55 protein-coding genes and 1 pseudogene (2 of these 56 running past the window's edge) are annotated in these 57,258 nt (G+C 66.7%); 19 read left to right on the top strand and 37 right to left on the bottom strand.

All coding sequences use genetic code 11. The annotated features are described in order from the left end of the window. Positions 1–664, bottom strand: the 5' portion of a protein-coding gene (locus AU188_RS14825; protein ID WP_059164455.1) for a CaiB/BaiF CoA transferase family protein. It extends 503 nt beyond the left edge of the window; the window shows 664 of its 1,167 coding nt (coding positions 1–664); the start codon lies at positions 662–664; its stop codon lies off the left edge, out of view. Positions 665–709: 45 nt separating this feature from the next. Here AU188_RS14825 and AU188_RS14820 point away from each other — a divergent pair, with 45 nt between their 5' ends. From AU188_RS14820 to AU188_RS14805, 4 genes are read left to right on the top strand one after another with little or no spacing between them, the layout of a single operon-like run. Further along, entirely contained in the window at positions 710–1,813 is a 1,104-nt protein-coding gene (locus AU188_RS14820; protein WP_059164746.1) for a phosphotransferase, read from the top strand. Positions 1,814–1,834: 21 nt separating this feature from the next. Next, positions 1,835–2,380, top strand: a complete 546-nt coding sequence (locus AU188_RS14815) for a TetR/AcrR family transcriptional regulator (RefSeq protein ID WP_059099693.1) — start codon at positions 1,835–1,837, stop codon at positions 2,378–2,380. A gap of 56 nt (positions 2,381–2,436) precedes the next feature. Beyond that, positions 2,437–3,933 (top strand): aldehyde dehydrogenase family protein, encoded by a 1,497-nt coding sequence (locus tag AU188_RS14810; protein ID WP_059164454.1) that lies wholly within the window; start codon positions 2,437–2,439, stop codon positions 3,931–3,933. Further along, positions 3,930–4,349 carry a nuclear transport factor 2 family protein gene (locus AU188_RS14805; protein ID WP_059164453.1) on the top strand — a complete coding sequence of 140 codons (420 nt, stop codon included), beginning with the start codon at positions 3,930–3,932 and terminating at the stop codon, positions 4,347–4,349. The genes AU188_RS14810 and AU188_RS14805 overlap by 4 nt, the downstream gene beginning before the upstream one ends. An 84-nt stretch (positions 4,350–4,433) precedes the next feature. Here AU188_RS14805 and rlmN read toward each other — a convergent pair whose 3' ends face one another. The 5 genes from rlmN to AU188_RS14780 form a co-directional block, all read right to left on the bottom strand. Continuing rightward, positions 4,434–5,567 (bottom strand): dual-specificity RNA methyltransferase RlmN, encoded by a 1,134-nt coding sequence (gene rlmN, locus AU188_RS14800; protein ID WP_059164452.1) that lies wholly within the window; start codon positions 5,565–5,567, stop codon positions 4,434–4,436. Positions 5,568–5,594: 27 nt separating this feature from the next. Then, a complete protein-coding gene (locus tag AU188_RS14795) occupies positions 5,595–6,473 on the bottom strand; it encodes a phosphatidate cytidylyltransferase (RefSeq protein ID WP_059164451.1) in 879 nt (292 codons plus the stop codon). After that, positions 6,473–7,030, bottom strand: a complete 558-nt coding sequence (gene frr / locus AU188_RS14790; RefSeq protein ID WP_059164450.1) for a ribosome recycling factor — start codon at positions 7,028–7,030, stop codon at positions 6,473–6,475. Before frr ends, AU188_RS14795 begins: the two co-directional genes overlap by 1 nt. A gap of 57 nt (positions 7,031–7,087) precedes the next feature. Continuing rightward, positions 7,088–7,891, bottom strand: a complete 804-nt coding sequence (gene pyrH / locus AU188_RS14785) for a UMP kinase (protein ID WP_059164449.1) — start codon at positions 7,889–7,891, stop codon at positions 7,088–7,090. Positions 7,892–7,978: 87 nt separating this feature from the next. Then, positions 7,979–8,656, bottom strand: a complete 678-nt coding sequence (locus AU188_RS14780) for a class I SAM-dependent methyltransferase (protein WP_059164448.1) — start codon at positions 8,654–8,656, stop codon at positions 7,979–7,981. A gap of 36 nt (positions 8,657–8,692) precedes the next feature. Here AU188_RS14780 and AU188_RS14775 point away from each other — a divergent pair, with 36 nt between their 5' ends. Further along, on the top strand, positions 8,693–9,127 hold the full coding sequence (locus AU188_RS14775; RefSeq protein WP_059164447.1) for a MarR family winged helix-turn-helix transcriptional regulator: 435 nt from the start codon (positions 8,693–8,695) through the stop codon (positions 9,125–9,127). A gap of 62 nt (positions 9,128–9,189) precedes the next feature. Further along, on the top strand, positions 9,190–10,314 hold the full coding sequence (locus AU188_RS14770; protein WP_059164446.1) for a glycerate kinase: 1,125 nt from the start codon (positions 9,190–9,192) through the stop codon (positions 10,312–10,314). A gap of 6 nt (positions 10,315–10,320) precedes the next feature. Here AU188_RS14770 and AU188_RS14765 read toward each other — a convergent pair whose 3' ends face one another. From AU188_RS14765 to rpsB, 3 genes are all read right to left on the bottom strand, one after another. Further along, positions 10,321–11,727, bottom strand: a complete 1,407-nt coding sequence (locus AU188_RS14765) for an amidase (protein WP_059164445.1) — start codon at positions 11,725–11,727, stop codon at positions 10,321–10,323. Positions 11,728–11,907: 180 nt separating this feature from the next. Continuing rightward, on the bottom strand, positions 11,908–12,723 hold the full coding sequence (tsf, locus tag AU188_RS14760; RefSeq protein ID WP_059164444.1) for a translation elongation factor Ts: 816 nt from the start codon (positions 12,721–12,723) through the stop codon (positions 11,908–11,910). Between the two features lie 11 nt (positions 12,724–12,734). Beyond that, positions 12,735–13,601: a 30S ribosomal protein S2 gene (gene rpsB, locus AU188_RS14755; protein ID WP_059164443.1), complete on the bottom strand. Its 867-nt coding sequence runs from the start codon at positions 13,599–13,601 to the stop codon at positions 12,735–12,737. A 289-nt stretch (positions 13,602–13,890) separates the two neighbouring features. On the opposite strand from rpsB, the gene AU188_RS14750 reads away from it, so the two are divergent. Together AU188_RS14750 and AU188_RS14745 are read left to right on the top strand one after the other, a co-directional pair. Beyond that, entirely contained in the window at positions 13,891–14,391 is a 501-nt protein-coding gene (locus AU188_RS14750) for a M23 family metallopeptidase (RefSeq protein WP_082686639.1), read from the top strand. Between the two features lie 140 nt (positions 14,392–14,531). Beyond that, positions 14,532–15,500 carry a TIGR03621 family F420-dependent LLM class oxidoreductase gene (locus AU188_RS14745; RefSeq protein WP_059164442.1) on the top strand — a complete coding sequence of 323 codons (969 nt, stop codon included), beginning with the start codon at positions 14,532–14,534 and terminating at the stop codon, positions 15,498–15,500. A gap of 9 nt (positions 15,501–15,509) precedes the next feature. Here AU188_RS14745 and AU188_RS14740 read toward each other — a convergent pair whose 3' ends face one another. The 6 genes from AU188_RS14740 to AU188_RS14715 form a co-directional block, all read right to left on the bottom strand. Next, on the bottom strand, positions 15,510–16,412 hold the full coding sequence (locus AU188_RS14740) for a tyrosine recombinase XerC (protein ID WP_059164441.1): 903 nt from the start codon (positions 16,410–16,412) through the stop codon (positions 15,510–15,512). A 32-nt stretch (positions 16,413–16,444) separates the two neighbouring features. After that, positions 16,445–17,605, bottom strand: a complete 1,161-nt coding sequence (locus tag AU188_RS14735; RefSeq protein ID WP_059164440.1) for a lactate 2-monooxygenase — start codon at positions 17,603–17,605, stop codon at positions 16,445–16,447. A gap of 24 nt (positions 17,606–17,629) precedes the next feature. After that, entirely contained in the window at positions 17,630–18,484 is an 855-nt protein-coding gene (locus tag AU188_RS14730; protein ID WP_059164744.1) for a siderophore-interacting protein, read from the bottom strand. A 126-nt stretch (positions 18,485–18,610) separates the two neighbouring features. Further along, a complete protein-coding gene (dprA, locus tag AU188_RS14725; RefSeq protein ID WP_059164439.1) occupies positions 18,611–19,726 on the bottom strand; it encodes a DNA-processing protein DprA in 1,116 nt (371 codons plus the stop codon). Then, entirely contained in the window at positions 19,723–21,237 is a 1,515-nt protein-coding gene (locus AU188_RS14720; protein ID WP_059164438.1) for a YifB family Mg chelatase-like AAA ATPase, read from the bottom strand. The genes dprA and AU188_RS14720 overlap by 4 nt, the downstream gene beginning before the upstream one ends. Continuing rightward, the gene (locus AU188_RS14715) at positions 21,238–21,606 is read right to left on the bottom strand and encodes a YraN family protein (protein ID WP_059164437.1); all 369 of its coding nucleotides are present in this window, start codon (positions 21,604–21,606) and stop codon (positions 21,238–21,240) included. Here AU188_RS14715 and AU188_RS25005 point away from each other — a divergent pair. The 5 genes and pseudogenes from AU188_RS25005 to AU188_RS14695 form a co-directional block, all read left to right on the top strand. Further along, positions 21,605–21,934, top strand: a pseudogene (locus tag AU188_RS25005) (DUF1206 domain-containing protein); the annotation flags it as partial. The gene AU188_RS14715 and the pseudogene AU188_RS25005 sit on opposite strands and share 2 nt — an antisense overlap. 130 nt (positions 21,935–22,064) lie before the next feature. After that, complete coding sequence (locus AU188_RS14710; RefSeq protein WP_059164436.1) at positions 22,065–23,081, top strand: iron ABC transporter substrate-binding protein; 1,017 nt, start codon at positions 22,065–22,067, stop codon at positions 23,079–23,081. Next, positions 23,082–24,662 carry an ABC transporter permease gene (locus AU188_RS14705; RefSeq protein WP_059164435.1) on the top strand — a complete coding sequence of 527 codons (1,581 nt, stop codon included), beginning with the start codon at positions 23,082–23,084 and terminating at the stop codon, positions 24,660–24,662. Continuing rightward, positions 24,659–25,708 (top strand): ABC transporter ATP-binding protein, encoded by a 1,050-nt coding sequence (locus tag AU188_RS14700; RefSeq protein ID WP_059164434.1) that lies wholly within the window; start codon positions 24,659–24,661, stop codon positions 25,706–25,708. Before AU188_RS14705 ends, AU188_RS14700 begins: the two co-directional genes overlap by 4 nt. Then, on the top strand, positions 25,705–28,194 hold the full coding sequence (locus AU188_RS14695; RefSeq protein WP_059164433.1) for an AMP-binding protein: 2,490 nt from the start codon (positions 25,705–25,707) through the stop codon (positions 28,192–28,194). The genes AU188_RS14700 and AU188_RS14695 overlap by 4 nt, the downstream gene beginning before the upstream one ends. On the opposite strand, the gene AU188_RS14690 is transcribed toward AU188_RS14695, so the two are convergent. The 5 genes from AU188_RS14690 to AU188_RS14670 all read right to left on the bottom strand — a co-directional run bounded on the left by AU188_RS14690 (position 28,172) and on the right by AU188_RS14670 (position 31,714). Then, positions 28,172–28,978, bottom strand: coding sequence for an acyl-CoA thioesterase (locus AU188_RS14690; RefSeq protein WP_059164432.1), 807 nt, complete (start codon positions 28,976–28,978; stop codon positions 28,172–28,174). The genes AU188_RS14695 and AU188_RS14690 overlap by 23 nt on opposite strands. Next, a complete protein-coding gene (locus AU188_RS14685) occupies positions 28,975–30,195 on the bottom strand; it encodes a CoA transferase (RefSeq protein ID WP_059164431.1) in 1,221 nt (406 codons plus the stop codon). Before AU188_RS14685 ends, AU188_RS14690 begins: the two co-directional genes overlap by 4 nt. A gap of 33 nt (positions 30,196–30,228) precedes the next feature. Next, positions 30,229–30,969, bottom strand: a complete 741-nt coding sequence (locus AU188_RS14680) for an HAD-IIA family hydrolase (RefSeq protein WP_502687621.1) — start codon at positions 30,967–30,969, stop codon at positions 30,229–30,231. A 64-nt stretch (positions 30,970–31,033) separates the two neighbouring features. Beyond that, positions 31,034–31,378: a heme-binding protein gene (locus AU188_RS14675; RefSeq protein WP_059164429.1), complete on the bottom strand. Its 345-nt coding sequence runs from the start codon at positions 31,376–31,378 to the stop codon at positions 31,034–31,036. A gap of 42 nt (positions 31,379–31,420) precedes the next feature. Further along, entirely contained in the window at positions 31,421–31,714 is a 294-nt protein-coding gene (locus tag AU188_RS14670; protein ID WP_059164428.1) for a hypothetical protein, read from the bottom strand. A 336-nt stretch (positions 31,715–32,050) separates the two neighbouring features. Here AU188_RS14670 and AU188_RS14665 point away from each other — a divergent pair, with 336 nt between their 5' ends. Genes AU188_RS14665 through AU188_RS14655 form a run of 3 tightly spaced genes read left to right on the top strand, consistent with a single transcriptional unit; the run spans position 32,051 to position 34,951 of the window. Next, positions 32,051–32,605 (top strand): hypothetical protein, encoded by a 555-nt coding sequence (locus tag AU188_RS14665; RefSeq protein ID WP_059164427.1) that lies wholly within the window; start codon positions 32,051–32,053, stop codon positions 32,603–32,605. A gap of 16 nt (positions 32,606–32,621) precedes the next feature. Continuing rightward, a complete protein-coding gene (locus tag AU188_RS14660) occupies positions 32,622–33,947 on the top strand; it encodes a Dyp-type peroxidase (protein WP_059164426.1) in 1,326 nt (441 codons plus the stop codon). Continuing rightward, positions 33,944–34,951, top strand: a complete 1,008-nt coding sequence (locus tag AU188_RS14655; RefSeq protein WP_059164425.1) for a hypothetical protein — start codon at positions 33,944–33,946, stop codon at positions 34,949–34,951. Before AU188_RS14660 ends, AU188_RS14655 begins: the two co-directional genes overlap by 4 nt. Positions 34,952–35,011: 60 nt before the next feature. Here AU188_RS14655 and AU188_RS14650 read toward each other — a convergent pair whose 3' ends face one another. Next, entirely contained in the window at positions 35,012–35,797 is a 786-nt protein-coding gene (locus AU188_RS14650; protein WP_059164424.1) for a spirocyclase AveC family protein, read from the bottom strand. A 192-nt stretch (positions 35,798–35,989) separates the two neighbouring features. On the opposite strand from AU188_RS14650, the gene AU188_RS14645 reads away from it, so the two are divergent. Continuing rightward, complete coding sequence (locus AU188_RS14645; protein ID WP_059164423.1) at positions 35,990–36,652, top strand: TetR/AcrR family transcriptional regulator; 663 nt, start codon at positions 35,990–35,992, stop codon at positions 36,650–36,652. Between the two features lie 12 nt (positions 36,653–36,664). Here the strand turns inward: AU188_RS14645 and AU188_RS14640 are convergent, their stop codons facing one another. The 9 genes from AU188_RS14640 to AU188_RS14600 form a co-directional block, all read right to left on the bottom strand. Then, on the bottom strand, positions 36,665–37,543 hold the full coding sequence (locus AU188_RS14640) for a mycofactocin-coupled SDR family oxidoreductase (protein WP_059164422.1): 879 nt from the start codon (positions 37,541–37,543) through the stop codon (positions 36,665–36,667). A 22-nt stretch (positions 37,544–37,565) separates the two neighbouring features. Beyond that, positions 37,566–38,834, bottom strand: coding sequence for a cytochrome P450 (locus AU188_RS14635; protein WP_059164421.1), 1,269 nt, complete (start codon positions 38,832–38,834; stop codon positions 37,566–37,568). Beyond that, positions 38,831–40,084 carry a cytochrome P450 gene (locus AU188_RS14630; RefSeq protein ID WP_059164420.1) on the bottom strand — a complete coding sequence of 418 codons (1,254 nt, stop codon included), beginning with the start codon at positions 40,082–40,084 and terminating at the stop codon, positions 38,831–38,833. Before AU188_RS14630 ends, AU188_RS14635 begins: the two co-directional genes overlap by 4 nt. Positions 40,085–40,127: 43 nt before the next feature. Beyond that, positions 40,128–41,576, bottom strand: coding sequence for an aldehyde dehydrogenase family protein (locus AU188_RS14625; RefSeq protein WP_059164743.1), 1,449 nt, complete (start codon positions 41,574–41,576; stop codon positions 40,128–40,130). Positions 41,577–41,604: 28 nt separating this feature from the next. After that, positions 41,605–42,495 carry an SDR family oxidoreductase gene (locus AU188_RS14620; RefSeq protein ID WP_059164419.1) on the bottom strand — a complete coding sequence of 297 codons (891 nt, stop codon included), beginning with the start codon at positions 42,493–42,495 and terminating at the stop codon, positions 41,605–41,607. Continuing rightward, the gene (locus AU188_RS14615) at positions 42,488–43,621 is read right to left on the bottom strand and encodes a spirocyclase AveC family protein (RefSeq protein WP_059164418.1); all 1,134 of its coding nucleotides are present in this window, start codon (positions 43,619–43,621) and stop codon (positions 42,488–42,490) included. The genes AU188_RS14620 and AU188_RS14615 overlap by 8 nt, the downstream gene beginning before the upstream one ends. A 6-nt stretch (positions 43,622–43,627) precedes the next feature. Further along, on the bottom strand, positions 43,628–44,740 hold the full coding sequence (locus AU188_RS14610) for an ABC transporter substrate-binding protein (protein ID WP_059164417.1): 1,113 nt from the start codon (positions 44,738–44,740) through the stop codon (positions 43,628–43,630). A gap of 86 nt (positions 44,741–44,826) precedes the next feature. After that, on the bottom strand, positions 44,827–45,645 hold the full coding sequence (locus tag AU188_RS14605; protein WP_059164416.1) for a CbbQ/NirQ/NorQ/GpvN family protein: 819 nt from the start codon (positions 45,643–45,645) through the stop codon (positions 44,827–44,829). 71 nt (positions 45,646–45,716) lie between these two features. Further along, positions 45,717–47,447 carry a VWA domain-containing protein gene (locus AU188_RS14600; RefSeq protein ID WP_082686638.1) on the bottom strand — a complete coding sequence of 577 codons (1,731 nt, stop codon included), beginning with the start codon at positions 47,445–47,447 and terminating at the stop codon, positions 45,717–45,719. 28 nt (positions 47,448–47,475) lie between these two features. On the opposite strand from AU188_RS14600, the gene AU188_RS14595 reads away from it, so the two are divergent. Together AU188_RS14595 and AU188_RS14590 are read left to right on the top strand one after the other, a co-directional pair. Continuing rightward, on the top strand, positions 47,476–48,402 hold the full coding sequence (locus AU188_RS14595; RefSeq protein WP_059164414.1) for an SDR family NAD(P)-dependent oxidoreductase: 927 nt from the start codon (positions 47,476–47,478) through the stop codon (positions 48,400–48,402). Positions 48,403–48,581: 179 nt separating this feature from the next. Continuing rightward, entirely contained in the window at positions 48,582–49,877 is a 1,296-nt protein-coding gene (locus AU188_RS14590) for a TetR/AcrR family transcriptional regulator (RefSeq protein ID WP_059164413.1), read from the top strand. On the opposite strand, the gene AU188_RS14585 is transcribed toward AU188_RS14590, so the two are convergent. From AU188_RS14585 to AU188_RS14555, 7 genes are all read right to left on the bottom strand, one after another. Then, positions 49,878–51,074, bottom strand: a complete 1,197-nt coding sequence (locus tag AU188_RS14585; RefSeq protein ID WP_059164412.1) for a cytochrome P450 — start codon at positions 51,072–51,074, stop codon at positions 49,878–49,880. Positions 51,075–51,117: 43 nt separating this feature from the next. Beyond that, entirely contained in the window at positions 51,118–52,191 is a 1,074-nt protein-coding gene (locus tag AU188_RS14580; RefSeq protein WP_059164411.1) for an NAD(P)H-dependent amine dehydrogenase family protein, read from the bottom strand. 15 nt (positions 52,192–52,206) lie between these two features. Beyond that, positions 52,207–53,175, bottom strand: coding sequence for an LLM class flavin-dependent oxidoreductase (locus tag AU188_RS14575; RefSeq protein ID WP_059164410.1), 969 nt, complete (start codon positions 53,173–53,175; stop codon positions 52,207–52,209). Between the two features lie 159 nt (positions 53,176–53,334). Then, positions 53,335–53,802, bottom strand: coding sequence for an Rv2253/PknI dimerization domain-containing protein (locus AU188_RS14570; RefSeq protein WP_286137480.1), 468 nt, complete (start codon positions 53,800–53,802; stop codon positions 53,335–53,337). 8 nt (positions 53,803–53,810) lie between these two features. Next, complete coding sequence (locus tag AU188_RS14565; protein WP_059164742.1) at positions 53,811–55,523, bottom strand: MCE family protein; 1,713 nt, start codon at positions 55,521–55,523, stop codon at positions 53,811–53,813. After that, the gene (locus tag AU188_RS14560) at positions 55,523–56,683 is read right to left on the bottom strand and encodes an MCE family protein (protein ID WP_059164408.1); all 1,161 of its coding nucleotides are present in this window, start codon (positions 56,681–56,683) and stop codon (positions 55,523–55,525) included. The genes AU188_RS14565 and AU188_RS14560 overlap by 1 nt, the downstream gene beginning before the upstream one ends. Next, a protein-coding gene (locus AU188_RS14555) for an MCE family protein (RefSeq protein ID WP_059164741.1) crosses the window boundary here: on the bottom strand, positions 56,680–57,258 show its end. Its footprint extends 864 nt past the window's final position; only the last 579 of its 1,443 coding nucleotides appear in the window; its start codon lies off the right edge, out of view — the gene reads right to left on this strand; its stop codon occupies positions 56,680–56,682. Before AU188_RS14555 ends, AU188_RS14560 begins: the two co-directional genes overlap by 4 nt.

Here is a 57,258-nt window from a genome sequence, read left to right as displayed (position 1 = left end):
TTCCGGTGAGCAGGAACGTGTTCAGGTCGAAGCTGACGGTGTAGGCCCCCTGGCGGTACAGCGACGTGCTGACCAACTGCCCGGCGCCGGTGCGGGCCCGGGCGACCAGCGCCGCACACACCGCTGCGGCGAGCGTCATGCCGGCCATGTGGTCGCCCATTCCCCCGCGTTGGAACGGCGGCGTATCACCGGGACGGGTGAGCAGATGCGCCAGCCCCGACCGCGCCCAGAACGCCGCGACGTCGTAGCCCGCCCGGTCGGCATCGGGCCCGTTCTCGCCGTAACCGGTGATCAACCCGTAGACCAGTCGCGGATTGGCCGCTGTCACCGCCGCGAAGTCGAGGCCGATGCGCATGAGCGCCGCAGGTCGGACATTGGTGAGGAAAACGTCTGCGCCAGCGAGCAATTGGCGTACGGTCGCGGCGCCGGCGGCCGAGGTCAGGTCGAGGACGATGCTGCGCGTGCCGCGATTGTCCATCTCGAACGGCGGGTTCGACTCGCCGTCGACGCCCAACATCCGGCCGAACATCCGGCCGGGATCGCCCGCCGGGGGCTCGATCTTCACGACGTCGGCACCCCAGTCCGCGAGTATTCCCCCGGCGGCGGGTCCCGCCACCCACACGCCGAGTTCGACGACCCGCACGCCCTCCAGTGGACCCGCCATCGACACCTTTCTTTACATTCAAGCGGCGATTTGTAAACTGGCGTGGTGAAGCACGCCCCGCCGGCCGTCGGCCTGGCAGCACATCTTGGCCGCGGGATACAACGTATCGCCACCGACACCGCCATCGGGCGTCGGCGATCACTTCCGCGATCCGTGTCCGAACTCGACGAGCCCGCCATGTCGCGGATCATCGGGCGTCGCGTCACGTCGCTGTCGGTGTTGGGCGGTGACGCCGGCACGTCGTCGCGCGCCCGGCTCGCCCTTGTCGGTGACGACGTCCCGTCGACGGTGTTCGTCAAGATGGCGGCCGCGACGGTCGCCACTCGACTGATGGGCGAGATGGGTCGACTGGGGGCGACCGAGACACGCTTCTACCGCGAGTTGTCCCCGCGACTGACCGGAGTTCCGATCTGCTACGGCTCGGCGTTCGACTCGATGACCGGCCGCTATGTGCTCGTGCTGGAAGACCTGACCGCCGGCGAATGCGAGTTCCCCGACACCCTTCATCCGATCGGTGCCGACCGGGCGGCGAAAATCGTCGAACTCCTGGCAAGGCTGCACGCGACGTTCTGGGAACGCGTGCCCGCGTGGCTGTACACCGCGTCGGGCGACACCGCGTCGTTTCTCACCGGACCGCTGCTGAAGACGTCCGCGCGCCGAATGGCCGAGCGAACCGACATCGCGGTCGACGCCGGCCGCTTCATCGACGACAACTACCGCGCCGTGGCACGTCTCATCGACGAGCCGCCCCACACCGTCATGCACGGCGACGCCCATCCGGGCAACATCTACTTCCGAAACGGCGCGGCCGGGTTGTTGGACTGGCAGGCGGTGCGGCGCGGCCATCCCGGCCGGGAACTGGCCTACACCCTGGTCACCAGCATGACGTCGGCCGATCGCCAGGTGCACCAACGCGACCTGCTTGACGTCTACCGTCGAGCGCTGACCGCCTCCGGCGGTCCCGAGCTGGATCGCGACGAGCTGTGGCATCGCTACCGGCAGGGCGCGCTCTACGCCTATGTCGCCGCGCTGATCACCGCCGGTATGGGCGGAATGCAGGCCGAGGGCATCGCGCTCGAAGGTCTGCGCCGGGCAGTGGCGGCGCTGGAAGATCTCGACACGGTGGCCGTACTCCAGAAGTCGATGTGACGAAGGATCTACGATCGGCACGTGAACGAACCGCTGCGCGACACCTCCGGTATCGAGGACACCTCGACGCGGCACCGGATCCTCGTCGCGACAGCGGAGGTGCTGGCCCGCAGCGGACAGACCAAGCTCAGCCTCTCGGAGGTCGCCTTGCAGGCGGGGGTGTCCCGGCCCACGCTCTACCGCTGGTTTGCGTCAAAGGGAGAATTGCTCGACGCGTTCGGTGTCTACGAGCGCGACCTGTTCGACAACGGCATCAGCAAGGCGACGGCCGGTCTGCGGGGCACCGAGAAGCTGGACGCCGCACTGCGGTTCATCGTCGACTACCAGCACTCGTATTCGGGTGTGCGGTTGGTCGACATCGAACCCGAGGTCGTCATCGCCCAACTGACGAAGGTCATCCCGGTGATGCGTGCGCGGTTGCAGAAACTGCTGAGCGGTCCGAACGGAGCGGTCAAGGCAGCGACCGCAATTCGCGTCGCGATCTCGCACTACATCGTGCGCAGTGACGACGATGATCAGTTCCTCGCCCAGTTGCGGCACGCCGCCGGGCTCAAGCCGCAGGGCTGATCGCTCGACTCCGCCGATGGGCTGACACTCGCACAAAAATTTGTAAAGCTGTCCGCATGACCCAGGTACAGACTGACAGCGGTGTGTTGGCCGGCGACGAGCGGATGTTGATCGACGGCGAGTTGCAGACCACCGCCGGCGGAGCGACGTTCGAGGTGATCCATCCGGCCAGCGAGGAGGTCGCGGGCCGGGCCACCGACGGAACGGTCGAGGACATGGCGCGCGCGGTCGGCGCGGCGCGGCGAGCGTTCGACGAGACCGACTGGTCGCGTGATCTGGAGTTCCGCTACCACTGCCTGACCCAGCTGCACGAAGCCCTCGAGCGGAACAAGGAACGGTTGCGCCGGATCCTGATCACCGAGGTCGGCTGCCCGGTCTCGGTGACCGGCAGCCAGATCGAGAGCCCGATCGAAGAGGTCAAGCACTGGGCCGAGCACGGACGCGCGTTCGACTATCTGGTCGACAACGGTGTGCACGACACCCCGCTGGGCCCGGCTCGGCGCAAGATCCACTACGAGCCGGTCGGTGTGGTCGGCGCGATCACCCCGTGGAATGTGCCGTTCTATCTCAACGTCGCCGAGACGGTGCCGGCGTTGATGGCCGGCAATACCGTGGTGCTCAAGCCCGCACAGCTGACCCCCTGGTCGGGCAGTGAGTACGGACGCATCGTGGCCGAGGAAACCGACATCCCCGCCGGCGTGTTCAACGTCGTGGTGTCCAATGCCAACGAGGTCGGGGCCGCGCTGTCGGCCGATCCGCGCGTCGACATGATCACGTTCACCGGGTCGACGGCGACCGGGCGGGCGATCCTGGCCGCGGGCGCGCCGACAGTGAAGAAGACGCTGCTGGAGTTGGGCGGCAAGTCCGCGCACATCGTGCTCGACGACGCCGACTTCAATTCGGCGTTGCCGATGGCGGCGATGATGGCCTGCGTGATGTCGGGACAGTCCTGCATCCTGCCGAGCCGGATCCTGTTGCCGCGCAGCCGCTATGACGAAGGCATCGAGGTTCTCAAGACGATGATGGAGGGCTTCCCGGTCGGCGACCCGTGGACGCCGGGCAACATGCAGGGCCCGCAGATCAGCGAGACTCAGCGCCAGAAGGTTTTGGGTCTTGTCAAGAGCGGCATCGACTCCGGCGCGCGGTTGGTCACCGGCGGAGGCATCCCGGAGAACCTGCCCACCGGCTACTACACCCAGCCGACGCTGCTGGCCGACGTCGACCCCAATTCGCAAGTGGCGCAGGAGGAGATCTTCGGCCCGGTGCTGACCGTCACGCCGTACGACACCGACGACGAGGCGGTCGCGATCGCCAACAACACGATCTACGGCCTGTCCGGCGAAGTGAGCAGCGCCGACGTGGACCGCGCGTTCGCGGTGGCCTGCCGAATGCGCACCGGCAACGTCACGATCAACGGCAAGAGCCACTTCGGCATCAACAGCCCGTTCGGCGGCACCAAGCAGAGCGGTCTGGGATACCGCAACGGCGAAGAGGGTTACAAGGAGTACCTGGAAGCCAAGACCATCGGCATGCCGGACACGGTTGAACCGTGAATCAGGCCCCGAGTGACGAAGCCGAGATCTCCGCGCTGCTGTACCGCTACGCCCGCGCCGTCGACACCAAGGACTGGGAGCTGTACCGCTCGGTGTTCACCGACGACGCGCACATCGACTACTCCTCAGCTGGCGCCGTCGTGGGCAGCCGCGACGAGGTCGTCGACTGGTTCGCCGCGAATTTCGGCGTGATTCCCTGGAGCATGCACTACATCACGAACATCGAAGCCGAGGTCGGCGATGACACCGCGCGGGTCAGGGCGATGTTCTACAACCCGATGCAGCTGCCGGGCATGCCGGAGATGAGTAGCTGCGGCGGCTACTACCACCATGACCTCGTCCGCACGCGGGACGGTTGGCGCAGCCGCCGGCTCGTCGAGGAGAACATCTGGTTCGTCAACGGGCCCACTCAGTAACGCCCAGACCGACGTTTTGGCGGAAAAATGCGAGCAAAACCCGCCAAAGCGTCGGTCTCGAGGCGAGGCGACCAGGCGAGGGGGTCAGCTCTGCGCCGCCAATTGCCCGCAGGCGGCGGCGATCTCACGGCCCCGGGTGTCGCGCACCGTGCACGACACACCCCGCTCGCGAACGCGCCGAACGAACTCGCGCTCTGCGGGCTTGGGACTGGCGTCCCACTCACTGCCGGGCGTCGGATTGAGCGGTATGACGTTGACGTGCGCCAGCGGGCCGAGCGCGCCGTGTAGCCGCTTCCCCAAAAGGTCTGCGCGCCAGGGCTGGTCGTTGACATCGCGAATCAGCGCATACTCGATGGATACTCGCCGGCCCGTCACGTCGGCGTAGTACCGCGCGGCGTCGAGCGCCTCGGACACCTTCCAGCGGTTGTTCACCGGGACCAGCGTGTCGCGAAGTTCGTCGTCGGGGGCGTGCAGCGACAACGCCAGCGTGACGCCGAGCCGTTCGTCGGCGAGCTTGCGGATCGCAGGTGCCAGCCCGACCGTCGACACGGTGACCGAGCGGGCCGAGATGCCGAAGCCGTTCGGAGATGGTGCTGTGATCCTTCGGACCGCGGCCAGCACCCGGTTGTAGTTGGCCAGCGGCTCCCCCATGCCCATGAACACGATGTTGGACAGCCGCCCGCCGCGGGCAGCGGGAGCGATCCCGTCACCATCGCGGTCGCGCAACTCGACCGCAGCGGCGCGTACCTGCTCGAGGATTTCGGCGGTCGACAGGTTGCGCTTGAGGCCGCCCTGGCCCGTCGCGCAGAACGGGCAGGCCATGCCGCATCCCGCCTGCGAGGAGATGCAGACGGTGTTGCGCTGCGGGTAACGCATCAGCACCGACTCGAACGTGGTGCCGTCCACCGCGCGCCACAACATCTTGCGCGTCTCGCCCGCATCGGTCTCGATCTCACGCAGCGCGTCGAGCAGAGTCGGGAACAGCGTCTCTGCGACCTGATCTCGCACGGCGGCCGGCAGGTCGGTCATCTGGTGCGGATCGGCGATCAGCCTGCCGTAGTACTGGTTGGCCAGCTGCTTGCCGCGGAACGCCGGCAGCCCCAGTTCGCCGACGGCGGCGGCGCGGCCATCGGCGTCGAGGTCCGCGAAGTGCCGCGGCGGCATCGCGCGTCGCGGCGGATCGAACACGAGCGGCAGCGCCGCAGGAGAGTCAGCCATGGGGTCCTACCAGTATGCCGGGCCGGGTTACGCCAGCAGCGTCAGCACGATCCAGCCGGCCACCGCAGAGGGCAGCATCGCGTCGATGCGGTCCATGATGCCGCCGTGCCCCGGCAGCAGCGTGCCCATGTCCTTGATCCCGAGGTCGCGTTTGACCTGCGACTCGACCAGGTCGCCGAGCACCCCGGTGATCACCAGCATCAGGCCCAGCGGCACCCCGACCCAGGCGGGCTTGTCCATCAGGAACGTCACCGACAGCACCGCGGCGGTGATGCCGAACAACAGCGAGCCGCCCAGCCCCTCCCAGGACTTCTTCGGGCTGATCGCCGGCGCCATCAGGTGTTTGCCGAACAGCACGCCGGCCACATAACCACCGATGTCGGCGAACACGACGGTGGCGATCACCGTGAACACCCGGCCGCCGCCGTGGTCCTGGAAGATCAGCAGCGCGCTGAAGCTGGCGAAGAACGGCACCCACGTCGCGAGCAGCACCGAGGCGGAGATGTCGCGCAGGTAGTTGACCGGCTGTCGCCGCAGCCCCTGCCCGACGAGGCGCCACACCATGCAGACGACGATCGTCCCGCCGTAGGCGCCGAGCAGCCCTACCGGGCCGAACGGCCACGTCAACCAGATCATCGCCTGGCCGCCGACCAGCAGCGGGACCGCGGGCAGTGCGTAACCGGAGTCGCGTAGCCGGCGGATCACCTCTGCGGTGGCGACCGGAATGAAGACCGCCAGCACAGGCAGCCACCCGATCGGCGCGAACAGCAGCGTGCCGATGGCCACGGCGCCCAGCAGGACACCCACTGCGATCGCCGCGGGTAGGTCACGGCCCGCCCGCGACTTCTTCTTGGGCGGTTCGTCGACCGGCGTCTCTGCCACGGGACCCTTGCGCTGTTCGGTCACTAGACCTCCAGCAGCTCGCCTTCTTTGTGCTTGACCAGCTCGTCGATCTGCGCGCTGTAGGTGTGGGTCAGCTTGTCGAGGTCCTTCTCCGCGCGAGATACGTCGTCCTCGCCCGCCTCGCCCTCCTTTTTGATGCGGTGCAACTCCTCCATCGCCTTGCGACGGATGTTGCGCACCGACACCCTGGCGTCCTCGCCTTTCGCCTTGGCCTGCTTGACCAGCTCGCGGCGTCGCTCCTCGGTCAGCTGCGGAATGGCGACGCGGATGACGTTGCCGTCGTTGGTCGGGTTGACGCCCAGGTCGGAGTTGCGGATCGCGTCCTCGATGTTGCGCAGCTGGTTGGCCTCGTAGGGCTTGATCACCACCAGCCGCGCCTCGGGCACGTTGATGCTCGACAGCTGCGTGATGGGCGTGGCGGACCCGTAATAGTCGACGTTGACGCGCGCGAACATGCCGGGGTTGGCGCGGCCGGTGCGGATCGACGACAGGTCGTCACGCGCCACCGACACCGCCTTCTCCATCTTCTCCTCGGCGTCGAAGAGGGTTTCGTCGATCACGGTGCTTCTCCTTTATCCGCGTGCGCGCCTTCGTCATGCTTCTCGCGTGCACTGCTGTCAGGTGGTGACCAGTGTTCCGATCTTCTCACCCGCGACCGCTCGCGCGATATTGCCATCTGTGAGCAGGTTGAACACCAGGATCGGCATGCCGTTGTCCATGCACAGGCTGAACGCGGTGGCGTCGGCCACCTTCAGGCCGCGGTCGATGATTTCGCGGTGACTGATCGCGGTGAGCAGTTCGGCATCGGGGTGCTGGCGCGGGTCGGCGGTGAAGACGCCGTCGACGGCCTTGGCCATCAGCACCACTTCGGCGCCGATCTCCAGCGCGCGTTGCGCGGCGGTGGTGTCGGTCGAGAAGTACGGCAGGCCCATGCCCGCTCCGAAGATCACCACGCGGCCCTTCTCCAGGTGCCGTACGGCCCGTAGCGGGATGTACGGCTCGGCGACCTGCCCCATCGTGATCGCGGTCTGCACCCGCGTGTCGATACCTTCTTTCTCCAGGAAATCCTGCAGGGCAAGGCTGTTCATGACGGTGCCCAGCATGCCCATGTAGTCGCTTCGGGCGCGCTCCATGCCCCGCTGCTGCAATTGCGCACCGCGGAAGAAATTGCCGCCGCCGATGACGACGGCGACCTGCACACCGCTGCGGACCACTTCGGCGATCTGGCGGGCCACCTGATGGACGACGTCCGGATCCAGGCCTACGTCCCCGCCGCCGAACATCTCGCCGCCGAGCTTGAGCAGGACGCGGCCGTACTTCGGGCGGATCGCGCCGTTGGGACCGGTTGTTGCGGCCGCACCGGCGACGTTGGAATCAGGAGCCGCCGCGCCGGCGACAGAGTTTTCCCGGGGCTCCGGCATCCGACTCCTTCGGGGTCCGCGCTGAGATGCCCCTCATCCTGCCTCATGGCCGGCCGCGCAGCCGCCTCCGGGTCGCGACTCGCCGGGTCAGCCCGGCAGGTGGGCGCTCAGCAGCCAGGCGGGCACCGATTTGCGTCCTTTCGGTTCGTCCCGGACGTCGGTCACCGGGAAGAACTCCTGGAATCCGTCCGGGAACACGGCGTGGATGCGCGCGGGCCTGATCTCGTCGATCGTCCAGTACTTCGAGACGACGTCACGCAGCTCGTCCTCGGTCACCGGGAAGGCCGGGCCCTCGGGCATGCCCGCCTTGTCGAAAACCAGCACGAAGTACGAGGCGCCGGGAGCTGCGGCCCGCACGATCGAGCGCTGATATCCCTCGCGCAGTTCGACCGGCATCGAGTGGAACAACGTCGAGTCGACGATTGTCCCGAACCGCCCGTCGTAACCCCCGAAGTCGCTGATATCGGCCACCTCGAAGCTGGCGCTGGTCAGCCCGCGATTCGCGGCCTCGGCTCTGGCCAGCTCGATCGCCGTTGGCGACTGGTCGAGACCGACCGTCGTGAAACCCCGCTCGGCCAGATACAGGGCGATGGCGGCCTCACCGCACCCGGCGTCGAGCACGTCACCGTGGAATTTGCCCTGTTCGATCAGGGCGGCGAGCTCGGGCTGCGGTTCGCCGATGCTCCACGGCGGTTTCGCGCCGCTCATCTCGGGGGCTTCGCCCTTGTAGGCGCTGTCGAACATCTCGCTGGTGGGTTCGGTCATGACTCGTTGATATCAATCCGGTTGATATATGTCAATATGATTGACATGGATGGGCCGCTTGAGGAACAGCCGCTCGGTTTTCTGCTCTCCCGGGTGGCGAACGCACTGCGCGCCGAGGTCACCACGACGGTTCTGGAACCGCTCGATGTGGCGTTCCCGCAGTACCTGTGCATGCGGATCCTGTCGCAGCACCCCGGTCGGTCCAACGCCGAACTGGCCCGCGATTTCAACGTTTCGCCGCAGGCAATGAACATGGTGCTGCGCGGCCTGCAGGACCGCGGCCTGGTCAGCCGGCCCGCGAGCGTGTCGTCTGGACGCTCACTGCCGGCGCAGCTCACCCGGGAGGGCCGGGAGTTGTTGAAACGCACGGACTCCGGGGTGCGTGCGGCCGAGTGCAAGTTGATGGCGAATCTGACGCAGCGCCAGAAACGGGAGTTCAAGCAGATACTCGCGGCGCTCGGTACGGATTGAAGGTCTGCCAGACTACGGATCATGAGCGGCTCGTATCCGTCCCTGGCCTGCACGGCGCCGCGATGAAGATTGTCCTGGCGCCGGACTCGTTCAAGGAGTCGATGACCGCATCCGAAGCGGTCGCCGCGATGCGGGCCGGTGTGGGGGCGGTGCTGCCGGACGCCGAAGTCGTCGGCGTACCGATGGCGGACGGGGGCGAGGGCACCGTCGACGCCGTCGTCGAGGCGTTGCACGGCCGGCATGTGGACGTCCGGGTCTGCGACGCGCTGGGGCGCACGGTCACCGCCAGGTACGGCTATGTGCCGCTGCGTCAGCTCGCGGTGATCGAGGTGGCAGCGGCCGCGGGCTTGGAACGCATTCCACCGGACCAGCGAGACGTCCTGCGCGCCAGCACATTCGGTGTGGGCGAATTGATCCGGTCCGCCTTGGATCGCGGCGCCGAGGATTTCCTGATCGGGTTGGGCGGCTCGGCGACCAACGACGGCGGGGCCGGAATGCTCACCGCCCTGGGCGCAAAGTTTCTCGACACCGACGGGCGGCCGCTGGCGCCTGGCGGCGCGGCCCTCGAGCACCTCGAGCGCATCGACCTGACCGGTCTCGATCCACGCGTGCGCGATGTGCGCATCCGCGTGGCCTCCGACGTCACCGCACCGCTGCTCGGGCCCAGCGGCGCCAGCGCGGTGTTCGGGCCGCAGAAAGGAGCCGGTCCAGCCGACGTGGCGCGACTGGAGGCGGGATTGTCTCGGCTGGCGGCGGTCGCTTCCGCGACGCTCGGTGGCACGCGGCCGGCGCTGCCGGGAGCTGGCGCCGCGGGCGGCCTGGGTTTCGCGCTCGTCGAATTCCTCAGCGCGACAAACAGATCTGGTGTCGAAGAGGTCGCCGAAACCGTCGGGCTGCAGCGCGCGTTGCAGGGCGCTGACTGGGTGTTCACCGGCGAGGGCAGCGTCGACGCGCAGACCGTCATGGGTAAGACACCCTTCGGCGTCGCTGCGGCCGCGGTGCGCGCCGGCGCGCGAGTGATCATCTTCGCCGGCCGGGTCGCAGCGGACGCCGCGGTGTTACTGGACCATGGCGTCGAACGACTCGTCGCGATCACCGCCGAAGGCACGCCGATCGAGCGGGCACTGCGGGAGGGCGCCGAGTCGCTGACCCGCGCGGTGGCCGAGGTCTGCCGCGACCTTTCCTAGCGAAACTCAGTCCTGGATGCGTCGCCAGGGGCGGGCGTGTTCGAGCTCGTACGCCAATTGGAGCAGTCGGCCCTCCTGGCCCCACGGCGCGGCGAACATCATGCCGACCGGCAGACCCGACGCGGATTCCGCGAGGGGCAGCGAGATGGCGGGCTCGCCGGTGGCGTTCTGCAGAGGCGTGAACGCCACCCACTCGACCAGCCGGTCGATGATCTGCTGGTAGTCGAGGGTGGGATCGAGGTGACCGATCCGCGGCGTGACGTCGGCCAGCGTCGGAGTCAGCACCACGTCATAGGTCTGGGTGACCCGCGCGGTGATCCGCCGCATCCGCGACAGCCGCGCGATCGCCGACGGCAGCCGGTGCAGGTTCCGCGACGCGTGGCGGTCGAGGCCGAGTGTCAGGTTGTCGAGACGTTCGCGGTCGAAGCTGGGCCCGAGCGTGCGGCGTCCACTGCGCACGAGCGCGAATGCCAGGAACGACCAGTAGAGCAGGAAGTCGGCCATGAAGTGTGGCGGCACGGGATTGTCGATCGTGGTGACCCGATGGCCCAACTCCTCCAGCAACGCGGCCGTCTTGAGCGTGAGCTCGCGCACCTCCGGACTGGCCTCCCGCGTGATCGATTGGGTGCACACCGCGATGCGCAACCGCTGCGCTTCGGGGCCTGTGACGTCGCCGATCGCGGGCAGCCGCGGGTTGCGATAGACCCGCTCCATCTCGCGGTAGAACGCCGCGGTGTCGCGCACGGAGCGCGTCACCACGCCGTTGGCGACGATGCGCAGCGGCATCTGTCGCAGTTTGCGGTCGAGCGGCAAGCGGCCACGCGACGGTTTGAGACCCACCAATCCGTTGCAGGAGGCGGGGATCCGGATCGAGCCGCCGCCGTCGTTGGCATGGGCGATCGGCACCGCCCCGGCAGCGACGAACGCGGCGGAGCCCGACGACGACGCTCCCGCGGTGTGCTCGGGGTTCCACGGATTGCGTACCGGGCCGAGCCGGGGATGCTCGGCCGACGCGCTGAAGCCGAACTCGGACATCTGCGTCTTGCCCAGCGGGGCCAGGCCCGTCGCGAGGAACGAGCGCGCGAAGTCACCGTCGGCCCGCTCCGGACGCGGAGCCCACGCGTCGGTGCCGTTCATCGTCGGCATGCCCTCGACCGCGACGTTGTCCTTCAGGTACGACGGCACGCCGTCGAAGTAGCCGCCGTACGGACGCGGCGCGACGGCGCGACTCCGGGCCCGATCGAACGCCGGGTACGCCAGGCCGTTCAGCGTCGGGTTGACGACCTCGGTGCGGGCGATCGCTGCCTCGACGAGTTCGCCGCGCGAAACCGCACCGGCGGCCAGCTGTTCGACGAGACCGACTGCATCAAAGTCGCCCAGGGCGTCGTCGCCGAAGGCGTATATGCGACTCATGCGGATGACGGTACCAAGTCGTACCACCTCGCTGAGCCGGAGTGCCCGCATTGCTTCCTACGCGCGAGATTGCATCCAGGGTCGTGGCGCAGCAGCAGCCGTGAATGCAATCTCGCCCGTAGTCCGAGAACGGGAAAGACCCCCAGAGTCCTGAGGGTCTTTCGCGCAAGCACGCGAGGCTTACGCCTGGCCGACCTCGAAACGAACGAACCGCGTCACGGTCACGCCGGCCTCGTCCAGCAGCGCCTTGACCGTCTTCTTGCTGTCGGACACCGACGGCTGGTCGAGGAGCACGACGTCCTTGTAGAAGCCGGTGACACGGCCGTCGACGATCTTCTGCAGCGCCTGCTCGGGCTTGCCCTCGTTGCGGGCGGTCTCCTCGGCGATGCGGCGCTCGTTGGCGACGATGTCCTCGGGCACATCCTCGCGGGTGAGGTACTTGGCCTTCAGCGCGGCGATCTGCAGCGCGACGGCATGGGCAGCATCCTTGTTGCCGCCCTCGTACTCCACCAACACCCCCACGGCCGGCGGCAGGTCCGCGGCGCGCTTGTGCAAGTAGGCCTCGACAGTGCCGTCGAAGTAGGCGACGCGGCGCAGCTCGAGCTTCTCGCCGATCTTGGCCGACAGGTCGGCGATGACCTGCTCGACCGTCGTATCGCCGATCTTGGCGGCTTTGAGCGCGTCGACGTCGTTCGCCTTGGCGGCCGCCGCCGCAGCGACGATCTGCTCGGCGACCGACTGGAACTCCGCGTTCTTGGCGACGAAGTCGGTCTCGGAGTTCAACTCGATCAGTGCGCCGTCCTTCGCGGCGACCAAACCCTCGGCGGTCGCGCGCTCGGCACGCTTGCCGACATCCTTGGCGCCCTTGATGCGCAGCAACTCGACGGCCTTGTCGAAATCGCCGTCGGCCTCGACGAGCGCGTTCTTGCTGTCGAGCATGCCGGCGCCGGTCAGCTCCCGCAGTCGCTTGACGTCGGCGGCGGTGTATTTGGCCATATCAGCTCTCCCTAAGCGTCTGGGGTTTTCGGTTCGGTCTGGACTTCGGCCTCGGGCGTGCCGGGCTCGGCACCCGCGGCGGTGGGTGAGGCGGTCACGGTGCTCGTCGCGGTCGCCAGCAGCTCCTGCTCCCACTCGGCGAGCGGCTCGGCGGCGTCGGCATCGGGCTTGTCGCCGTCACGGCCCACGCCTGCGCGGGCCTGCAGACCCTCGGCGACCGCGGCGGCGATCACCTTGGTCAGCAGTGCGGCCGAGCGAATCGCGTCGTCGTTGCCCGGGATCGGGTAGTCGACGAGATCGGGGTCGCAGTTGGTGTCGAGGATCGCAATGACCGGGATACCGAGCTTGCGGGCCTCGCCGACGGCGATGTGCTCCTTGTTGGTGTCGACGACCCACACCGCCGAGGGCACCTTGGCCATGTCCCTGATACCACCCAGCGAGCGCTCCAGCTTGTTCTTCTCGCGGGTCAGCATCAGGATTTCCTTCTTGGTGCGCCCCTCGAAGCCGCCGGTCTGCTCCATCGCCTCGAGTTCCTTGAGACGCTGCAGCCGCTTGTGCACGGTCGAGAAGTTGGTGAGCATGCCGCCCAACCAGCGCTGGTTCACATACGGCATGCCGACACGGGTGGCCTCTTCGGCGATCGACTCCTGAGCCTGCTTCTTGGTGCCGACGAACATGATCGTGCCGCCGTGCGCGACGGTTTCCTTGACGAACTCGTACGCCTTGTCGATGTAGGTCAGCGTCTGCTGCAGATCGATGATGTAGATGCCGTTGCGGTCGGTGAAGATGAACCGCTTCATCTTGGGATTCCAGCGACGGGTCTGGTGCCCGAAGTGGGTGCCGCTGTCGAGCAGCTGTTTCATGGTCACAACAGCCATGAGTCCATGGTTCCTTTGTGTTGTCGGTTGACGCCGGCGTCGGGGTGACGCCAAGCCCTGGTGCCCGCTCGGAATGCCAGACCCGTCCGGGGACGGGACCGACGGCATCCGGGATACGACCTTGCAAGAACCGGGTCGTGGTGCAGACACGCGAAGTCAGCCCGCGCAAGCGAGCTGCGGTTAGCAGTTTACACGGTGCGCAGGGGTGGTTTTTCCACACTGACCTGGCGATCCACAGAACGGCGCGCGGGACTGGCGCCGAGCGCCCTCAATGCGCTGAGCTGGGCAGATGCGCTCCACGGTGATTTTTCTCGTCGCGCTGGTCCTCGGGCCGGTGTGGGCGGCCCCCGCGGCGGCCGCCGGTGATCGGCTCGACTGGCCGCTGCGGCCGCGTCCGGAGGTGACGCGGACGTTCGACGCGCCGTCACCGAACTGGACACCCGGTCATCGCGGCGTCGACCTGGCGGCGGGGCCAGGTCAATCGGTGTACGCGGCGGCGGAGGGGACGGTCGTGTTCGCCGGCCAGCTGGCCGGCAGGCCCGTCGTCTCGGTCGCGCACCCCGGCGGGCTGCGCACCAGCTACGAACCGGTCCGCCCGACGGTTCGGCCGGGGCAGCGCGTCGCGCCCGGAGCGGTCATCGGCGTGCTGCAAGCCGGACATCCCGGCTGCCCGACGCAGGCCTGTCTGCACTGGGGCGCGATGTGGGGGCGAGCCGCCAACGCCGACTACGTCGACCCGCTGGGCCTCGTCGCCAGCACCCCCATCCGCCTGAAACCGACGCACAGGTGATCCCGCGCGAGCGACCGTGTTCCCCTACTCCCCAGCTTGCGCGTGGGCCCAGCGGTGTGGGCCCAGTACGCGACAAGCCGACGAATGCTGTACGGCAGCGGTCGCTCACAGCCGGTGAGAAGCCGCATACCGTCGAAGCCGTGACCACCGCAGCCCACCGATCCCGCCGTACGCGATTCGGCTTGACCGCCGGCGTACCCCGCGCCGGCGAGCAGGCCCGCGAATTCGCCCGGGCCGTCGACGCCGCCGGGTTCGACGTGCTGACCTTCGCCGACCACCTGGGGCCACTGGCGCCGCCGTTCACCAGCGCGACAGCCGCGGCGATGGCGACCGAACGTCTGCACGTCGGAACCTTGGTGCTCAACAACGACTTTCGTCATCCCGTCGAGACCGCACGCGAATCGGCCGGTGTCGCGCTCGTTTCGGACGGGCGCTTCGAACTCGGCATCGGCGCCGGGCACATGAAATCGGAGTACGACGCCGCGGGCATCCCGTTCCACAACGGCGCCACCCGGGTGTCGCGGTTGGAGGAGGCCGCCGGGCTGATTCGCATATTGCTCGATGGTGGGCCCGTCGACCTCGACGGCAGGCACTACTGTGTGCGGGCCAACGCGGGTCAGCTCCTGCCGCGTCCGCCGCGACGCGTCCCAATGCTCATTGGCGGCAACGGAACTCGGGTCCTGCAACTCGCGGGGCGCCTTGCCGACATCGTCGGGCTCGCCGGGATCTCCCACAATCGCGACGCCACCGAGGTCCGGCTGAGCCACTTCGGCGCGGCGGGACTCGCGGACCGCATCGCGGTGGTCCGCGAGGCCGCGGGCCGACGATTCGAGGAGGTCGAAATCAACGCGCTGATCCAGGCTGTCGTCGTCACCGACAAACCGCGGCAGGCCGCCGAGGAACTGGCCGCCGCGATCGGCAGCGCCTCGCCCGGCGAACTTCTGGAATCGCCGTTCGTCTTGATCGGCAGACCCGAGCAGATGGCCGAGCAGCTCGTGCAACGACAGCAGCGGTTCGGTGTCAGCTACTGGACGGTGTTCGACGAGCTGCCGGGGCGGCCGTCGGCGCTGCCCGACATCGCCGAAGTCATCAAACTGCTTCGCAACTAGGGATTTCGATCACGCCCGCGGGTGGGCCTGGTCGTGCACGGCCCGCAGCCGTGCGACCGTGACATGCGTGTAGAGCTGCGTGGTGGCCAGCGTCGAATGGCCGAGCAGTTCCTGCACCACGCGCAGGTCGGCGCCGCCCTCGAGCAGATGGGTCGCGGCGCTGTGCCGCAGCCCGTGCGGCCCGATGTCCGGCGCGCCGTCGACCGCGCCGACGGTCTGATGCACGACGGTGCGCGCCTGTCGCGGATCGAGCCGACGCCCGCGCGCACCCAACAGCAGGGCCGGTCCCGAATCCGCCGTCGCGAGCTGGGGCCTACCGTCGTCGAGCCACGCCGTCAGCGCCGCCTGCGCGGGCACACCGAACGGCACGGTGCGCTGTTTGTCGCCCTTGCCCAGCACCCGCAGCAGGCGCCGCGACGTGTCGATGTCGTCGACATCCAAGCCGCACAGCTCGCTGACGCGAATTCCGGTGGCGTACAACAGCTCCACGATCAGCTGATCGCGAATCGCCAACGGATCACCCTGCTGTGCACCGGATTTCGCAGCGGCCATCGCGCCGAGGGCCTGATCTTGGCGCAGCACCGCGGGCAGCGTCCGACGAGCCTTGGGTACCTGCAGCCGGTTGGCCGGATCGCTCGTCATCAACCCGCGCCGGACCGCCCACGCGGTGAACGTCTTCACCGCCGACGTGCGCCGCGCCAGCGTCGTGCGCGCCGCGCCCGCGGCCGCCTGCGCGGCCAGCCAGGACCGCAGCACCGGCAGATCCAAACCCGCCGGGCCGGCGTCTCCCCCGCGGTCGGCCACGAACTCGAACAGCGACCGGAGGTCGCCGAGATAGGCGCGGCGGGTGTGCTCGGAGCGGCCACGCTCCAGCGCGAGGTACTCGTCGAACTCCTCGAGGACGGCATCCACCTCCTCACCGTCGCAGAAGCCGACCGCAACGCTCAGGTGACGCGCCGCAGTGTGTCGGGAGTGAGATCGGCCAGCGTGGGATAACCGTCGACGGCCATTGTCAGATCCGCCTCGGCGAGCAAGGAGCGCAGCACATGCACGACGCCGTCCACCCCGCCGAGTGCCAGCCCGTACGCATACGGCCGCCCGATCCCGACTGCGGTGGCGCCCAGCGCGAGCGCCTTGACGATGTCGGCGCCGCTGCGGATACCCGAGTCGAACAGCACAGGCAGCCCGTCGACCGCCTCCACCACGCCCGGCAGGCAGTCGATGGCCGCCAACCCGCCGTTGGCCTGCCGTCCACCGTGGTTGGAGCAGTAGATCGCATCGACGCCGCCGTCCTTGGCGCGCCGCGCGTCGTCGGGATGGCAGATGCCCTTGACGATGAGCGGCAGGTCGGTCAGCGAGCGCAGCCACGGCAGGTCGTCCCACGTCAGCGGATTTCCGAAGAGCCCGACCCAATGCAAGACCGTGGCTTGCGGGTTCTCCTCGGGCGGCTGCTGCAGTCCGGCGCGGAAGACCGGGTCGCTGGTGTAGTTCGCCAGACAGCGGCCGCGCAGCTGCGGGAAGTTCGACGTGGACAGGTCACGGGGTCGCCAGCCCGGCACCCAGGTGTCGAGGGTGACGATGATCCCTTTGTATCCGGCGGCCTCGGCGCGGTGGACGAGGCTGGCGGCCAAGTCGCGGTCGGTGGGCGTGTACAGCTGGAAAAAGCCTGGTGTGTCGCCGAATTCGGCCGCGACGTCTTCAAGCGGGTCCTCGGTGAGCGTCGACACGACCATCGGCACGCCGGTGCGCGCCGCGGCGCGGGCGGTGGCGAGGTCGCCGTGCCCGTCCTGGGCGCAGATGCCGATCACACCGACCGGCGCCATGAACACCGGCGACGGCAACGTCATGCCGAACAGGTTGATCGACAGGTCGCGTTCGCGGGTCGCGCGGAACATCCGGGGCATCAGGCCCCAGTTGTCGAACGCGGTGCGGTTCAGTCGCTGTGTGCGCTCGTCCCCCGCTCCGCCCGCGACGTAGGAATACACCGACGGCGGCATGGCCGACTCCGCCTTGGCCTCCCACTCCGCGAACGTCATCGGCAGCTTCGGCACGATTCCGGACAGGCCCTGCAGATAGATCTCGAACTGGTAGTTACCGAACGTCATGCGGTCAGCGTGCCAGGCGGGGTCTCACGCGTTGGCCCGTTCTTCAGCCTTGGCCAGTTCGGCCTTCCACTGGCGGAAGGTCTCCTCCGTGCGGCCACGGCGCCAGTACCCCGAGATGGACGACGCCCACTTGGCCGGCACACCCCGCTCCTTGCGGATGTAGGGGCGCAAATTGTGCATGACCGTCTGCGCCTCACCGTGGATGAAGACCTGCACCTGACCCGGCAGCCACGGCGTCTCCTTGACCGCGGCGATCAGCGGGGCGTGGTCACCGGCCTGATCCTCGGGCACCAGGTCGGCACGGCCACCGCGGTAGATCCAGCGCACCTCTACGCCGTCGGGTTTCTTCAGCGGGACCTCGTCGTCGGGTCCTGCGACTTCGATGAAGACGCGGCCAATTGCATTGTCGGGCAACGCTTCCAATGCCGCACTGATGGCCGGTACAGCTGCCTCGTCGCCGGCCAGCAGGTGCCAGTCCGCGGCGGGGTCGGGTGCATATGCTCCGCTAGGACCCATCAGGTACGCGGGTTGACCGGGCACCGCCGAGGCCGCCCACGGTCCCGCGACGCCGTGCTCGCCGTGCACCACGAAGTCGATGGAGAGCTCGCGGCGCTCGGAGTCGACGTGACGCACGGTGTAGGTGCGCACCGTCGGCCGCTGCTCGGGCGGTAGCGACGAGAAGCTGTCCATGGTCAGCGGCTGCGGCAGGCTCGCGACGTCGATGTCCGGGTTCACGATCACGATCTTGACGTAGGCGTCGGTGAACTCGTTCGGGGTGAACGTGTCGAATCCGCGGCCACCCAGCACCACCCGGATGAGATGCGGTGTCAACTGCTCGGTGCGCACCACCTCGAAGGTGTGTATCGGACGCCCTGCCACGTGATCCTCCAAACCTCGACCGGTCATCAATTAGCCGGCCTTATCGACTATACGAGCGGGTTTCGCACGCCGGGGCGCTACCTCGCGCGGCGCGCTGTGCACTTCGGCTCTCTGTGTAGTTCATCGTCACGCCAGCTTCCACCGCCCATCTCGGCACACCACCAGGCCGGAGAGTTCGAGATTCGCCAGCGGACCCAGCACCTGCCGAGCCGGCAGCCCGGAGGCGACCGCGATCTCGTCGGCCGTCCGACCCCCACGACGCGGCAGCGCGTCGTAGACGCGCTTGTCGGTTTCGGTCAGCTCGTCCAGCGGTGAGACGGCGCGCTGCTCGTCCGGCGCCAGTTCACCGATGCTTCCGACCAGTTCGACGACGTCTTCTGCGCGCGTCACGATGTTTGCTCCGTTCCGCAGCAGCACGTGGCATCCGACCGATGCCGCCGACGTGACCGGGCCGGGCACCGCGCATACCGCACGTCCCAGCGAACGCGCCCAGGCCGCCGTGTTCGCCGCACCGCTGCGGGCCCCGGCCTCCACGACGACTGTGGCCCCCGCAAGCGCAGCGACCAATCGGTTGCGGGTGAGGAACCGGTGGCGCGCGGGCCGTACGCCGGGCGGATATTCGCTGAGCAGCAAGCCGTGTTCGGCGATCCGCCGCAGGAGCGCCGCATGCCCCGCGGGGTACGGAACGTCGATACCCCCGGCGAGCACCGCAACCGTCAATCCCTCGGCGGCCAGGGCCGAGCGGTGCGCCGCGCCGTCGATGCCGAATGCGCCACCGGACACCGTTGCGACGTCGCGCTCGGCGAGACCCGTGGCGAAGTCGGCCGCGACGAATTCGCCGTAGGCGGTGGCGGCCCGGGTACCCACGATCGCCGCCGCCCGCCAGGCGACCTCGTCGAGGGCCGCCGGCCCGACCGCCCACAACGCCATCGGCGGGTGTGCCTGCGGCCGCCGGTCGCCAACCCCGGCGAACCCGGTGAAGGCCAGCAGCGGCCACTCGTCGTCGTCGGCGGTGAGCAGGCGTCCACCGAGTCGCGTCAGCACGGCGAGATCTTCTGCGGTGCAGTCGATGTCACGACGAGCCTCGGCGTAGCGGTTGATCTCGTCGCCCGCCCGGCTGCGCCGCACCCGCTCCGCAGCTTCGACCGCGCCCACTCGCTGCACGAGCGCCGCCAGTGCGGGACACGGCGGTTCGACCACTCGCGAGAGGTACGCCCAGGCTTTGTCGAGTTCATCGGTCATCGCGCACCTCCGGCCGGTCGAAAACTCAACGCGGTCGTGACGTCGTCCACCGTCGGCGACGTCCGGCCGGCGAGGTCGGCGAGCGTCCACGCCACGCGCAGCGTGCGGTCCATTCCGCGGACGCTGAGGGTGCCGCGGTTGAGCGCGACCTCGAACGGTTTCATCACGGTCGGGCACAGCCGGAACTTGCGGCGCAGCAACGAACCGCTGACTTCGACGTTGGTTCCGATGCCGTAGGGCCGCCACCGCTCGGCGGCGGCTTCTCGCGCTGTGGCCACCCGCTCCCGGACCACCTCGGTGGATTCGCCGTCCTTGGCGACGATCGCTCCCGCCCGCAGTGAGTTCATTCGAACGTGCAGGTCCACGCGGTCGAGCAGCGGGCCGGAGAGTTTACCGAGGTAGCGCCGCTTCTCGTGGCCGGTGCACACGCAGTCCCGAGGATCGGGACGCGCGCATGGGCACGGGTTCGCGGCCAGCACCAGTTGGAACCGCGCCGGGTAGCGGGCGACACCGTCGCGGCGGGCGAGGCGAATCTCGCCGTCTTCCAACGGGGTCCGAAGCGCCTCGAGCACATTGCAGCCGATTTCGGCGCATTCATCGAGGAACAGCACCCCGCGGTGCGCGCGGCTGACCGCGCCGGGCCGTGCCATCCCCGTACCACCGCCGACCATCGCCGCGACGCTCGACGTGTGATGCGGCGCGACGAAGGGCGGCCGGGTTATCAACGGGGTCCTCTCCAACAGCATGCCGGCCACCGAGTGGATCGCCGTGACTTCCAGCGCCTCAGTCTCCGACAGCGGCGGCAGCAAACCTGGGAGACGTTGCGCCAGCATTGTTTTGCCCACCCCCGGCGGCCCGGTCAACATGAGGTGATGACCACCGGCGGCGGCTACCTCGACGGCGTATCGCGCCTGGGTCTGTCCGACCACATCGGCGAGGTCGGCCGTGCGTTCGGGTTGCGACGGCGGCGATGCGATGCGGGATTCGAGTTGCCCCCTGCCTTTGACCCACGACTTCAGCTGATCAAGGGTGCGCACTCCCCACACTTCGATGTCGTCTACCAGGCTGGCCTCGGCGAGGTTCTCGGCGGGGACGACGGCCGCGGGCCAGCCCTTCCGCTTGGCGGCCAGCACCGCCGGTAGGATGCCCTTGACGGGCCGGACCCGTCCGTCGAGGGCCAACTCGCCGAGCAGTACGGTCTTCTCGAGCCGTGTCCACCGCTCTTTCACCTGCGCCGACAACACCGACAACGCCAGCGCCAGGTCGTAGACCGACCCGACCTTGGGCAGCGTCGCCGGCGAGAGCGCCAGCGTCAGCCGAGACTGCGGCCAGTCATCGCTGCCGCAGTTGGTGATCGCGGCGCGGACCCGGTTGCGCGACTCCTGAAGGGCCGCGTCCGGCAGGCCGACCAGGTGCACACCCGGCAAACCGGACGCGATGTCGGCTTCGATCTCGACGATCTGACCGTCGAGCGCGGACACCGCGACCGAGTACGCGCGCCCCAAGGCCATCTACCCCACCCCCTGGAGATGGGTGATCTCCGGTGTGCGCCGCCGGCCGATCCGCACCCCGACGACGTCGATGCGCACCTGCGACCATCGGGTGTCCTGGGCCGCCAGCCACAGTCCGGCGAGCCGGCGCAGCCGGCGCACTTTCTGCGGGGGAACGGCTTGTGCGATGCCGCCGAACTGATCGCTGGTGCGGGTCTTCACCTCGACGAACACCACGGTGTGGGCCCTGTCGTCGACGGCGATGACATCCAGCTCGCCGTACCGGCACCGCCAGTTGCGGCCCAGCACCCGCAACCCCAGCGAGCGCAGGTGGTCGACCGCGAGTTGCTCTCCGAGCGCGCCGATCTCGGCGCGGGTCAATGAAGTCATGCCATCACCGTCGAGCAGGCGACCGACACCTCGGTGGCGATCGGGCGCCGTTGCGAGCTGTCATCGCGATGTCATCCCCAACCGGCGATTCATCCACAGATCACGTCTACGTTGTATCGCCGGCGTCAAATCGGGGGTACACGCCGGCCTGGCCGGCGGATCGCCGAAGCGATCGTGGGCGCCAGACCCCGCCAAGGCGAGCGGTTTCGATGCGGCAGTCGAGACGCTGGGGCAGGCCCCGTCCGGCACGGTCCTTCTGGTGCTCGCGGCCGTCGGCATCGCCGCGTTCGGCGCCTACCACTTCGTGCGCGCCCGGCGGGGCAGGATGCAGCGCTCCACTCCAGCGGAGTGCCAGCCGAAAGCGACAGAGCAAGCAAGCCGAACGGCAGAACCGGTATGTTCATTAGGTAACCCTCAAGTGCGGGCTGACCTGCGCGAACCGCGAAAGGATCCCCTGAATGCGACCACAGTGGAGGCGGATCGCCGCCGTCTTGTCGGCCCTCGCCGTGGCGGCCGCCGCCACCTCGTGCTCGGATTCAGGCGACAGCGACGAACTGCTGGTCTACAACGCCCAGCACGAGTCGTTGACCAAGGAATGGATCGACGCGTTCACCGAGGAAACCGGGATCGAGGTCACCTATCGGCAGGGCGGTGACACCGAACTCGGCAATCAGCTTGTGGTCGAAGGGAAAGCCTCGCCGGCCGACGTGTTCTTGACCGAGAACTCCCCGGCGATGGCGGCCGTCGAGCGTGCCGGATTGTTCGCCGACCTCGAGCCCGAGACCCTCAATCAGGTTCCGCCGCAGTATCGTCCGCCGACCGGCAAATGGACCGGGGTGGCCGCGCGCAGCACCGCGTTCGTCTACAACACCGACAGGTTGCAACCCGATCAACTGCCGAAGTCGCTGCTGGACCTGCAGCGGCCCGAATGGAAGGACCGTTGGGGCGCACCGCCCACCAAGGCGGACTTCCAGGCGATCGTCTCGGCGCTGCTTCAGTTGAAGGGCGAACCCGCGACGGCGCAGTGGCTGGCGTCGATGAAATCCAACGCCAAGCTGTACAACGACAACATCGCCACGCTCAAGGCGGTCAACGCCGGCGAGGTCGACGGCGGTGTGATCTACCACTACTACTGGTTCCGCGATCAGGCCAAAACCAAAGAGATGAGCGGCAACACCGCGCTGCACTACTTCAAGAACGAAGATCCCGGCGCGTTCGTTAGCCTGTCCGGCGGCGGGGTACTGGCCTCGAGCGACAAGATGGACCAGGCCCAGCAGTTCATCCGGTTCGTCACCGGCAAAGCGGGCCAGGAGGTGCTCGAAAAGGGCACCTCGTTCGAATACCCCGTGGGCAGCGGCGTGCCGGCGAACCCCGCTCTACCGCCGTTGAACACATTGCAGGCACCCGATGTCGATCCGTCGAAGCTGGATGCGCAGAAGGTGACCGACCTGATGACGAAGGCTGGCTTGCTGTAGGTGGTCGCCGCCGCCCCGCCCGTTCCACCTCCCGCGGCTCCGGTCTCGCGGTCCGACAAGGCGGCCCGCCCCGGTCCCCTTGTTTCGGTCACCGTCGCCGTTCTGGTCGCGGCGACCTTCATTCCGCTGGGGTACGTGGCATGGGCTGCAGTTTCGGTCGGGTGGACACGGGCCTACGAGCTGATCGTGCGCCCGCACGTCGGCGAACTGCTCGTCAACACGGTCGCCCTGGTCTGCATCACCGTTCCGCTGTGCGTGGTAATCGGCGTCGGGGTCGCCTGGCTGGTAGAGCGCACAGATGTACCCGGCAGGGCGTTGTGGCGACCGTTGTTCGTTGCACCGCTTGCCATTCCGGCGTTCGTCAACAGCTACGCCTGGGTTTCAGTCATACCGTCGCTGCACGGGTTGTGGGCCGGAGTGCTCGTCACCACGTTGTCCTACTTCCCGTTCATGTACCTGCCGGCCGCGGCGACGTTGCGCAGGCTCGACCCGGCCCTCGAGGAGACGGCGCGGGCCTTGGGGTCCAACTCGGTCGGGGTGTTCTTGCGAGTCGTACTGCCGCAGTTACGGTTGGCGATCCTGGGTGGTGCGCTACTGGTCGGTGTGCACCTGCTCGCGGAGTTCGGCGCGTTCGCGATGGTGCGCTTCGACACGTTCACGGTCGCGATTTTCCAGCAGTTCCAGGCCACCTTCGACGGCGCGGCAGGCAGCATGCTCGCCGGGGTCCTCGTCTTGCTCTGTCTGGCGTTGCTCACCGCCGAGGCCGCGGCCCGAGGCGGCGCCCGTCTCGCCCGGATCGGGTCTGGCGCACCACGCGCGGCGACACCGATCCATCTGCGCCACAGTAGAATTCCAGCGCTCGCAGTGTTGCTGGCGGTGACTGTGCTTGCCATCGGCGTTCCAGTGTGGACCATCCTGCGCTGGTTGTGGCTCGGCGGTGCCGAGGTGTGGATCGTCGACGACATCGTGACCGCACTCGGGCAGACCATCGGGTTGGCGTCCGCTGCCGCGGTCCTGACGACCATCCTCGCGTTCCCAATCGCATGGGTGGCGGTGCGCTCCAGCGGTTTTCTCGCGCGCGCCGTCGAGGGTGCCAACTACGTCACCAGTTCTCTGCCGGGCATCGTCACCGCGCTCGCGCTGGTGACCGTGACCATCCACTTCGCCCGTCCGCTCTATCAGAGCGTGGCGCTGATCGTGTTCGCCTATGTCCTGCTGTTCATGCCCCGCGCGCTGGTCAACGTCCGTGCCGGTCTCGCTCAGGTACCCATGAGCCTCGAGGAGGCGTCCCGGTCACTGGGCAGATCACCGACCACGACGTTCTTTCGGGTGACACTGCGCTTGACGGCGCCCGCGGCGGCGGCCGGCGCGTCGCTGGTATTCGTCGCCGTGGCAACGGAATTGACTGCGACGCTGCTGCTTGCGCCGACCGGCACCCGCACCTTGTCGATGTTGTTCTGGTCGTTCTCCAGTGAACTGGACTACGCCGCGGCCTCGCCGTACGCGCTCGCGTTGGTGGTTCTCGCGATACCGATCACGCTGCTGCTGTACCGCCAGTCGACGAAGGCGGCGGCGCTGTGAGCATCCTTCAAACCCGCGGACTGGCCAAGTCGTTTCACGGCCACACCGTGCTGGACCACATCGACCTGGATCTGCACGAGGGCACCGTCACCGCGGTCGTCGGAGCCTCCGGCTGTGGCAAGACCACGCTGCTGCGGTTGATCGCCGGCTTCGAAAGCCCCGACGCCGGCAAGGTGACCATCGCCGGGCGGCAGGTGGCCGGCCCCGCGGCCGCAGTGGCGCCGCACCGCCGTGCGGTCGGCTATGTCGCCCAGGACGGCGCGCTGTTCCCTCACCTGACGGTCGGCCAGAACATCGCATACGGCCTGACCGGCTCGCTACGCCGCCCCGACGTTCGCAACCGGGTAGCCGAACTGCTCGAAACGGTTTCCCTCGACCCCTCCTACGCCGCGCGCCGACCCGATCAGCTGTCGGGGGGTCAGCAGCAGCGCGTCGCCCTGGCCCGGGCGCTGGCCCGCAAACCGCTGGTGATGTTGCTCGACGAACCGTTCACCGCGCTCGACACCGGTTTACGCGCGTCCACCCGAAAGGCCGTCGCGGGCCTGCTCAGCGACGCCGGCGTCACCACGCTGCTGGTCACCCACGACCAGGAGGAGGCGCTGTCCATCGCCGACCAGGTCGCGGTGATGCGTGACGGGCGGTTCACCCAGGTGGGTCCCCCACGGCAGGTGTACCGCGAGCCCACCGACCATTTCACCGCCGCCTTTCTCGGCGACTGCATCTCACTGCCCTGCACCGTCAGTGACGGCGTCGCCGATTGTGCGCTCGGGCGCATTCCCGTGCACGGCAGCGAATCCCGGACGGCCGGTCCGGCGACCCTGCTGTTACGACCCGAACAACTTGTCGCAACGGTGGTTTCGGACACTGAACGGCTCCAAGGAGTCGGTACCGTCCTGGCCGTCGAGTTCCTCGGCCACGACGTGCTGCTGACTGTCGCGCCCGCCGGGAACACGGACCCGTTCATCGTGCGTCAGCACAGTCTGGATCCGCCCCCTGTCGATGCGAAGGTGCACATCGAGGTCATCGGTAGCGGAGTCGCCCTATGACCGAACCTCTCATCGACCACTTGCGAAGGTACGGCGAAACCGTCGCTGTCTACACCGATTCGCAGACGTTGACCTATGCCGAACTGGCCGACCGGGTGCAGGCGGCTGCGGCGAATTTCGGCGACCGCCGACGGTTGATACTGCTCGAGGCCCGCAACGACGCTTTCACACTCGTGCAGTATCTCGGCGCGCTGGCTCATCGCCATGTCGTGCTGCCCGCGCCCGCCGGACGCGACCACGAAACCGTACTGCAGACATACGCCTTCGACTCGGTCGTCACCAACGGTGTCGTCCACCACCGCCGCGCAGAGGGCACACACCGATTGCACGACGACCTGGCCATGCTGATGTCGACGTCGGGCAGCACCGGCTCGCCCAAGCTGGTCAGGCTTTCGCGCACCAACCTGATCTCCAATGCGCTCGCCATCTCCGGCTACCTCGGCATCGGCGAGTCAGACGTCGCCGCAACGACATTGCCGATGTCGTACTGCTACGGATTGTCGGTCATCAACAGTCATTTGATTTCTGGCGCCGGCCTCATCCTCACCGACCACTCGGTCACCGACGAGCGGTTCTGGCGGTTGTTCCGCCGACACCGCGGAACCTCTTTCGCCGGCGTGCCCTACACATTCGAACTGCTCGAACGGATCTCGTTCGAGACAATGGACCTGCCCGATCTGCGCTACGTCACGCAGGCCGGCGGGCGGATGCCGCCCGAGCGTATCCGTCGATTCGCCGAACGGGCGCGCGACGGCGGCTGGCAGCTGTTCGTCATGTACGGGGCGACCGAAGCCACCGCGCGGATGGCCTACCTCCCACCGGAGCTCGCGCTGTCACACCCCGCGGCGATCGGTAACCCGATACCCGGCGGATCGTTCACCGTCGAACCTCTCGAGAATGGGTCCGACGAAGCGGTCGGGGAACTGGTGTTCCGCGGGCCCAACGTCATGATGGGCTACGCCCACGGCCCGGCCGACCTCGCGCTCGGCAAGACCGTGGAGTCCCTGCGCACCGGCGACCTGGCCCGTCAGACCCCCGATGGGCTGTACGAGATCGTCGGGCGCACCAGCCGCTTCGTCAAGATGTACGGCCTGCGCATCGATCTGCAGCGGGTCGAGTCCGCGCTGAGCGCCAGCGGAATCACCGCGTTCTGCACCAACGGCGACGACCGACTGGTCGTCGCGGCGACGGGCGCGGTCGCCGGACATGACGTCCAGCGCATCGCAGCCGAGGCTGCCGGTGTGCCGGCCTCGGCGGTGCGCGCTGTCTCCGTCGACGAACTGCCGCTGCTGCCGTCGGGCAAGCCGGACTATTCCGCGGTGCGCGACACCGCGCACGAGCTTGACGTACGGCCCCCGGCGAACCTACGCGAACTGTTCGCCGACGTCCTGCAATTGGACTCGGCCGACGTCGACCCGGGTGCCAGCTTTGTCGACCTGGGTGGCAACTCGCTGACCTACGTCGCGATGTCGGTGCGGTTGGAGCGCGCGCTCGGTCAGCTGCCCGCGCAGTGGCAACAGCGGCCGATACGGGAACTCGAGTCTGTCGCGAAGCCGCAAAGGGGTCGGCGTCGGTTGTGGACCGCGACGCTGGAAACCAGCGTTGCGTTGCGCGCCGCCGCGATCGTGCTGATCGTCGGCTCGCACGCCGGACTGTTCGAGCTGTGGGGCGGCGCTCACCTGCTGCTCGGTATCGCGGGATACAACTTCGGCCGATTCTGCCTGACATCGTTGCCTCGCACGGACCGGGTTCGCCATCTGCGCAACACCATCGGCTGGATCGCGGTGCCGTCGATGCTGTGGGTCGTTCTCGCGCTGGTGATGACCGACGACTACGCCTGGACCAACCTGCTGTTGGCCAACAAGATCCTGGGTCCGCACGACAGCATGACCGCGGGCCGGCTGTGGTTCGTCGAGGTGCTGGTGTGGACGCTGGTCGCGCTGGCGCTGCTGTTCTGGATTCCGGCGATGGATCGCGTTGAGCGACAACGGCCTTTCGCCGTCGCGGTGGTGTTCCTGGCCCTCGGCTTGGCGTTGCGCTACGACGTGCTCGGGCTCGACATGGGCCGTGAGGCATGGTTCACCGTGCTCGCGTTCTGGTTCTTCGCGATCGGGTGGGCGGCTTCGAAAGCCACCACGACCGCTGCGCGTGCGCTGCTGACGGTGGTGTCGGCGGTCGCGCTGCAGGGCTATTTCGACAGCACGACGCGCGCGCTGCTGGTGTTCGGCGGTCTCGCGCTGATGATTTGGCTGCCGACGATTCGCTGTCCAGCCGTGTTGACCGTCGCGGCCGGCGTCCTCGCCGAAGCGTCGCTCTACACCTACCTGGTGCACTATCAGGTGTACGCACTCTTCGAGGGCCACCCCGCGATCGGAATGGCCGCATCACTCGCCGTGGGGATCCTGCTGACACACCTGCTGGCGATGCTGCGACGCCGGGTACGCAGCGGTTCGCCCCGTTCGGTCATGGTTCCCGCTCGGCAATGAGGCCTTCCTGCGCCAGGGTGGCGGCGACGACGCCGTCTGCTCGGCTCAGGCTGGCGGTCACCACGCCTCGTCCTCGCCCCGCCGCGGGCGAGGTCGATTCGAGCAGGTTCCACTGATCGGCGAACACCGGCCGGTGAAACCAGATCGAGGAATCCGTTGTGCCGCTACGGTGTGTCCGCGCCTGCATCGAGTGGCCATGGATCTGCAATGCGGGGTCGATCATGTAGACGTCACAGACGTACACCGCGACCAGGGTGTGCGTCAACGGGTCGTCGGGAAGCGGCACGGTCGCGCGCCACCACAACCGGCGGACGAACTCGCCGGTCGACGTGTCGTCGGCGATTCTGATGTCGAGTTCCTCGAGCGGCATCGACGGCGCCGGACCGGCGGGCCCGGTCTTGGGCAGCGAATCGGGATCGTGCGGCGCCGCGGCCCGGCGACCGTGTTCCGGTCCGCGGGCGGGCAGCGCGAACGACACGGTGGCCGTCGTCAACAGCCGGCCCTGCTGATGGGATTCGATTCTGCGGGCCGACGAGGTGCGGCCGTCGAAAACCCTTGCGACGCGGTACTCGACGGCGTCGCCGGCCTCACCCCCACGCAGGAACTGCAGGTGCATGTTGGTGGGCAACCGGTCCGTGTCGACGGTGCGGCATGCCGCAGCGAGGCTTTGCGCGACGAACTGCCCGCCGTAGGCCCGCTTTTCCGGCGGACCGCTCGCCGGGCCGATCCAGGAGTCGGCTTCGGAACCGACCCGCAGGTTCAGCAGGGTGAGCAGGGCGCTCACTCGGCACGTCCGGTCGCCACGGTGCCGGCCCGCACCAAGCGGTCGACCTCGTCGGCGGACATGTCCAGCCAGTCGTTGAGCACGCCGGCGGTGTCGTCGCCCAGCGCGGGTGACGCGGTCGCGGATGGGTAACGTCCGCCGATCGACATCGGCAGGCCCGGCGCGAGATAGGTGCCGATCCGCGGTTGATCCAACAAGGTGAACAACGGGTTGGCAGTGACCTTCTCTTCGGTGGCCGCTTCGGCGAAGGTGCGGTACCGCTCCCACAACACCGAGCTGGCCGACAGCGCCGCGGTGATCTCCTCGGCGGTGTGCATGGCGAACCACTCGCCGAACAACCCGGTCAACGCCTCGCGGTGCTCGAACCGCTGCCCTTCGTCGGTGAAATCGGCGCCAAGTGTCTCGGCCAGCGCGGCAACGGCTTTCGATGTCCCGGTGAGCTCGGCGAGGTCGCGGAAGTGCCTGCCGGTGAGCGCGACGATCATGAACGAGACGCCGTCGCTGCTGAGGAAGTCCTGACCGTACTGGCCGTACACCGAGTTGCCTATGCGCTCACGCGCGGTGCCATTGATCATCACCTCGGTGAGGAAGCCGAGGTTGCCCGCCGTGGCCAGAGCCACGTTCTCCAGCGGAATAGTGATTCGCTGGCCTTGACCCGTGGCATCCCGTTGCCGCAGGGCGGTCACGACGGCCAGCGCCGTGTAGATTCCGCACGCGACATCCCAGGCGGGCAGCACGTGGTTGACGGGCGCACCGAGTTCGGACGGACCGGTCACCATCGGAAAACCGATGCCCGCGTTGACCGTATAGTCCACCCCGGTGCCCCCGTCGGCGCGCCCGGAGACCTCCACGTGTATCAGATCAGGCCGCAGCGTGCTCAGCGCGTCATACGAATGCCACTGGCGCCCAGCCACATTGGTGATCAGTACACCGCTGCCCGCGATCAGCCGCTGGATCAGGGCCTGGCCCTCTTCGGAGCGGACGTCGGCGGCCACCGATCGCTTGCCCTTGTTCAACCCTGCCCAGTAGATGCTCTCACCGGCGTCGGTGACCGGCCAGCGGCGGTAGTCGGCGGCGCCGCCGATGGGGTCGACGCGTGTCACCTCAGCCCCGAGTTGGGCCAGCGTCATCCCGGCGAGCGGAACCGCGACGAAGCTGGAGATCTCGACGATGCGCACGCCGGCCAGTGGCCGCATCGCCTCGGGTGTGTGGGTCATCGGGCACAGTGTAAGCAGCGGCTCGACCGGCGATCAGACCAGTTCGATGGCTTCGGCGATGGAAGGCAGGACCCGGCTGGGCCGGAACGGATACCGTTCCACCTCCTCGACGGTCGTCGACCCGGTCAGTACCAGGATGGTCTCCAGGCCGGCCTCGATACCCGCGACCACGTCGGTGTCCATTCGGTCGCCCACCATCACCGTGCTCTCCGAATGTGCCTCGATGCGGTTGAGCGCGCTGCGGAACATCATCGGATTCGGCTTGCCGACGAAGTAGGGCTCACGCCCCGTCGCCCTGGTGATCATCGCGGCGACCGAACCGGTGGCCGGTAGCGGCCCCTCGGCCGATGGCCCGGTCACATCGGGATTCGTCGCTATGAACCGGGCGCCCGCGAGAATCAACCGCACCGCCTTGGTGATCGCCTCGAACGAGTAGGTGCGCGTTTCGCCGAGCACGACGAAGTCGGGGTCGATGTCGGTCAGCGTGTAACCCGCCTCGTGCAGGGCCGTGGTCAGCCCGGCCTCACCGATGACGTAGGCCGATCCGCCCGGCAGTTGATCGTTGAGAAACGCCGAAGTCGCCAGCGCCGATGTCCAGATCGACTCCACGGGCACGGTCAGCCCGCTGCGCCGCAACCGCGCCGACAGATCGCGGGGTGTGAAGATCGAGTTGTTGGTGAGTACCAGAAAGGGCCGAGCACGGTCGCTTAATCGCTGCAGGAACTCGGCCGCACCGGGCAGCGCATGCTCCTCACGGACGAGCACACCGTCCATGTCGGTGAGCCAGCACTTCGGGGTGTCGCGCACACCCTCAGTGTGTCAGTTCGGCGCTCGATCGTTAGCGCATCGGCAACTCGGGCATGGCCACGTTGCAGCGATCGCGGAAATCGGCTGCTGCCTGCCGAACGACTCGCAGTTCGTCGCGGACTCGCGGGTTCGCGTCCATGTACGCCTGGATCTCCGCCGTCATCTGCTCGCGCGGCTTGCCTTTGAGACCGGTGAAGAACGCGTTGACGTCCGGATGCGTGAACAGATACGACGATGTCCCCGCCGATACCCCGGCCATGACGCCGGCGAGATCGGCGGCCGTGCAGTTCGGCGGATCGGCGGCGGCGGTGGCCGCGGTGCCGAAGAACATCGCGCCGGCGATCAGGCTTGCGCCAATTGCCTTACGGGTCAACATATGGGACTCCTCACTCGGATGATCGACGAAAATTCTTGACGCTCAACGCGGTCCGACCCCACCGCCGCCGCCGGGACGGTCGGGGCGGTCGGGACGGTCGATGACGATGTCGATGCCCCAGTCATCGTTGCAATACCAGGGGTCAGCGCAGTAACCCGGGTAGACCGGCCCGGCCTGCGGCGCGTCGGGGCCTCCGCCGCGCACAGTGCCCTGCGCGCACACCGTGGCGGCGCCCGCGTTCGTGCAGTCCGCTGACGCGACGGGAGCAATTGCGATCCCGATCGGCACCAACGCCGCCATAGGCGCCAACAGCAGGCAGCTGTGGGTCGGTCTCATGGCCGCCTCCCTTCTCGTGATCGGGTGGCGTGCCTGCGTTCTCCGGTGGCGCGCCGGATTACGGAATGTGCGCAGCGTAGTTCGCCGTCCAGTTTATTCGTGGCGAATTCGCGGTTCCGCTTCAAATTCGGCGGCGGCGTGTTTTCGCGATGCGGATAGCTCAACTAACCACTGCGCGTTGAGATCTTGCAGGTTGCGCCACGGCCGGTCGGTGTATTTCGAGGATGATTCGGGCGAAAGGCCGTCGAATTCTCGCGATTGGGAGAAAACTGAGGGGTTCAGCCGTCCTGAGCGGTGCTAAATCCTGCTCGGGTTTCAAAAGGGGACTCGATGGCAATGAACAACGGGAACTGGACCCGACCGGCAGCCATGGCCATACCCCGAGAGGGATACTTCCAACTCGAGCGCGGCCGCTACGGACCGGTCTACCCCAGGACGCCGGCCTGCTACGGGTTCTCGATCATCGCCAAGGTCAAGGAGGGCCGCGAAGAGGCCGTCCGCGCTTACGGCAAGCAGATCGAAGACGCGATCGCGAGCAGCCCCGACGTGCTCGCGCCGCTGCGGCTGCACTACCTGCGTTGGCTCCTGTTCGACGTCGGGTCCGGGCTGCACTTCCAGTACCAGGGAATCTTCGACACCGACTTCGACAAGTACACCGAGGATGCAGTGCAGCTGTTCAGCCAGACCGGCATCACGACGGTGTTCACCAACCTCGAGGGTTTCCCGGAGGACTGGAGGGAAAACCCCGACGCCTTCGTGAAATTCGTTCGCGATCATCAGGTTCCGAGCTTCCTCGAATACGGCGAGTACCCTTACGTCACCGCGGACGAGATCAAGAAAGCGCTCCGGTTGAAGGCCGCGTTCTCGACCATGCTCGACCAGATGCAGTAGCCTCCGGGCCCGCACAATGCTCGAACTCGATGACATTCAGCACATCCTGCTGACCCGGACACCAGCCATCACCGGGCGGTACGAGTTTCTCACCTTCGACACGCCGTCCGGCGGCCGGGCCTGGCTCACGGCGCTGCTCGACAAAGTGCAGTCCGCCGCCGACGTGCGCGCCACTCTGGGCTCCTCGGACCGGTGGGTGACGCTGGCCTTCACCTGGCAGGGTTTGCGGGCGCTGGGAGTGCCCGAGGACTCACTGGCCACCTTCCCCGACGCGTTCCGAGAGGGCATGGCGGCACGGTCGAATATCCTCGGCGACACCGGAGCGGCCGCCCCGGAGCATTGGCTCGGTGGGCTCGGCGGCGAGGACCTTCACGCGATCGCGATCTTGTTCTCCCGTACCGAGGAACAGTGTCGGCGTTCCATCGACGAGCACGACACGCTGCTCACGCGCACGGAAGGTGTGCGCAGCCTGTCCTACCTGGATCTGAACGCAGCCCCGCCATTCAATTACGCGCACGACCACTTCGGCTTCCGCGACCGGTTGTCCCAACCCGTGATCAAGGGCTCGGGCGAAGACCCAACGCCGGGCTCCGGAGATCCCTTGGCTCCGGGCGAATTCATCCTCGGATATCCCGATGAGAACGGGCCGGTCGTCGACCTCCCTGCGCCGGAGGCCCTTTCGCGCAACGGTAGCTACCTGGCCTATCGCCGGCTCGAGGAACACGTCGCCTTGTTCCGGGACTACCTCAAGGAGAACTCCCCCGACCCGGGCGGCCGGGAACTGCTCGCCGCCAAGTTCATGGGCCGCTGGCGCAGTGGTGCGCCGCTGGTGCTCGCACCAGATGAGGACGACCCCGAACTGGGCGCCGATCCGATGCGCAACAACGACTTCAACTACAAGGAGATGGACCCGTTCGGGTACGCGTGCCCACTGGGTTCGCACGCCAGACGGCTCAACCCTCGCGACACTGCGCACTACATGAACCGGCGACGGATGATCCGTCGCGGCGCGACGTATGGTCCCGCGCTACCCGAAGGTGCGCCTGACGACGGCGTCGAGCGCGGCATAGCCGCGTTCATCATCTGTGCGGACCTGGTGCGACAGTTCGAGTTCGCACAGAACGTCTGGATCAACGACAAGACGTTCCATGAACTCGGCAACGAGCGTGACCCGATCTGCGGGACCCAGGACGGCACGCTCGACTTCACGGTTCCCAAGCGGCCCATCCGCAAGGTGCACAAAGGGATTCCGGCGTTCACCACCTTGCGGGGTGGCGGCTACTTCTTCTTACCCGGCATGGGCGGCCTGAGGTACCTGGCCGGACTGGGAGAGTCATCATGAGCACCACGGCACGCACCTACAACCAAGCGCACATCCCTCGCGAACGCGACGGGTGCCGACGCATCAGCATCTACTGGACATGGAGCTACCCGTGGGAAGCGCAGCGGGACCCGGGGCAGATGTACAACCGCTTCTCCACCATGACCGAAGTACGAAACGCGCTGTGGCCCAACTACGAGAGCGTCGAATACGACAAGGCACACTTCCTGCAGGGCATCGCTGGAACGCTCGAGCTGTTCCACCGCTCCACGTTGGCTTTTCAGGAGCTCGCCGAAGAAGCGACCGGTCACCCCGTCGCGGTGTTCCAGCGCATCGACCAGGCCGGCTACCGACTGCCGATCGACGGCCGGATTCTCGCGGACACCGACACCCTGATGGTGTTCGGGCTCGATCACCTTCTTTCCGCGCAGGACGCCCACCCGGAGGAGGTCCAGGCCATCGAAGGTTGGCTGCAGCGTGAGGGCACATGCTTACTGCTTGCGCCACACCACGACGTCGGCTTCACCGACGACTTCGACCAGCGAGCGATGGAATACGCCCATCACGGCGATCGGCTGGTGCCCCGCCAGCAGCGATTCGGCCAGTACACCCGGTCGCTGATGAAGGCCCTCGACGTACCGGTTCACAACACCTGGGGGCTGCGTCCCGCGGTGGTCGAGGGCACCGGAGAGATCGCGCCGTTGACGGGTTTCCGCGACCTCGACGCCGTCCGGCTGCTCGACAACGTCACCACCTTCAACTTCCATCCACACCTACCGCACTACGAACTGACCGCTGCCGAAGGGGACGGACTCCGGGTGCTGGGCCGCCAGCAGGTCGACCTGAACCGGCCACATCCCTTCACGGCGGGCGGCAACACCGAGTTCAATGCGCTGATCTGGATGCCGCCCTCGGGCACCCGCGCCGGCGACATCGTCGTCCTTGATTCCACGCATTTCACTACCCTCTTCGGCGGCACCGACAGCCTTCGCAATCTCTGGCACAACGTCGCGACGATGAGATAGAACTGTGGTTCCAGCCCGCGCAACGTGTTGGACTTCGAGCGAAAAATGCGCCGCCCGAGCCTATCTGGGTTGGTTCGGCACGCCGGGAAACAGCTGCACGTCCGGACCAGACGTCACATATCCCAGCTGTTTGGTCAGAAGGTGTGGTGCAAAGACAGCGCCGTAGAGGAGGTTTCCGACGACGATCACGGAGGCGATGGAGACGACGGCGGCTTGGACCCGCGTCTTCGACACCTTGTCGGCGAACATCTCGATCACATTTCGCCCCTGCGGATCCGTGCGGCCGAGCAGGTACGTGAACACCATCATCTGAATGCCCATCGCGATGGCGTCATAGATCGGGTACTGGTGCAGAGTCCCTTCGAACAGTCCGAGCCCGGGAATCACGTAGGCGTAGTAGAAGACGCCGAGCCGGGCACCGAGGCCGGCATTGAACAGCAAGGCCCAGCAGAAGCCCACGGCGAAGCCGACGATCAGGAGGGTGATCGGCGCGCGCCATCGAAATCGGACGCTCAGCCGTCGGCCGAGCGCGGCACCGACAACGGCTGGAATGCAGAAATAGCCGATGTAGCCCAGTGGGACCGACGACGGCAGCCCGCCCCAGGTCATGTTCAACGGCCACCAGGACGGCATGCGGGGAAGCGCGGGCGGGAACTGCGCGTACATCGCCCAGTCGTAGGGCGCCTCGATCCATGAGAACGAAATCGCCGAAATGCACAGCAGCAGTAGTGGGTGCAATCGGCCACGGCGAACGCTCAGATAGATTCCGGCGACGGTGAACCCGATGCCGCTGAGCCAGCCGAATGCGTTGGCCGCCGCAAGTAGCGGCGTCAGCTCGGTGTTCATCGGTCGCGATCGCCACCCGCGGCGCCGCGAGCTTCGGGATCGAAGTAGAAGACCAAGCCGAAGATCAGGACGATCAACCCGAACAGCGTTCCGAGCATGATGAGTTGGCCCACGGCCACACTCCTTCCGTACGACTGGTAATAGTGCACACTATTACAGTGGCGAGGTCAAGGACCGCTATCGTGATCACCGATGCCCCCGCGAGGTTCGCCCAAGAAGTCGGCCCAGTCCGCTGCGTCGCCGGCGGCGGTACGCCGGCCCCGCGGCGAGGCGCGCCGGCTCCTGCTCGACGCCGCCCGCGAACTTTTCGCTCGCCGGGACTACCGGGCCACGACGACCCGTGAGATCGCCGAGGCCGCCGGCGTGACCGAGTACCTTCTGTTCCGCCACTTCGGCTCCAAGGCCGGCCTGTTCCGCGAAGCGCTCGTGCTGCCGTTCACCGACTTCGTCGCCGACTTCGGCAAGACGTGGCAGGCCGTCGATCCCGAGGCGACCGACGAAGAGGAACTTTCGCGGCAGTTCGTCGGGCGCCTCTACGACGTTCTCGTCGACCACAAGGGTCTTCTGCTCACCCTCGTCGCATCCGACGGCCTTACTGACGAGGAGATCGAGGGCGCCGGCATCGCCGACATCAGGCGCGCGCTCGCCTTGCTCGGCCAGATCAGCGCAGAGGGTATGCACCTTCGCGGATTGCACTCGGGTCAACCGGATCTGCCGGCGCACTCGACCGTGGCGATGATCGTCGGGATGGTGGCATTGCGGTCGACGTTCTTCGGGAGCAAGCCGCCGGCGCGGGAGGCGATCGTCGACGAACTCGTCCAGGCGATCCTGCACGGCTTCCTGCACCGACCGTAGCTTTCGCCCCGCTTAACCGCCGGGCCCGTTGGGCCACTTCAGGAGTGACCCCGCGTCGACGCGGATCTGCTGGCCGGTTATGTAACGGCTGTCGTCACTGGCGAGGAACACCCCGAGATTCGCCATGTCCTCCGGCTCGATGTACGGAATCGGCATCGCCTGGAAGATCGAGAACAGCGGTTCGGCCTCCTCACGTGTCGGTTTCTTGCCCTCGGCGATGAGGTCGGGCCGGAAGACTCCGTACATGCCTTCGTTCTGCAGCAGATGTGTGTTGCAGTTCGTCGGATGGATCGCGTTGACGCGAATCATCCTCGGCGCCAGGTGCAGGCTCATCTCCTCGACGTACTCGATCACGACGCGCTTGCTCCACCCGTAGCCGGCGCCGCCCGGCCCCATGTCCGGGCTTGTGGTGGTACCTCGGATCATTCCCGCCGTGGATCCCGTCACGATGATCGATGCACCGTCGGGTAGATGCGGGATGGCCACCGCAACCGTGTTCATCACGCCCACCAGATCGACGTCGGACGCGTCGACGAACCCCATGGGATCGGGATTGCCCATGGCCATCGGCAGAATGCCCGCATTCGCCACGACGATGTCAATCCTGCCGAGATCGGCGACGCCCGCCTCGACGGCATCGCGCAGTTCGTGGCGCTCACGGACGTCGGCGACCCGCGCGACGATGCGCCGTCCGATCTCCTTGACCGCGCGCTCGGTTTCGGCGAGATCCTCGGGTGTGGCGAGCGGATACGGATTCGACGGGATGTCGCGGCAGATGTCGACCGCGATGATGTCGGCGCCCTCCTTCGCCATCGCGATCGCGTGCGCGCGGCCTTGACCACGCGCCGCACCGGTGATGAAAGCCACCTTGCCGTCGAGCTTTCCAGCCATTTCGCGCTCCTTTTCGCCCGCGTCAGGCGATCGGTGTGAAGGTGATGTGCAGTTCGCTGAGCCCACGCATGATGAACGTCGGCTCGTAGGTGTAACTGCGGTTGCCTGCCGGGCCGTGGTGCTCGGCGGAGATCGTGATATCGCTCATCCGGTCGAGGATCCTGTTCAACGAGATCCGTCCTTCGGCGCGAGCCAGCGGCGCTCCGGGGCAGCTGTGCACCCCCCGGATGAAAGCGATCTGCTCCCGCACATTCGGGCGGTCCGCCCGGAACGTATTGGGGTCGGGGAACTTCCGTTCATCGCGGTTGCAGGCCCCCGGCAGCAGCATGACCGTCGTCCCCGCAGGCACCTCGACATCGCCGACCTTCGTCGTCGTGCGCGCCATCCGGAAGTGCGACTTCACCGGGCTTTCCATCCGCAGCGTCTCTTCCAGGAATGCCGGGATCTTGCTGCGGTCGTCGCGCAGCTCCACCTCGAATCCCTCGTTGTCACCGATGAATCGGACTGCCGAGCTGACCAGCTTCGTCGTTGTCTCGGTGCCTGCAGCGAACAGAAAGGTCGACAGATTCATGACATCCTCGATGTCGGGCGTCGACCCGTCTTCGTGCTTGGCCTGTGCGAGCTCGGTCAGTACGTCCTCGCGCGGTGAGCGTCTTCGGTCTTCGATATAGGTGTAGAACTTGTCGTTGAGCCACTGCAGCGGATTGTGGGACGTGGGCGCATCCTTGCCCAACTCACCGACGGTCTCGAGCGCGAACACCGCCTTGAACTCGTCGTGATCCTCCTGTGGCACACCGAGCAGGTCGGCGATGACCAAGAGGGAGAACGGTTTTGCGTAATCGCCGAGGAACTCACAACCGCCCTTTTCAATGAACTTGTCGAGTTGTTGATCGGCCAGGCGCCACATGAAGTCCTCGTTCTCCTTGAGGCGCTTAGGTGTGATCAGCTTGTTCAGCAAGCCGCGCGTGCGGGTGTGCAGCGGTGGATCCTGTGACGTGATGTGTTCGGCCATCGGCACGGCGTCGCGATGCTTCTCGATCAGCTCCGTGACGTCGTCGGTTTCGCCGGGCCCGAAGGGCATACCGGAGAACGGCCCGGCGACCGACACGCACGACGAGAACGCCGGGTCTTTGTAGACAGCCAGCGCCTCGTCATAACCGGTGACGGCCAGCACATTGAACGGGGTGGCCCTGGCCACCGGACATTTCGATCGCAGATGGTCGAAGTAGGGGTACGGGTCGGGCACAAGGGATTCATCGGTGAAGAAGTCCACGGTCTCGAAGTCGGTCACGAAGTGCTCCTCACCGATGTCGAATCGCCGGCTCGGCCAGCCGGGTCGAAGACAACCGGAACGGAAGTCGGCGAGCGGAACGCCTGACCGCGGATGTACGGGTCTTCGGCGTCGGGGTCCAAACGCAGATTCGGCAGGCGGTCGAACAACAGGTTGAGCGCCACGCGCATCTCGAGCCGGGCCAGATGCATGCCGAGGCAGACGTGAACGCCGTGGCCCCAACCGATGTTGGCCTTGGCCTCGCGGAAGATGTCGAACCGGTCGGGGTCGGGGAAGCGTTCCTCCTGCCGGTTCGCCGCGCCGAGCACCGGCATGACCGACGACCCTTCGGGAATCTGCACGCCGCCCAGTTCAGTGTCGCGGTTTGCCACGCGGGTGATCATGATCAGCGGAGGTTCCCACCGGACGCCTTCTTCGATCGCCTGCGGAATCAGCGAGCGATCGTTGCGGACCGCCTCGAGCTGTTCGGGGTTTGACAGCAGGGCGAACAGGAGATTGCCCAGCGACCGGTAGGTCGTCTCGACACCGGCGGGCAACAGTAGGCGGAGGAAAGAGAAGATCTCCTCGTCCGAGAGCTTCTCCCCGTCGATCTCCGCCGCCGCCAGCCCGCTGATCAGGTCGTCGCGCGGTTCCTCGCGGCGCGCGACGAGAATCGGGGCGAAGTACTCCGCCAGCGCGTGCGAGGCTTCGCGGCCACGTTCGGGATTCACGGTGAACGACAGCAGCGAGATCGACCACTTCTGGAACTGCGCGTAATCCTTCTGGGGAAGACCGAGCAACCCGGCGATGATCAGCGTCGGATACGGGAAGGTGAATTCCTTGACCAGATCCGCGCTGCCGCGGTCCGCGAAGCGGTCGATCAGCGCGTTGCCGATCGTGGTCACCAGCTCACCTTCCCAGCGCGCCAACGCCTTCTGGGAGAACGCTTTTGCCACCAGCGCCCGATGCCTGCCGTGCACGGGTTCATCCATGCCGAGCATCACATACTTGCCGAAAACGTCGCCGAACGCCTGAATGATGATCGAGGACGAGAACGTCTCGTTGTCCCGAAGCATCTGCTGCGCCTCTTCATAGCGGTACACCATGACGATGGGCTTGCCCTCTTGCCCGGGAATACCCGGGATCTCGATCTTCTGGATCGGCTCTTCCCGGCGCAGCCTCGCAAGTTCGGTATACGGATCGCGGACATCGCCGGACACGAAGTCGTCGAACTCCCCGAAGTCCTCGAGATCATCGAATAGCTGGTGCACGAAATCCTCCTTCGGGTCCTGTTGTTCCTCGCGCGAGCGCTCGTCAGCAGGCCGGGTAAGCGACGGACTTGATCTCGGTGTACTGGTCGAAACCGGCAACACCGTTCTGCCGACCGACACCGCTCGCCTTGTACCCGCCGAACGGGGTATCGGCGCCGTATCCGGCTGTGCCGTTCAAACCGATGAAACCTGCGCGTAGCCGCTTCGCCACGGAAAGCGCACGGTCCAGACTGCCCGCCATGACATTGCCGGCCAGACCGAACGGGCTGTCGTTGGCGATGCGTACCGCATCGTCCTCGTCGTCGTAAGGGATCACCGACAGCACGGGCCCGAAGATTTCCTCCTGAGCGATGGTCATCGAATTGTCCACACCGACGAAAAGTGTTGGTTTGACGAAGAATCCCTTCTCCATACCCTCGGGAGACTCGGCGCCGCCGACAAGCAGGGTCGCCCCTTCGTCGATCCCCTTCTGGATGTAGCCCCGAATGCGACTGCGTTGTTTGTCTGAGATGACGGGGCCGCACAAGGTCGCCGGATCCTGTGGATCGCCGGCCGCGACACCTTCGTAGATGCCCCTGAGGATCTCGACGCCCTCGTCGTATCGGGTCCGCGGAAGCAGCAAGCGGGTCGGGTTGGCACACCCCTGGCCGGCATGCATACACGGGGCGATACCCATCATGCAGCCGACCGCGAAATCAGCGTCCTCCAGAACGATGGTGGCGGACTTGCCGCCGAGTTCCAGGAACAGGCGCTTCATCGTCGCGGCACCCTTTTCCATGATCCGCTGCCCGACCACCGTCGATCCGGTGAACGAGATCAGGTCGACCTTCGGTGACAGGGTGAGTTCCTCACCGACGAAATGATCCGAAGCGGTGACGACGTTGACGACACCTGGTGGGATATCGGTGCTCTCGGCGATCAACCTGCCCAGCCGGGTGGCGTTGTACGGCGTGTTCGGTGCCGGCTTGAGAACGACGGTGCACCCTGTTCCCAGAGCCTGGCCGATCTTCTGGATGGTCACCTCGAACGGGAAGTTCCACGGCACGATCGCCCCGACCACACCGACGGGCTCGCGCCATACCTTGCGGGTGGTGTTGACGCCGGTGACCGACACCACGGTGTCGCCGAGTGAGGTCTCCCAGGGGTATTCGTCGATCAGCCTGGCGGGGTATCTCAGCGCATCCGAAAGCGGTGCATCCAGCGCAGGACCGTGGGTGATGGCTCGTGGGCACCCGACCTCGAGAATGAGTTCCTCGCGAAGCTCCTCCTGCTCGGCTTCCAGCGCCTCCTGCAATTGCAGCAGGCACCGTTGCCGGAACGCGTGATTCGTGGCCCAGTCCGTCTCGTCGAACGCACGTCGGGCCGCGTCGATCGCGCGGTGCATATCGGCCTTCGACGCGTCGGCGACCTCGCCGAGCACTTCCTCGGTCGCGGGGTTTATGTTGGTGAACGTGCCCGCGCGTCCATCGACGAGCTTGCCGTCGATCATCATCTTCGCTTCGAAACGGACTGCTGGTGTGTCAGCCACCGATGCTGCCTCCTGGCCGTAGTGCGCCGAACCGCGGGATGCCCATCATCAGCCGGGTCATCTGATGCAAGCCGGCCGAGGGAAGTATTCTGTTGGCGATCAACAGCATTCGCGCATCAGGCCCGACCGCCGTCTTGACGAACGGTTTCCTGCTGTCGAGCGCCTTCGCCAAGCCCGCGGCGAACTTATCCGGAGACCGGGCGGCCATCCGCATCGCGGCGCGTCCCCGTTTGTCCATGGTCTGATGGTGGCGGGCGTACGGGCCGTCGAGGTCACGACAGTCGGTGGTGCCCGCGTCGGTGATGATCTCGGTGTCGTAGGTGCCCGTGACGATGATCGTCACGCCGATGCCGAACGGTGCCACCTCTCCCGCCATCGACTCGCCCCACCTCTCGAGGGCGCCCTTGACCGCGGAATACGGCGCGGTGGCAGGCATTCCGCGCACGCCGCCCTGACTGGACACCAGCACGATTCGCCCGGCCCCGGCCGCCCGCATCGACGGCAGCAGCTCCTTGGTCAACAGCACGGGCCCGAAGATGTTGGTGGCGAACATCCGCTGCCATAGATCGGTCGGCGTCTCCTCGACCATGCCCGCCGCGGAAATGCCCGCGTTGTGCACCAAAGCGTATGGCGCACCGACGGCTTCCTGGATGGCCGCCGCGGCCGCGGTAATCGATGCCGGGACGGTGAGGTCCACGGGAACGCAGATCAGGCGTGGGTCATCCTCGCCCGCGCCGGTCGCCTCGCGAAGCGCCTTGATGCCGGTGTCGGCCGATCGCATTGCGGCGACGACGCGCCACCCCTGTCGGTGGAGGTGCGTCGCGGACGCGAAGCCAAGACCCCTCGACGCGCCGGTGATGACGACGCTGCGCGGTTCAGCCATCGGGGGTATCCGGTGCACAGCGGTCGCTCCTTGACCCCAACTCGACATCGGGCCTGCCGTCGGGTTGCATGCTCATCCACGTCGACCAGATACCGACCGAATAGGGGCCTGGGTGGCCGTTCTCCTCGTAGAAGCCCTGCGGGTCATAGACTTTGGCCTCTGGGTACGGCCAAGGGCAGGCGACAGAGGTGGAGACGCGCGTCCACTTGAGAATCGCAAAACCGGTGCCGTACGCGAAGTAGGCCAGGTTGATGATCACGAACATCACCACGAACATGCCCAACGCCGGGCGGCCGGCGAAGATGCGAGCGCGCTGAGCCAGTTTCTCGGCGACGGTGCGCCCGGTGTCGTCGCGGTAGAGCAGCACACCGGCGGGAACCATCACGAACGTCACCATCACCGTTTCCCAGATGAATGGGAACTGGTACGTCTCACCGACAAACACCGAACCGAACGGGGGAACCTGCGAGTAGATGTAGAAGCCCGTGCGCACCAACGTGATCTCCAACATCGCGTCGATGAGGATGCCGAGGGGCAGGATCAGCAAGGCCATGCTGATCAGCGGATGACGCCACACGAACGCCTCCGGGCCACGCTTGGCCTGCAATTTGCGCAGAATCCAGATAGCCGGGAAGTACGGTCCCAGATAGAACATGATGTAGCCGATCACCAGGAACGGTTCCACCGTGGGCGAGATCGACACCAGCGGCCAGTCTTCGGGCCAGTGCCACAACTCGGGGTTGTACACCGCGAACGGCGACCAGTTCATGATCGGGTCCTGCCAGACGATCAACGTCGTGACGATGCCCATCAGCAGCACGGGGTGAGCGCCATAGCGGCGCCAGGCCACCACGTACACGACGATGATGATCGACATCGAGATGATCGTGAAGATCTGGAACAGGTCGAGCCAGTTGTCATAGCCGAACAGAGGCTCGACCGGGCGCGGCGCCCCTTCGACGGCGGGATTGCGAATGCGGGGTGACACCGCGCCTTGGCGCGCGTTGACCGCGATCAGAACAAGCAGTACGAGGGCGACGGCGATCCACACCGCCGCCTGCCACGAGCCGCGTTTCTCCTCAGCCGCAGGCCTTTCCGGCGCCGGCGTTGTTTCCTGCGTTGCCATCGGCGATCACTCCTCACCGAATCGATCGACGAGATGGGAGTTGACGCCGTCGGCGTCGAGCCGACGGGCGACGAGGTAGCCGGCGCCCATCCATGCGCGTCGTGTCCAGTTGCCGAACGACACCCGGGTGCCGGGCGCCCCCGCCGCGGCGGGCATCATCTTCACCCGCTCCAGCGCTTCTTTCACTCCGCGCGGACTCAACGGATGAGCGTCGGTGCAGGCGCGAAGCAACGCGGTCGCGACATCGCAGTTCACCACCGGCACGCAATATTCGGGGCGGCGACCGAACTTCTGTTGGTACTTGTCGAGGAAGCGCTGGCCGACCGGATTTCCCTCGTCGTACTGGTCGACACCGGTCCAGCCCATGAACGCGTTCCACATGATCGGGTTGATCCACGCGTTCTGGAACGCGGTGCTCGTGAACCGCGGCGGATCCCAACCCAGCTCCTCGAGTGCGGGATTGACGAAGACGATGCCGAACCCGAACCCCGCGTGCACGATGGCCTGAGCCTTGGCCTCGTGAAGCGTTCGCACCGCCTCGGACACATCCTGCGCGGTCTGCGCGATCGCCGCTTCGGCGACGATACGGATGCCCTTACGACGACACGCCCTTCGGAAATTCTTGACATACGTCTCCCCGACCAGCGACTGCTCCATGAGGACACCGACTTCGAAGTGCCCACCCTTGGCGAGCAGGTCCGCCCAGAAGATCGGTTCGTCGGTCAGCGACCCCTGCGGGAACGAGAAGGTCCACTCGCCGAGCCACGCGTCGCTGCCCGTCACGCTGAGCGCAGGCACCTTGAACCGGTCCTCGATCGCCTCCCGCGTCGGAACACAGTTGTCGGTGATGTGCGGGCCGAAGACCGCGAGACACCCCTCGTCGACCAGCTCGCCGTATGCGTCGATGACCGCCTTGACCGATCCCTTCGGCAGTCCTTCCACTTCTTTGTAAATGATCTGGATCGGCCGGTCGATCACGCCCTCTTCGACGGCATCGGCGAAGATCAACTCGAAGGGGTTCGACAGATCCTCCTTCATCTCCTGCGGATACAGATCCGGGAGCTTGAAGTCCATCAGGTAGCCGAACTTGATCGGCTCTGCGCTGCTCTCGTACGACATGCAACCTCCGTTGGCGTGCAGCTTCGCGGTGCCGAATGGAACCTAAAATTTGTTCAGACACTATCGAGACTGCGCCTCAGCGTCAATCACCGAGATTCGGACTGTTCGCCGAGGTAGACGTCGATCATCTCGACCAGCCCGCGCGCCACGGTTGAGTCGTCGGTCAGCGGGCCCGCTATCGCGGCCCGCGCGGCATCATGAGGACTCAGTCCGGCCGCGATCAGCCGGCCCGCCGCGATCAGCACGCGCGTGGAGGCCACTTCTCGCAATCCCCCGGTTTCCAACCGTCGGATCGCCTGACCGAGTCGTACCAGTTCCGCCGCGCGTTCGAAGTCGATACCGGCCTCGGTGGCGAGGATCTTCTCCTCGACGTCAGGCGCGGGGAAGCCGAACTCGATGGCGACCATCCGCTGACGCGTCGAGTCCTTGAGGTCTTTGAGCACGCTCTGATATCCGGGGTTGTACGAAACCACCAGGCAGAAGCCCGGAGCGGCGGCCAACGTGACGCCCAACCGCTCGATCGGAAGCTGGCGGCGGTGATCGGCCAGTGGGTGCAGCACGACCGTGGTGTCCTGCCGAGCTTCCACCACTTCGTCGAGGTAACAAATGGCGCCTTCGCGAACCGCATGCGTCAGCGGGCCGTCCACCCATTCGGTCTCACCGCCACGCAATAGGAAGCGGCCCACGAGGTCGGCGGTGGTCAGGTCGTCATGGCACGCGACCGTGACGAGAGGCCGATCCAGATCGTGGGCCATCGCCTCGACGAACCGGGTCTTACCGCAACCCGTGGGCCCCTTCAATACGACGGACAGCCCTTGGTGGTACGCGGCCTTGAAGACCTGTTCCTCGTTCGCGACGGGCACGTAGTACGGCCTGGCCGGACTCGGTGGGGGTTTCACCGGCATCGTTTCCTCCTCGCGAGGCTTCGCAGGCAATGTAGCGCGGAACAGAAGTTTGGTTCAAGGCTGGCGCGTGGTCATGCGGCCCGCCGGAGGTCCGCAGTGCGCAACGCTGCGCGGAACAATGGTCCGATCACCTCCGCGAGTTGTCTCGGTTTGGGAATCGACGCGTGTGCTGCGCTGCCGAAGACCTTGCGAAGCTCGCCCGTGTCGGTGGCCGCGCCGATGGTCAGGCACAGACAACCGATGCCCTGCCGCCGCGCTTCGGCAAGCGCGCGACGCGCGTCGGCGGCGCCGTACACCCGTTCGTATCCGTGGTCGTAGGCAAGTCCGTCGGACAGCACGACGAGCAGGCGGCGCTTGGTGCCCGCCTTGCCGGCGATCACCGAGGTGCCGTGGCGGATCGCCGCGCCCAGCCTGGAGTACGCGCCCGGCTGTAAGCCCTGCAGTCGCTGCATCACCTGTGCGTTCATCGGGTCGTCAAATCTCTTGACCGGCAACAGATTCACCGACGCGCGGCCCTGCGACCGGAACGCGTAGAGCGCAACGCGGTCGCCGAGTTCGTGCAGCGCGATCGTCAGCGCGGCCGCAGCTGCCCGCTGTTGCTGGTGAATGTTCTCGCCGAACGTACCGACTTCGCCTGCTGAACCCGAGACGTCGAGCAGGACGAGTACGGCGAGATCACGACGGCGGCGCAGGCTGTCGACGTAGACGGCCTCGGCAGGGGCCGAGCCGGCCAGCAATTCGACCCTGGCCTCGACCGCCGCGTCGACGTCGATGTCATCGCCCTGCGACTGACGGTGATGTCTGTCCAGACCGATTCCCAACCGGGTCAACGGCCGCCGCAGTGCGTGCACGTCGGGGCGCGGTAGGGCTCTGAGGCCGTCGGCGAGTGGTTCGATCTCGTGCACGGTGCACCAGTCCCGCCGATAGCGCTTACGGTGTACGTCCCATTCGGGATAGCTGTGCCCGCCGGTTCCGTTGTCCCCGGCGTCCACGGAATCCGACAACGCGGCCGCGACCGAGGTCACCGCACCCGAGCCACGTATGCCCTTCGCGGATCGGTGGGTCGGTGTGTCCGCACCCGGCGGGCCGCCGCCACTGAGCTGACGGACACGGCTCATCAAGCGCTGCAACAACTTTCCCGCGACTCCGCCTCCCCCGACCGGACTGGAGAACGGATCCATCACGTCCTGGCCGTCCTCGGCGGCCTCGTCGAGTTCGGCGAGCTCCTTGCGTGCCTCTTTGCGGGGCACGTGCGCGGTGTGCGCCTCGGTATGAGACGTCGGCGTGGCCAACAGCCTGCGTGCCTTGATGGCGCCGAAACTCGCGGGCGGATCGGCGATTCCAGTGTCCTCTGCCGCAAGGGCCAGCGACGCCTCCGGAGAGGCGGAGCGTGTCGCCGTCTCGAAGTCGATCAGCCGGCGCACGGACCGCGGCAGCAGTTCGTCGTTGGCCGACAGGGCGCGCTGGCCCTCGATCGTTAGGTATCTCCGGGCCAGACCCGTCCGCCGAACAAGCTTGCGCACCAGAGCCGGATCGAGGCTGCCGCCCGCCAGAAGGCAGGCCTGGACTGCCACTGATTGGAGTTGTTCGGAAGGGGTCGCGGCACCGTCGAGGAAGATCGTGACGCCGTCGGTCCAAGCGCGTTCCCCGCGTTCACCATCGGCGACCGCGACGGTGCGGCCGGCCAGTGCGGACGCCAGCAGCGCGAGCCGATGCGGGCCGCCGCCATCGGCCGTTGCCTCTGCCTGTTCCACGCCACACCCTTCTTGACCAAATATCTGTTCCACCGTAGAGTCCGGCATCACCGCCAGTCAATGACCGGAGGACCGATTGATCGACTTCGATGGCCAGGTCGCCGTGGTGACCGGCGCAGGCCGTGGCCTCGGCCGCGTATACGCGCTCGAGTTGGCAAGGCGGGGAGCGTCAGTCGTGGTCAACGATGTGGGCGGCACCATGGCAGGTGACGGCGAGGACAGCACGATCGCCGATCAGGTCGTCGAGGAAATCACGGCTGGGGGCGGGGTGGCCGTCGCGTCACACGACTCGGTGGACAGCGCCGAAGGTGGCGAAGCGATCGTGCGTACTGCCGTGGAAACGTTCGGCCGGCTCGATGCGGTGATCAGCAATGCCGGAATCTTCAACGCCGTTCCGTTCGACGAACTGACGCCCGATGAGTGGCGGCGCATGCTGCGGGTCCATCTCGATGGCGGCTTCTACCTCGCCCAGCCCGCCTACCGGATGATGAAGGCGCAGGGCTACGGCCGGTTCGTGTTCATCGCGTCGTCGGCGGGCATGTTCGGACAGCATCTGGAAGCGCACTACGCGGCGGCCAAGGCCGGGATCGTAGGCTTGGCCAACGTGATCGCGCTGGAAGGTGAACCACACGGGATCCGTGCGAACACCGTGTTGCCCTTCGGCCTCTCGCGGATGATCACCGAAACACTCGGCGATCCGAAAGCCCTCGAGGACAACGGTTTCTTCGCGGCCATCCGCCCCGAACTGGTGGCCCCCATCGTGGTGTTCCTCGCCAGCCGGGCATGCGACTTCGGCCACCAGAATTTCTCCGCATGTGCGGGCCGGTTCGCCCGCGTGTTCGTCGGGTTGAGCGATGGTTGGCTGGCACCGCGGGACACCGATCCGACGGTCGACGACATCGCCGAGCATTTCGCACAAGTGTCCGCAACGGAGCCGTTCATCATTCCCGGATCGATCTACGACGAGGTCTTCGCAGTCACCCACCGCCTTGGCATGACCTAACCTTTGTTCTGCCCAACCTTGGTGCTCTGCGATACCCCGGTCAACAACCCGGTGCAACCGGTCTACCGGGGCTTTTACCGTGCGCACGGCGCGGCGTCGACCGAGCTTCTGGTAGCGTCTACCAAACATCTGGTCGGGGCGACCAAACCGATGACGGGAGACGGTTCCTTGGAGGTGCTGTGGGGCGTCCACGCGTGACGCCGAAGGCCGACCTCGCCGCTCACGCCGGCCACTCGTACGACGACGGAACCCGCCGTACCGAGATCCTGCACACCGCGGCGTCCCTGATCGCCACCTCCGGGCTGAGGACTTCGCTTCAGGAGATCGCCGATGCCGCAGGCATCCTGCCGGGCAGTCTCTACCACCATTTCGAGTCCAAGGAAGCAATCCTCGTCGAGTTGCTCAGGCGCTACCACGCCGACTTGGACCGCATCGCCGAACAGGCGCAGCGCCGCCTGGACGATCCGACGTCGCTGTCCGCCTTCGACCGCCTCGTCGACCTCGGCTCGGCGATTGCACAGTGCGCGGTGACCCACCGTGCGGCGCTGCAGATGACGTTCTACGAGGGACCGTCGTCCAATCCCGAACTGACCGCGCTGGCGCGGCAGCGCCCGACCGCGATCCTGCAGGCGATGCTGCAGACCCTGCGCGCTGCGAGATGGAGCGGGTATGTCCGGGCGGACGTGGACCTGCCGGTGCTCGCCGACCGCATAGTCCAGACGATGCTGCAGGTCGGCCTCGACGTCATCCGGCACAAGGCAAGTGCGGACAGGGCGGCCACTCTGCTGTGTCGGATCCTGCTGGAGGGTCTGGCCACGGCACCCATCACAGACGCGGCGTTGGATGCCTCCCCCGCTTTCGTCGCGGCCGATGAGGTTGTGCGGTCCTGGGAAGAAATCGACGACCCCGACGACAAGGGTGCGCACATCCGTGCCGTGGCCCGGGCGGAGTTCGGACGCAGGGGCTATGAGGTGACCACGATCAGAGACATCGCCTCGGCGGCGGGTCTGGGCACCGGGACGGTCTACCGGCTGATCGGTTCGAAAGACCAGTTGTTGGTCTCGATCATGCGGTCGTTCGGTGAACGGGTCGCCCAGGGCTGGACGAGCGTGCTCGGTTCGAGTTCCTCTCCCGTCGAGAAGATCGATGCGCTGTCGTGGATCAACACCAACGTGCTGGACCGCTTCGGGGACGAGTTCCGCATCCAGTTGGCGTGGATGCGTCAGTCACCGCCGGATACGCCCAATCCCGGCTGGCTCTTCACAAAACGCGTCAAGCAGATGAAAGCACTTCTGGCCGAAGGCATTCGCTCCGGCGAGATCAAAATCGACAGCCCGTCGAACGAGATGCTCGCCCGCGCGGTGATCGGCGTCGGGTGGATTCCGGAGAACATCCTGCACGACTTGGGGACGCGTGCATCGCAGATTCACATCCGCGACACGCTGTTGCGGGGAGTGACCAACCGCGACAACTGATCAGCCGACGGTAATTGGGAGCTTGCCCCAGCCCCGCACGCTCGAGGTGTGCGCCATCGCGGCATTCTCGTAGTCGACCTCCCACTCGGGCCACCGGCTGAGCAGTTCTTCCAGTGCGACCCTGGCCTGCATGCGGGCCAGTGAGGAGCCCAGGCAGAAATGCAATCCCTGTCCGAACGACAGATGTGGCCCGGTGCGGTGAATGTCGAAGCTCTCACCATCGGAGTAGTGCCGCTCGTCGCGGTTGGCTGATCCGTTGAGCAGTAACATGATCGAACCTTCGGCGATTGTCTGTCCGTGTACTTCGGTGTCCTGAGCGACATAGCGTGCCTGCACCGGGGAGGGCGACTCGTAGCGCAGCACCTCCTCGATCGCCCGTGGGATCAACGAGAAGTCCTCGACGAGTTCTCTCCGTTGGTCCGGATGCTGGGCGAGGAGCTGAGCGATGAAGCCGATAAGGCGTGTGGTCGTTTCGTTGCCCGCCCCGGCGATCATGCTGGTGTAGGTCAGGACTTCGATGCGGGTGAGCGGACGAAGCTCTCCGTCCTCCTCGACCTCCGCGTTGAGCAGTTGCGTCATCAGGTCGTCCGACGGATGCTCGGCGCGCCATTCGATGTAGTCGGCGAAGAGCTGATACGCATTCTCGAAGGTGGCGGCCGACACAGCCTGGAAGTTGCCGTCCTTCAATCCGATCGAGGCGTCGGTGTTGTCCCGGATCTGCTGCTGTCCGTGTTCGGGTATGCCCAGCAGGTAGCCGATCGTGCGCATCGGGATCAGGGCCCCGAAATCGCCGATCACGTCGAACTGCCTGGCGCCCGCCAGTGAATCAAGCGCCCGGACACAGAACTGACGAGTCAGCGGCTCGATGGCCTCCATCCGCCGCGGCGTGAAGACCTTGGACAGCACCCGCCGATGGAGATCGTGAAGCGGCGGGTCTTCGAAGAGGATGACGCCGGGCGGCACGTCGACACCGCTCTTGATGACGTCCATCGTGGTGCCCTTGCCCGACCGGTACGTATCCCAGTTGTGCAGTTCGCGAGCCACGTCCTCATAGCGACTCAGTGCGTAGAAGTCATACTTCTCGTTGTAATACAGCGGCGCTTCGTCCCGCATCCGCTTCCAGATCGGGTACGGATCGTCGTCGATCGCGAAATCGAACGGGTCGTAGTACAGGTCGACGGTGTGCGCGCCGGTCATCGGATCGTCCCTCGGGTCGTCAATTCGAAAACTCCTTTGTGAATCAATCGAATGCGTGGCGCGGCAGCGTGTTCGGCAGGTCCAATGAGCTCAGCAGGCCTGACGGAGCCTCCACGACATAGGGAATGGCATTGACCACCCGCATCGCGGTGGCGGTCATCGCCGCGTGGCCCGCGGCGTGCCCCTGCCGCGCCCCCAAGTTCATCGCGCAATGGATGTCGGGTTCGCCCTCGATGTCGACGCGGTATGTCGCGTCGAACTCTGAAGTGGGCCAGTCCGGCGCGACGTCGCGAGCCATCCGGATGATGTGCTCGACGATGATGGCTTCGCGGCCGTTGACCACTCCGGCCGCCCGCGTGCTGACCGCGCCGCAGGTGCCCGCCCTGATCGTGCCGAAGGCCACCTCGATGTCACGATGGGTGCGGCGGCGGTCCAGTGTCCCCCGGACCTCCTCGACCTCGACACCCAGTCCAGCGGCCATCAGGAAGATCGGCGCTCGCCATGCCATCTCGATGAAACCCGGTGTCTTCAAAAGCGGTTCGAAGTCGAGTGCGTGACCGAAGCCCATGCCGTTCATCATCACGTCGGCCACGGAATAGTGATCGTTGAGCGCGACCTCGGTGACCTTGAGGCAGCGGATCTTCTTCGACTGAGTCGCGAGCGACAGCGCGAGCTCGTCCGAGCCGAACCCAGGAAAGATGCCCGACGCATAGAACGACGCGTCACCCAACCTGGCCGCCTCTTCCATCTGGGCACGCCACTCGGGCGAGTAGTACGCCGGCGGGTACACCAGGGTGGTCGACGATGTCGACACGACGTTGATCCCCGCCTCGAGCAATGCCAGATAATCGGGCACGGCTCCCGCGTCGCGTTCGGGGCCGCTCGCGGCGTACACGACACAGTCGGGTTGTAGCGCGACGAGCGCGGACCGGTCGTTGGTGGCTGTCACCCCGATCGGGTCGATACCGGCGAGAACACCTGCGTCTTTGCCGACTTTCGCCTCCGAATGCACCCATACCCCAACGAGTTCCATGTCGGGTCTGCCGCGGATCGCGTCGATGGCGATCGATCCGACGCCGCCCGTCGACCAGACCACGGTTCGCAGCGGAGATGTCACAGGTCCTCCTCTCGCTCACGCACGCTCGGACGCCATCACAGCGCGTTCCAGATAGGGCCACGCGACATCGGGTGGGACACCGCCGCAAAGCGGCAGAAGCGGCAGCGGCTTGCCGCCCCGGACATATGCGGCGGCCTCGTCCACGGTCACGATCCGGTATGGACCCTGTGGATTCCGCAGTGCGGCGACGGTGTCGACTCGCGAGATGCTGGCCACCGAGTCGTCGCCGTGTCGGTATGACGCCGCCGTAACCGCGTCGTGCAGCAGATGTGGTCCAAGCTCGGCCCACGCGGCATCCACATCGTCGGCGACGAACACCGTTGTGGGCGCACCGGGTTCCGGAAACTGCGTCACGCCCGGCTCGTGCCCGTTGGCGCGGCACTCCGCTTCATAGAACTCCTTCAGTGCCGACGACGCGGTCTGCGCGATGAAGCCCAGCCCGTGCCTCGCCGCACGCCGCGCTGCGGCTTTGCTGCCGCCGGCGACGAGCATGAGCGGACCACCGACCGTGACGGGCGCCGGTGTGACCTGGATACGCCTGCCCTCGCGATCGACCGGCTCACCGGCGAGCAGCAGGCGAACAAGCGCCAGCGACTCATCGGCCAACTTGCCGCGCCCGGCCATGCCGACGCCGAAATGCTCGTATTCCTCGGCGCGGTGTCCGATGCCGAAGGCATACGACACACGCCCCTTGCTGATGATGTCCAGGACGCTGATCTCCTCCGCCAGCCGCACCGGGTCCCAGAAGGTGATCGGCACAGCCGCCAGCAGTATCGCGAGCTGTCGGGTGCGGGCAGCGATCGCGGACGCGAGGATGAGCGGGACCGGCAGGTGGCCGTCGTCGGCGCCGTGATGCTCGGACAACACCGCGATCAGCGCACCGCGCGTCTCCGTCCATGCGCACATGTCGATGGCCGCTGCGTACAGGTCGCTCACGGGTGCGCCGCGCACCGGGGCGCGCATGTCGAACCGCAAGGTGAACATCAGCGCTGAATCAGGTTCGGAGGGCTCACGCCGACCGACTATAACCTAATTTTTGTTCTCCTTTGATGATAATAGTGAATGCTATTCTATGCTCGGGTTCTCGGCGAGGATGCCCTCGATCGCATCTCCTGAAGGAGGATCGATGACCGCGGCACGCGTTCAGCCCACGCGGGTAAGGGTGAACGGCATCTCGATGTCGAGCACTTTGTTGAATCCGCAGGCACCACTGGGCCCTTCGGTCTTGTCCCACCCGACGAACTTGTTGGGGTCCTGCGGATAGCCGAGCCAGAACACCCACGCCTGCTTGCCTGGGTAGGCCGTACCGTCGATGCACGGCTCCCAGTCCGGGACCGTCCTGCTGACCTTCCACCGGCCGCTCATGTACACCAGATCGGCGCTCCAGCCCTGATCGCTCACCACCCGGCCGGTGCAGTCCTGATACGTCGTACACGTCGAGGTGATGGTCCACGTCTGCGTGACGCTAGCCTCGTCGTGACGCGAATCGTTGGTCGTCGCCCACCGGCCGTCGGAGAACGCGGTGAAGACGCCGTTGATCGCGACCTCGTTCTGCGCCCGCGCGGGCGGCGCGCAGTGAACCGCCGCGATCACTGCCGCCGCAATCGCCATCGCCCGAATCATCGCGGCCCCGCCTCGTAGATCAGCTCCTGCCATGACTTCGGGCTCTGCACCAGATCGATTTGGCGGCCGACGTTTCCGTCCGGTGTCGCGTACCGGCCGGTCTGCGGATCGTAGTGCGCGATGGCGACGGACGGACCCTCCGCCGGACCGGTGGTGACAGAACTCGGCGTCGCAGGCACCGCCCCTGGCGGAGCCGCCGACCCCTCGGTCGGCTGCGGGCCCTGCGCCGACGGCCCGTGTGGAGTCCCAGGCTGCGGCGCAGACGCGTTGGCACCCCGCTGGTCCACCTCCCGCGTCACCAGGGGCGGGATGGCGTTCGGCGGCAGCGACGGCATCTGTGCACCGGGCGCCAGCGGCGGAGGCGGGATCGGCGGCAGCGGACCTCGCGGGATGGCACCGGGCGGAAGTGGCGTGCCCTCGAGCGGGGCGAAGAGGTTCTCGTCGGCGCTGACTCGATCGTCGGGAAGCACGCCCTGTGCGATGAGGTTCGGATCGATGGGATACGGGCCCACCGTGTGTTGGCGCATCGCGAGTGGCTCATAGGGTTTGTCGCTGTAGCACTGCTCGACGGTCGGTGCCCGCTTACCGGGAACCCCCATACACGGCGCATTGCGCGCACCGCGCACGACGATCGGCGAGTCCTGCGGCAGCTTGCAATACAGCCCGTCCGGCGTGTCGACCGTGGTCTGGTCGTCGGGGCTACGCCACTGCGAGGGCGGCAGGAATCCGACGGTACACGGATTGGGGTCGGCCATCTGAATACGGAAGTCGCCCAGGGCGATACCGGTGGAGTTGTTCTGGGGAGCGGACGACTGCACGTTTGCCATGAACGGCGGTAACAGCACGAGCACCTGTTCGAGCGAGGGCCGATAAGTCACTGCCACCTGACCGAAGGTGGTCATGTTGGCCAACAGCACCGGCAGGGTCGGCTTGATCTGCTCGAGCAGTCCCGAGACCTCGTTCGCGGCGGCGGGGCCCTCCTCCAGCAGTGTGCGGATCTGCGGGTCGTCGGCCACCACCTGCCCGGTGATACCGGCAAGGCTGGAGGCCCACAGGCGAAGGGCGTCGGTCGAGCGTGCCTGCGAATCCAGCAGGGGCACCGAGTCTTCGGCCAACCTCGCCGAGCGGGAGGCGTCCTTGTTGAGGGCCTCCGAGAGCGTGGCCGACGAATCCACCAGGGAACCCATGTCGAAACCGGCGCCGCTGAACGCCCTGTACGATTCGTCGATCAACTCCGTCAAGCGGCCCTTGGGAATGCTCGCGATCAAGGTGTTCACCTGCTCCAGCATCGGGCTCACCGGCTGCGGAATCGTGGTGTCGGCCATCGGGATCACCGATCCGTCTTCCAGATACGGTGGAGAGTCGGTGCGCGGAAGCAGTTCGACGTACTGCTCGCCGACGGCCGACACACTGCGCACTTCGGCCTGCAGATCGGCCGGGATCCTGGGTGACGTGTCGAGCCGCAGCGTCGCGGTGGCCCGGCTGCGGGACACGTCCATCTCGGTCACCTTGCCGACCTGCACACCGCGATAGGTGACGTTGGCGAATCGGTAGAGACCGCCGGACGAGGGCAACTCCAGTGTGACGGTGATCTTCCCGATGCCCAGCAGGGTGGGCACCTGCATGTAGGCGAACACCATCGCGACCACGCCGATGATCGACGCGATCGAGAAGATCACGAGCTGGATGCGCACCATCCGCGGCAGCATCAGCCACCACCCGCCGGTTCCCACGGCGCGGGTGCAGCGTTGGGGATCGGACCGAAGGGCGGCGAGGTACCAACGCCTAGAGGGAATTTGGTGTAGTACGCGTCATATCCGGGGTCACCTGGCGCGGGGATCAACGATGCACGGTCCTGTCCGAGGGCGGTGCCAAGGAGCAATCCACGCTTGAGCCGCGCATTCGTCCAGTCGACGGTGACGAAGAGGTTCACGTAATCCCCGCGCACCGCGCGGTCGATCAAGTTCTGGGTCAACGGGAATGTCGGCAGCCACGCCAGCGCCGTGTCGATCTCAGCGCCCACGTCGGCGAGTGCGCGCAGCGTCGGCTCCAAGTTCTGCAGATTCGTGACGAGGTCGGCCTGCGTGTCGTTGATCAAGCCGGACACCGTATCGCTGAACTGCCCCAACCGATTCAGTGCGGTGGTGAAGTTGGGTCGTTCCCGGATCAGCACGTCGAGCGCGGGCGGGATCTTGTCGAGCGCCCGGGTGAGCACCTGCTGTTCATCGCCCAACCGCTGCGAGAATCTGTTCAGCTCGTCGATGGTGGCGATGATGTTGTCGCGCTGTTGGTAGAGGGTCCCGACGAAGGTGTCCAGTCGGGCGATCAGGTCGCGCACGGTTCCCTGGCGTCCCGACAGCGCGGTGTTGAAATTGGCGATGATGTCGCCGATCTGGCCCAGTCCCCCGCCGTTGACCACCGCCGCCAGTGACGACAGCGTCTGTTCCGTCGACGGGTAGATCGACGTCTTGTCGAGACCGATGGTGGCGCCCGGACGGAGCCTGCCACTCGGCTTTTCACCCGGCGGCGGGTCCAGCGCCACGTGCATGGAGCCCAGCAGGCTGGTCTGGCCGACCGTCGCGACGGCATTGGCGGGCACCGCGACGTCGGGCTTGACCGAGATCTCGAGGTCGATGTGCCAGCCGTGCAACGTCATCCTGCCCACGCTGCCGACCACGACGTCGTCGATCATCACGGGCGAATTCGACTCCAGCGTACCGATGTTGGCGAGTTCGACTTGGTAGACGTCGGCGTCCGGCCCTCTGCCCACCGCCCCCGGCAGCGGCAGCGAGTTCACCCCTTGGAACGAGCACCCGGTGAGCGTCAGCAGCAGGGTCAGCCCGGCGGCCACCGTACGACGGCCGATCATGACGGTCCTCCGCCGTGTGGAACCGGGGGCGCCGCGGTCGGCTGTGCCGGCGAGTTCGACGGCGCCGGAGGCGCCTGCGGGTTGGACCGCTCCGCGGGCAGCAGCATGTCCTGTAGGGTCGGCGGACCGGGTGATGCGGGTACAGCGAGTGGTGCGGGCGGGATGGCCGGCGGTGGCGGAGGCGCCCCCCAGCCCGGAGGCGGCGGTACGTCGCCGACCCCGGTGTAGGCCGACACCGCGGGCGGTGGTTCCGGCTGATCGTCGGGCGGCCCGCCGGCGCCGGGCATCAACTCCGGTTCCGAATACCGCAGCATGTACGGCGGTGGGTTCGACGTCAGAAACAGGCTGAACGGGAACGGCACGTTGTTGATGCTTGCCGTGCGCAGGCCGGGCCCGAGGTACTGCGCGCACAGTTTCCCGGTGGTCGGCGAGGTGACGTTTTGCAGCGCTCCGATCATGCCGCAGAAGGCCCACACCGGATTCGACAAATTGTTCAACACGAACACGCCGCTGGCAGCCCCGGTGCGGGGGTCGAACATGTTGACCGCGTTGGCAATCGAGTGCGGCGCTATGTG

It is taken from the genome of Mycobacterium sp. IS-3022, assembly GCF_001500065.1.
Classification (GTDB): Bacteria; Actinomycetota; Actinomycetes; order Mycobacteriales; family Mycobacteriaceae; genus Mycobacterium.
Note: the sequence above shows the minus strand (reverse complement) of the source record. Positions and strands in the feature narration are given on the sequence as shown.

What these genes read in the sequence shown, in the direction of transcription:
- AU188_RS14620 (WP_059164419.1), bottom strand. Translation starts at nt 42,495, where the DNA reads ATGGCTGAACCGCGCAGCGTCGTCATCACCGGCGCGTCGAGGGGTCTT.
- AU188_RS14735 (WP_059164440.1), bottom strand. Translation starts at nt 17,605, where the DNA reads ATGACGTTCGGTAACTACCAGTTCGAGATCTATCTGCAGGGCCTGTCC.
- AU188_RS14570 (WP_286137480.1), bottom strand. Translation starts at nt 53,802, where the DNA reads ATGGCGATTGCGGCGGCAGTGATCGCGGCGGTTCACTGCGCGCCGCCC.
- pyrH (WP_059164449.1), bottom strand. Translation starts at nt 7,891, where the DNA reads ATGCCGGAGCCCCGGGAAAACTCTGTCGCCGGCGCGGCGGCTCCTGAT.
- AU188_RS14695 (WP_059164433.1), top strand. Translation starts at nt 25,705, where the DNA reads ATGACCGAACCTCTCATCGACCACTTGCGAAGGTACGGCGAAACCGTC.
- AU188_RS14685 (WP_059164431.1), bottom strand. Translation starts at nt 30,195, where the DNA reads ATGACCCACACACCCGAGGCGATGCGGCCACTGGCCGGCGTGCGCATC.
- AU188_RS14610 (WP_059164417.1), bottom strand. Translation starts at nt 44,740, where the DNA reads ATGTCGTACGAGAGCAGCGCAGAGCCGATCAAGTTCGGCTACCTGATG.
- AU188_RS14605 (WP_059164416.1), bottom strand. Translation starts at nt 45,645, where the DNA reads ATGCCGGTGAAACCCCCACCGAGTCCGGCCAGGCCGTACTACGTGCCC.
- AU188_RS14655 (WP_059164425.1), top strand. Translation starts at nt 33,944, where the DNA reads ATGAGCACCACGGCACGCACCTACAACCAAGCGCACATCCCTCGCGAA.
- dprA (WP_059164439.1), bottom strand. Translation starts at nt 19,726, where the DNA reads ATGACCGATGAACTCGACAAAGCCTGGGCGTACCTCTCGCGAGTGGTC.
- AU188_RS14675 (WP_059164429.1), bottom strand. Translation starts at nt 31,378, where the DNA reads ATGTTGACCCGTAAGGCAATTGGCGCAAGCCTGATCGCCGGCGCGATG.
- rpsB (WP_059164443.1), bottom strand. Translation starts at nt 13,601, where the DNA reads ATGGCTGTTGTGACCATGAAACAGCTGCTCGACAGCGGCACCCACTTC.
- AU188_RS14625 (WP_059164743.1), bottom strand. Translation starts at nt 41,576, where the DNA reads ATGATGATCGACGGCAAGCTCGTCGATGGACGCGCGGGCACGTTCACC.
- AU188_RS14615 (WP_059164418.1), bottom strand. Translation starts at nt 43,621, where the DNA reads ATGGCAACGCAGGAAACAACGCCGGCGCCGGAAAGGCCTGCGGCTGAG.
- AU188_RS14670 (WP_059164428.1), bottom strand. Translation starts at nt 31,714, where the DNA reads ATGAGACCGACCCACAGCTGCCTGCTGTTGGCGCCTATGGCGGCGTTG.
- AU188_RS14575 (WP_059164410.1), bottom strand. Translation starts at nt 53,175, where the DNA reads ATGTTCACCTTGCGGTTCGACATGCGCGCCCCGGTGCGCGGCGCACCC.
- AU188_RS14565 (WP_059164742.1), bottom strand. Translation starts at nt 55,523, where the DNA reads ATGCTGCCGCGGATGGTGCGCATCCAGCTCGTGATCTTCTCGATCGCG.
- AU188_RS14710 (WP_059164436.1), top strand. Translation starts at nt 22,065, where the DNA reads ATGCGACCACAGTGGAGGCGGATCGCCGCCGTCTTGTCGGCCCTCGCC.
- AU188_RS14715 (WP_059164437.1), bottom strand. Translation starts at nt 21,606, where the DNA reads ATGACTTCATTGACCCGCGCCGAGATCGGCGCGCTCGGAGAGCAACTC.
- AU188_RS14600 (WP_082686638.1), bottom strand. Translation starts at nt 47,447, where the DNA reads ATGCCGGACTCTACGGTGGAACAGATATTTGGTCAAGAAGGGTGTGGC.
- tsf (WP_059164444.1), bottom strand. Translation starts at nt 12,723, where the DNA reads ATGGCCAAATACACCGCCGCCGACGTCAAGCGACTGCGGGAGCTGACC.
- AU188_RS14640 (WP_059164422.1), bottom strand. Translation starts at nt 37,543, where the DNA reads ATGGCTGGAAAGCTCGACGGCAAGGTGGCTTTCATCACCGGTGCGGCG.
- AU188_RS14780 (WP_059164448.1), bottom strand. Translation starts at nt 8,656, where the DNA reads ATGACCGAACCCACCAGCGAGATGTTCGACAGCGCCTACAAGGGCGAA.
- AU188_RS14810 (WP_059164454.1), top strand. Translation starts at nt 2,437, where the DNA reads ATGACCCAGGTACAGACTGACAGCGGTGTGTTGGCCGGCGACGAGCGG.
- AU188_RS14660 (WP_059164426.1), top strand. Translation starts at nt 32,622, where the DNA reads ATGCTCGAACTCGATGACATTCAGCACATCCTGCTGACCCGGACACCA.
- AU188_RS14750 (WP_082686639.1), top strand. Translation starts at nt 13,891, where the DNA reads ATGCGCTCCACGGTGATTTTTCTCGTCGCGCTGGTCCTCGGGCCGGTG.
- AU188_RS14585 (WP_059164412.1), bottom strand. Translation starts at nt 51,074, where the DNA reads ATGACCGGCGCGCACACCGTCGACCTGTACTACGACCCGTTCGATTTC.
- AU188_RS14770 (WP_059164446.1), top strand. Translation starts at nt 9,190, where the DNA reads ATGAAGATTGTCCTGGCGCCGGACTCGTTCAAGGAGTCGATGACCGCA.
- AU188_RS14650 (WP_059164424.1), bottom strand. Translation starts at nt 35,797, where the DNA reads ATGAACACCGAGCTGACGCCGCTACTTGCGGCGGCCAACGCATTCGGC.
- AU188_RS14680 (WP_502687621.1), bottom strand. Translation starts at nt 30,969, where the DNA reads ATGGACGGTGTGCTCGTCCGTGAGGAGCATGCGCTGCCCGGTGCGGCC.
- AU188_RS14775 (WP_059164447.1), top strand. Translation starts at nt 8,693, where the DNA reads ATGATTGACATGGATGGGCCGCTTGAGGAACAGCCGCTCGGTTTTCTG.
- AU188_RS14560 (WP_059164408.1), bottom strand. Translation starts at nt 56,683, where the DNA reads ATGATCGGCCGTCGTACGGTGGCCGCCGGGCTGACCCTGCTGCTGACG.
- rlmN (WP_059164452.1), bottom strand. Translation starts at nt 5,567, where the DNA reads ATGGCTGACTCTCCTGCGGCGCTGCCGCTCGTGTTCGATCCGCCGCGA.
- AU188_RS14720 (WP_059164438.1), bottom strand. Translation starts at nt 21,237, where the DNA reads ATGGCCTTGGGGCGCGCGTACTCGGTCGCGGTGTCCGCGCTCGACGGT.
- AU188_RS14765 (WP_059164445.1), bottom strand. Translation starts at nt 11,727, where the DNA reads ATGAGTCGCATATACGCCTTCGGCGACGACGCCCTGGGCGACTTTGAT.
- AU188_RS14645 (WP_059164423.1), top strand. Translation starts at nt 35,990, where the DNA reads ATGCCCCCGCGAGGTTCGCCCAAGAAGTCGGCCCAGTCCGCTGCGTCG.
- AU188_RS14665 (WP_059164427.1), top strand. Translation starts at nt 32,051, where the DNA reads ATGAACAACGGGAACTGGACCCGACCGGCAGCCATGGCCATACCCCGA.